Raw genomic sequence first — 56,108 nt, 5'->3', positions numbered from 1 at the left:
CCTTCTACGGACACGTCCTGGTTGTCTATATAGTAGTAGTCGCTGGCTGTGAGATCATTGCTCTCCTCTTCGAGTACAGCAGCAAGGTTTTCATGCTGATGAACATTCGGGTTGCCGAGAATATAGACGACTTTGCCATCATCATAGAGATTCATGTAGGCATTTGTCAGACGATCCAGATTGCGCTCAGGCAGTACCTCGGCATTATAGTCGCTGATCTGCAGCGCGTCCATGATGACGGCATCACTGTTCGCATTGACAGACACTGCTTCGAGCTCTGGTGTAGTGGATGCCAGGTCCACCCGGTTGAATTCGATGTAGTCTGAGCCGAACTGTTCCGATAATGAATCGATGAAGCTGTCGCTGTAGTATGAAGGAATGACCACATCGATGATCAGTGCTTCATTGGCAGCCACAGCTTCGGCATAGGCTGCTTCGAGCGACTCCTGATTGAACGTCAGCGTATCGCTCTCCTCTGAAGGTTCGGTGGATGCTTCCTCAGTCACTTCTTCCGTAGAAGTTTCAGTGTTTTCCCCGCTGGTCTCTAAAGTGGCTGGTTCGTTGGTTTCTGCCGGTCCATTCGCTATGGATTCACTGTTATCCATCGTTCGGTCCATGCCGAAATTGATGTAGATTCCGGCGCCGAAAATGATGACAAGTAGAATGATCAGTACTTTCTTCATGATGCCCTCCTTTAATGTAGTACACATACGATTCATCAAATATGATATAATGTTGAAAATAAATTTTTTTCAAGTCAATTATACACAAAAATTTTAATGAATGACATAACTAGGATGATTAATGATGAACAGTGACACAAACTATCAAAAGGCGTTGCATTGTTATATCCAGGCCTCATTGAACATTCTGAATCACTTCAGGACCAGTGTAAAGGAAATTCACCATGTTGGTTCCACAAGCATTCAGAATATGAACCTGCCTGGTGAAGTCGATGTTCTGCTGCTGATAAAGTATGAAGATAATATAGATAAACTGGCAGACCGTTTGACGGGGGTAGGCTACGACAAGGTTGAAGACTTCTCCACCGATTATATCGAGGAGGTCGTTCTGCGCCATACCCATGAGAACCTCGAAGTGAATTTCATCATGATGCACCACGAGTCGGAACGGAAAGATGAAATCCTTTACTGCAGGAATAGAATCGAGGAGAATCGGGAGTATACTGAGCGATTCAGACGGTTGAAGGCTGCCCATCTGAACGCACGTATTGATGATGATGAGTACCAGGAGAGGAAGTCCAATCTGTTTTCCGCTGTTATGAACATGCAGGAGGATGCAGGCGTTGTATAGGCTCCTCTTCATTTTCAACTGCTTCCTTATCGGAATCATGATTCTTGTATCGACGACCAGCCACGACACATTGCTACATGCGCTGCAGATCATCGTATTTGTATTGAGCGTCTATCTTTTCTATTCATACACTAAACAGAATAATAGGAGAAGAAAATGAAAACTGCGAGAATTATATACAATCCGACGTCCGGCAGAGAAGTATTCAGGGAATCGCTGGCAGACGTCCTGGAGCGGTTCGAGATCAATGGCTATATTACGAGTACCCATGCAACAACTGAGATGGGGAATGCAAGAATTGCTGCAGAGAAAGCATGTGAGATCGGGTTCGATCTGATTGTGGCTGCCGGAGGCGACGGTACGGTGAATGAGGTAGTCAATGGCATGGCCATTTTTGATAGACGGCCTTCTCTCGGCATCATTCCGATCGGGACCGTCAACGATTTTGCGAAAGCTTTGAACTTGCCGACAGATATAATGGAAGCGACCGACACAATTCTCAATGGCATGGCTGCGAGCATCGACATCGGGCTGATGAACAGCAAATACTTCATCAATATTGCAGGCGGCGGCAAGATTACGGAAGTATCCTACGAGGCACCGAGCAAGCTGAAATCGATCATCGGTCCTCTGGCATACTATGTCAAAGGCATCGAGATGCTGCCTAAAATCAGAAGTACCGATGTCAGAATCGAGTATGATAATGAAGTCTTCGAGGGCAAGGTGATGCTTTTCCTTCTTGGTCTGACGAATTCGATCGGCGGATTCGACAAGCTTGTACCCGATGCCAGATTGAATGATGGGAAATTCACCCTCATCATAGTGGAAGAGGCGAGTATTGCCGAAATCGGCCATATCATGACGCTTGCGACAAGAGGCGAGCACCTGAAGCATCCGAAAGTCCATTTATTCAAAGCAGAGGAAGTGAATATTTCTTCGTTCGAAGAAGTGCAGCTCAACCTGGATGGGGAATTCGGCGGTGTCCTGCCGGCACGATTTACGAATCTGAAGCAGCATCTGGAAATCCGGGTGCCGGAGTCATTCTATGATCAGCACATATTGACACTCGAAGAGGAAATATAATCTGCCTTTCAGTCTTATATTTCCAGGGTTCAAATAAATGATAGTGGGTAAAAGGGAATATGCCAGATGCATCCTTCATAATATGCGCAGCATACTACATGAAAAGAGGTACGTTTTATGTTTGGTATTCCCGACCTTATATCACTGATCATATCTGCTTTCATCATACTTCCAATTGTTGTGATCATGAGAGAGATGGGATATGTGATTGCAGGTCTTATCTTTGGAGCAAAAAACAGCAGGCTTACGCTCGGCTCCGGCCCCAGGCTTTTCAAACTGGGAAAACTGGACATACGTAAGCACTACCACCTATACAGCTGGTTCTCATACGATGAACTGAGCAACCAGAGCAGATTTGCCTATATGATGATCTATGCCAGTCCGATTCTGATCAATGTCATATCCGGTCTTACCATCAACGGGCTGCTTGCGAATGGATATATGACAGAGCAGGCGACTTTCTGGAACCGTTTCATCTTCTACACATTCTATTATGTTCTTTTTGATGCAATTCCGATGAAGACGGTCAACGGCATGCCGAACAACGGAATGCTGGTCTATGAAATGCTCCGCTACGGCAAGCGTACGGACCGCAATAAGGAACCTTTCATCCCGGCAACTTCCGAAGTGGAAAAGGAGTATCAGGAAGAGATGCATGAGATGGAAGAGGAAGTGGAAGAGGAGCAGCAGGAAAGGAAAGAAGAGGAAAAGGAAAAGGAAAAAGCACGCGAAAAGAAAGAGGAAGAAAGAGAAAAGCGCAAACAGGCAGAAAGAGAAAGCTGAGTGGCCAGGCCACTCAGCTTTTATTTCTACTCGTCGTATTCAGGATCCCTGTGGGAAGGATAGAGGCTCAGGCCGCCATCCGCAACAATGGTCTGCCCTGTAATGTAGACGGACTGTTCTGATGCCATGAATGCTGCGATATTGGAAATATGCTCCGGTTCGCCAACATAGCCCATCGGTACAAAGTCATCCGCACCTTCCTTTTCCTCCGGTGTGGAGAAGAAGTCTTCATTGATCGGCGTGTTGATGCTACCAGGTGCAATATTGTTGATGCGTATGCCGAGTCTGGAATATTCGAGTGCCATGGACTGCGTGAGCAGTTTCACTCCGCCTTTACTGGCAGTATAATGGGCGTAATGTGGCCATGGAATGATTTCATGTACACTTGAAATATTGATGACACTGCCTTTCTTGTCGGTATCGAGGTAGTGCTTCACAGCTTCGCGTGTACCGATGAAGGTGCCACGGAGATTCGTGTTGATGACTTTGTCGAATTCGTCTACGGACAATTCATGGCTGCGTACATCATTCTGGATGCCGGCATTGTTGACCATGACGTCAAAACCGCCAAACTGATCGATGGTCTGCTTTACAAGATCGATGATCTCCTGCTCCTTGGTCACATCACATTTCATGGTGACGACGGATGCTTCCCCACTGTCGAGATCATCAACGATCTTGTTCGCATCCTCATCTCCGCTATGATAGGTAAATACAACATTCATGCCTTCTTCGTGGAATCTCTCCACTATCGACTTGCCGATACCGCTTGATCCACCTGTAACGATTGCTGTCCTGCCTTTTAGTTCCGAGTACATAAATTCACCACTTTCAATTGGATTCCTAATTTGTATACCCGGAATATTCCACTTCAAGCCTAAAGAATATGCAATTTTGATATAATGAATACAATCAATCAACCAGAGGTGTTCTATGAAACTGACGATTTTTGCAACAACAGATGTACACGGGGCAATCTACCCGTATGATTATTTCAACACTTCTTTAAAATCATCGAGCCTGCTTCATGTGCAGTCGTACATTGATCGATATAAGACGGAACACCCGGATGAACTGGTGATCACTGTGGATAATGGGGATATGCTCCAGGGCGATGTGTGGAGTGACTATGACTACAGGCATCAGGATACGCCACTCTTTGTGCCACAGGTAATGAACGGCATCTATGATGTCATCGGCATCGGAAATCATGAATTCAACTTTGGTCTCGACTACCTTCATAAAGCATATAGCCAGATCAATGCCGCAATCGTCAATTCCAATGTTGATTTCAAGGACCATCCGATAAAAGAGCGCATCAGTCCATATGTCATCCTTGAAAAGGGGACAGCAGAAGGCATCCTCAAGATAGGATTTCTGAGCGTTGTGCCGACACAGATACTCAAATGGGATCAGACGCATCTTGAAGGCAACGTGACTGTAGAAGATATGCGCACAACTGTGGAGCGGACAGCTGAAGAAATAAGGGCGGAAGGTGCCGATATCATCATTCTCCTGTCCCACTCCGGCATGAGCAAGCACCCTGATCACCTTAAGAGCTATGGAGAGAACCAGACACTGCTGATGACCATGATCAAGGATATCGATGGCATCGTCTTCGGACATACGCATGAATTTTTCCCGGATCAGATGCTGGAAGCGGAAATCGACAATATCGACCTGAACAAAGGCGCAGTCAACGGCAAGCCGATGGTCCAGCCGGGTGTATCTGCGAGCCACCTCGGCCAGCTGACTTTCGAGCTTGAGCGTGGTGAGGACTGGCATATCACGGATTCAAAGGCCCAGCTTATCGAAGCGGCAGACATGCCACTCGATGAATCGCTCAAAACAAAGTACAAAAACCTTCATGATCAGGTCTCGGATTATCTTTCGAAGCCCATTGGACACATAGACGAAGCCTGGCATACGTATTTCTCAAGAGTACTGCCTTCAAAAGCCGTCCAGGTGACAGCAGAAGCAGGCAAGGCATATGCCCGTGCTCTGATGGACCAAGGGGAAATCGAGACACATCCGATCATCGGGTTCAATGCGGTCATCAGAGCCGGCCGTGACGGTCCGGATGACTATACGGTGCTTGAAGCGGGAGAAATTACACTGTCTGCAGCCATTGATCTATACAAGCACACCAATATAATGACCATCATCAAAGTGGATGGCAGAACACTCAAAGAGTGGCTCGAATGGAGCGCTTCCCAGTTTGTAGAGGCATCTTCTGCTACAGATGAACTGCTTGCGCCGAACAGATCGAAAGACGGCTTCCCGAGCTACAATTTCGATGTTTTCTTCGATCTTGACTACACCGTTGATATTACACGACCGCCCCGGTACAGTGGGACTGCAAAGCAGATCAGCGATTCAGAGCGCATTGTTGAAATGAAATACAAGGGCAGACCGGTGGAACCGGATGATTGGTTCATAGTGCCGGCAAACAACTACCGGGTATCATATACACCGTTTCTGAGAGATGCCGAAGTCGTCCATGAATCCTATCGGCATGTCCGGGACATCGTCGTTGAATACATGATGACAGAACCCGAGTTCGAACATAGGAATCCAATGACCATCATGCCTGCACGTAAATATAAAATGATGTCGGCGACAAAAGCCAGGGGCTATATAGAAAAAGACAGCAGAATAAATTATATCGAATCAATCGATGATGGATTCAGCTGGTATGAGATTGATCTGAGCAAGGAGGAGCAGTATGGCAGTAGCAAAGAATGACTATTACACAGCAACAGTAGAGGACTATACACATGAAGGCATGGGTGTCGTCAAGATAGATAACTATCCGATCTTCATCGGGAATGTACTGAAAGGTGAGGAGATAGAGTTCAAGGTCCTGAAGACCAACCAGAGATTCGGTTTCGGCAAAAGCATGAAGGTGATCACACCATCCGAAAACCGCATTGAACCGCCATGTCCGTACTACTATGCATGCGGCGGATGCCAGATCCAGCCGCTCAGCTACCCGGAGCAGCAGGCATTCAAGAAAGGTGCAGTGGATCAGAGCATCAACCGGATGGGCAAGCTCGACCGTGAGACGAAAGACGTCATGGCCATGGAGAATCCATTCAACTACCGCAATAAATCCCAGATTCCCGTCCAGTTCAAAGACGGCAAAGTGGAGATGGGTTTCTATCAGCCGAGAAGCCATAATATCGTCGACATTGAATTCTGTCTGATCCAGAAGGAGATCCACAACCAGCTGATGGTCTTCATCAAGGAACAGTTCAATAAAGAGCATGTCTCAGTCTACGATGAAGCAATGCACAAGGGGCTCATCAGGCACGTCATCATCCGTTCCAACCATGATGACAGCGAAGTCCAGGTGGCGTTCATCACCAACGGCAAGAAGAACATTTTCAAGAACATCATTAACGAAGTTACAAAAGCCTTTCCGATGGTCACAAGCATCGTCCAGAACGTCAATGACAAGAAGACCAATGTCATTTTCGGTGACGAGACGATTACGCTGTACGGAGAAGACTATATTACAGATACACTCCTCGGCAAGCAGTTCCGCATCAAGGCAAGGTCCTTCTATCAGGTCAATCATGCCCAGACCGAGAAGCTCTATCAGAAAGCCATCGACCTCGCCGACCTGAAAGGCGACGAGACCATCATCGACACATACTGCGGCATCGGCACCATCGGATTGTGCGCATCGGACAAGGCAAAGAAAATCATCGGCATTGAAGTCGTTGGTTCCGCAGTCGAGGATGCGAAGGAGAATGCACGATTGAACGGCGTGGACAACGCGGAATACCACCTCGGAAAATCCGAAGAGGTCATGAAGAAACTCGTCAAACAGGGCGTCAGACCCGACGTCGTCTTCGTCGATCCACCAAGAAAAGGATGCCATCCCGAGTTTTTGGAAGCACTCGCAGAAGTCGCTCCGAAGAAGATCATCTATGTATCATGCAATCCGAGCACACTGCAGCGCGATCTGAAGTACCTGAAAACACAAGGCTATGACATCAGTCCAGTCACACCGGTGGACATGTTCCCACAGACGAACCATATTGAGAGTGTTGTAGGGTTGGAAAGAATGGAATTTAAATGAAAAAACTTTTTAGGTTAATAAAGTAGTAAAAGACTATAAAAACTAATAATCAATATATGATGTATCAATGAAGTTGAAATACCAATTAAAATTTATTAATGCACTTCAAAAGTAAATACGTTTTTTTACTCTAGTATAATAAATATACTAGAGTAAAATTATATCTTCACAATACGTTCTGTAGTTTTATACTTCTGTCGTAAATCAGATACACTTAATTTTAGTCGAATCTTTTTACTAATATCTTTAACTATTTTCCAAGCTCCTTCTCTAAATTGAGGATATTCATCCATGTATTTTACAAATGGAGTCTTGAGAATACGCTTTGCATCGGTATCAAATCCGCTCGGTGATTCAACGCCGTAATTGTTCTCGACATTCAACTCAGTATATAGATCTTGGTTGGCATAAATTGGATCATTCTTGCCCCCATCTAGTGTTGCTTGAATCCCAATATCAAATATTTTTCCATCAATTTCTATCCATGAATGATCAAAGAATTGATTTCCTTTTTTCACTTCGCCTATACATAATTCATTTGCAATATTTTGTTCGCTTAATAAGACGTGAAATATACTGGAAATTAAATGACATGCGCCGGAGTTTGGATGCATCTTATAGTAATCGGAAACTGCAAAAAAGGTATTAAATATTTTTTGTTCTTGCTCATGCTTAAAAGAAATTTCTCCAGCAACTACTCGGTATGACTTTGTTTGTCTTTTACTCATAAACTTCTCCCTAAAAAATTATTTATTTTCTTACTAAATAACAAAATGCGTATATCTATTTAGAAACTAAAACATAGAAAGTCTATTCTATTTTTAAAAACTTAACTGATTACACCACTTATATTAACATAGACATATTCACAATAGTTGATATAAACCATTATTTTCCTGGAATAATATAGATAATATTTTATATTAAATAGTGATATATTTGTATAGAAAAAGTTTCTGAAGATAGATAGGACAAATAACTATTAGATGATATATCTTAGTATAATTTTTTTTGATGTATATTGACATCTGGTCAAAAATAGCTTCAGATAGTTGAAAAGGGAGGTACTATAAAATGAAAAACAGAAACAAATCTCTATCTTGTCCACAATGCGACAAGAAAGGTCATATCCGTCTCAAGCCGCAAAGACAGAAGGATCCAAAATTTGGAGTTATTGATATTGAAGGGCGACAATGTTCACACTGTTTCTTTAGATACAAAGTAAGCATAAAGGGAAACCAAGAATTCTATTATTAAAGAAAATGCTTTGCTAGCGTTTGTACCAATGCGGTAAGTGATGACTACATTGGTACAAATAATTGCGAAAGAGCATTATCAATGACTAAAAGTGGAAAGATATGAGTCAACACAAGAGGATTTTTCAAACTCTCTTGTGTGTTTTAGTATGTGTGAAAAAAGCATATGAGGGAAGAGGAACCAGTCTTAAAAAGAAATACTTTTAGAAACGCAAAAAGGCAAATAGGAGAAAAAGCATGAAGCAAATAGTAAAATTCATTCTCGGTCTCAGTTTCATCCTCTACCTCTATATTCTGATGGACTTGATGTTCATTCGTCCTGAAAATGGCATGTATGCTGGTCATTCATTGCTTGAATATATACAGGCGTCATCGAATTTCGTGCCATTCCGCACCATTGCCGAAAATATCCATGGAATAGCAGGGAATGGTATGGACACTGGCCTTGCGATAAGGAATCTGACTGGCAACCTGTTCATGTTCCTGCCGATGGGAATCTATCTGCCATTTCTGATCAGAAAGATAGATGGAGCGAGCAGGTTTGTTGTCGCCATGACCATCGTGCTCATTATCCTTGAGGTTGCACAAGTGCTGACAAGGAAAGGTGTCATTGATATTGATGACTACATTCTCAATATGGCGGGTGCATTGATGGGCTACGGCATCTGGAAGACGAAACTGCTGCAGAAACTGCTCAAGGGCATCTATTCCTAGCTCGGGCAGAATTTCAAATGTGAAATAAATGAGTATTTCGGGATTAAAAGGTTGATGTGGACGGCGGAACATATTAATATAAAGTATTGCTTAGGTATAACGTAACGAAAGGATTTGAATTTCGTATGAAAGATAATTTTTGGCGTGATCTGCCACGACCGTTTTTTGTACTGGCGCCGATGGAGGATGTAACGGATGTCGTCTTCCGTCATGTCGTGGCTGAAGCGGCAAGGCCGGATGTGTTCTTCACTGAGTTCACGAACTCGGACAGCTACTGTCATCCGGACGGCAAACAGAGTGTGCGTGGCAGGCTGACTTTCACTGAAGATGAGCAGCCGATGGTGGCACACATCTGGGGCGATAACCCTGAACATTTCCGGCAAATGAGTATCGGCATGGCTGAGGAGGGCTTCAAGGGCATCGATCTCAACATGGGCTGTCCTGTCGCAAATGTTGCCGGCAAAGGAAAGGGCAGTGGACTCATCCGCCGTTTCGAAGTGGCGGCTGAACTGATCCAGGCGGCAAAGGCAGGCGGGCTGCCTGTCAGTGTGAAGACGCGTCTCGGATACACGGAACTTGAAGAGAGACACGAATGGCTCACGCATGTCTTCCGCCAGGATATCGCGAACCTATCCATCCACCTTAGAACCCGTAAGGAAATGAGCAAGGTGGATGCACACTGGGAACTGATTGCTGAAATAAAGAAACTGCGTGACGAGATTGCACCGGATACCCTGCTGACGATCAATGGGGACATTCCGGACCGTGCAACGGGCATGGAGCTTGCTGAAAAGTATGGTGTGGATGGTGTCATGATCGGACGGGGTATCTTCAAGAATCCGTTCGCATTTGAAGAAGAGCCGAGGGAACACAGCAGCAAGGAGCTGCTCGATCTTTTGAAGGTCCACCTCGATCTGCATGATAAATATTCCGAGGTTGAACCGCGTAAATATGCACCGCTCCATCGATTCTTCAAAATATACGTCAAAGGCTTCAAAGGTGCAGGTGAACTGCGTAACCAGCTGATGAACACCAAATCGACTGATGAAGCGCGCGTACTGATCAATGAAGCAGAACGCACCCTGTCTGAAGAGATGGAAGCACAGTATTCCATATAGAAATAGCGATAGATGCCAGGACATTCATGAAAATGGATGTCCTTTTTTGTTGTTTCACTATAGGTTATCGTAGTAATTCAGGAGGGATCATGTGGTAAAATGTAAATGAATCTGAGGTGGGTAGGGGGAGATGGATATGATCTATGTTGCACTGCTTCGCGGAATCAATGTGGGTGGCAACAACAAAATTGATATGAAAGAATTGAAAGTGTCTTTTGAAAATGCTGGTATGCATGATGTGGCAACTTATATCAATTCGGGTAATATTATTTTCTCGAATGAAATTCGTGAGCAAAATGAGCTGCCAGACATTCTGGAAGCGGCGATTCTGCAGGACCTCGATCTAGATATCAGAGTGCTGATCAGAAGTTTTGAGGAAATTGAAGCTGTCATTGATCATCTTCTGGATAATTGGCGGAATGACAAGGAAATGAAAAGCGATGTCCTGTTTCTATGGAAAGAGATCGACAATCGATCAGTGCTGGATGAACTCAAGATCCGTCCGGATATCGAGCAGGTCATCTATATCCCGGGAGCCGTTCTCTGGTCGGTGGATAGGAAGGACCTGTCAAAGAGCGGCATGTCGAAAATAGTAGGGACGAAAGTGTATAAAAAAGTCACAATAAGAAATGTGAACACCGTCCGTAAAATCTACGCGCTTATGCAGTCTGCCAATCCTGCTCTGGAATAAGAAAACGAAGGGAGTGCACAAAGCTGATGGATAATGTATATCAGGATACTCCAGAAGTACCAGGAATCAAGCTTAGATTCAAAGCACTATTTTTCGACTGGCTGTTCATCCTCGTCTGTCTCGTGGTTGTGGCCATTCTTAATTTCATTATTACGTTTTTCATACTGGATGGCATTCCGCAGTATACCTCTGTCCAGGCGCAGCTGATTGCTACGTTCTGTTCCGTTGTGCCGATCATTCTTATATTTTCCTACATGGAAGGGAGAGCGCCATACGCCTCCTTCGGCAAAAGGAGAACCGGGCTCAAAGTCGTCTATCGCGGAAACCCGGTAGCGGGCAGCCTGATCAGAAATACGATGAAGTTTCTGCCGTGGCAGTTCGGACATATGAGTACGATCAGTGGCATATACAATGGTTTTGATACGCCGTTCTATATTACTTTCTATGCTCTATCCATGATTCTGGTGATTGTCTATATAGGGATGGTTTTTGTCCGGAAGGATCATAGGCATCCAGGGGATATTCTGGCAGGCAGTACTGTTGTAAAAGCCTCGGAGCAGTGATGTTTTTGAGTTTCCTGATAAAAATCAATATACTGGGCATAAGTACTGAAAAATAGGAGATTGGTCTATGGAGACATGGGATATATACGATGTTGCACGCAATAAAATGAACAAGACGATGGTGCGTGGAAATCAGCTTGCACCGGGTGAGTATCATATGGTCGTTCACGTGTGCATTTTCAATACGAGTGGCGAGATGCTCATCCAGCAGAGGCAGCCTTTCAAAGAAGGATGGCCGGATATGTGGGATGTGACGGTCGGCGGCAGTGCGCTCAGTGGCGATACGAGCCAGATGGCTGCTGAGCGGGAGACGCTCGAGGAGATTGGTCTGAAATTGAATCTGGAGAATGTCAGGCCTACTATGACGATGAATTTTGGTCGGGGTTTCGATGATATCTACCTGATTGAAATGGATGTGGATATCAGGGAGCTGTCGTTGCAGTATGAAGAGGTCAAAGATGTAAAGTGGGCATCGAAGGCAGAGGTACTGGAAATGATTGAAGCAGGGACATTCATTCCCTACGAACAGAATCTGATCAGACTGTACTTCGATCTCGTCAATCGGCAAGGGGCGGTACGGAGCTGATGGATAATATTGATGAAATACATATCAGACAGATCAGAGAAGACGAACGCGTACCGATGGCGCTGCTGAGAATTGCGGATCCATCCGAGCAGCAGATATGTTCGTACCTGGCAAAGTCTGATTGCTACGTTGCTGAAATGGACGGTGAGATCATCGGTGTCTGTGTAGCTGGGGAGACTTCCCGGGACGCCATCGAGATATACAATATTGCTGTTACAGAGGGACATCAAGGCAAAGGTCTGGGTAAACATCTGCTGATGGATGCCGTGGAAAGGTATGCTCAGTCAGGCTGGAAAAGCATTGAAATCGGAACCGGCAACTCAAGCATCGGCCAGCTTGCACTCTATCAGAAATGCGGCTTCAGAATTGATGGCATCATACACAACTTCTTCGTGGACAACTATGAGGACCATATCTATGAAAATGGCATCTGGTGCCGGGATATGATCCGCCTGAAGCGGGCACTGTGATCCATCATTTTGACCTGCAGCGTAAATTGCTATAAGATACTGTTGAAGTAGGAATTAAAAGAAATGAGGGTAAGTCCATATGAATAGGGTCGACAGCATTGTAGATGTAATCGGTAATACGCCGGTTGTGAAACTGAATAGGGTAGTCCCTGAAGGGGCTGCGGATGTCTATGTAAAACTTGAATTGTTCAATCCGAGCAAAAGTGTAAAGGACCGGGCGGCATTCAACATGCTGAGACAGGCGGAAGCGGATGGTGTAATTGATCCTGGTGGTACGATCATCGAGCCGACGAGTGGCAACACGGGCATTGGTCTGGCAATGAATGCTGCGGCTAAAGGGTATAAGGCCATATTCGTCCTGCCGGACAGCTCGACGAGTGAGCGGATCAGCCTGCTCAAGGCATATGGTGCCAAAGTGGTACTGACGCCGGCGGACGAGAAGATGCCGGGATGCATCAGAAAGGCGAAGGAACTGCAGGCGGAGATCCCGAACAGCTTTATTCCGCAGCAGTTCGAAAACTACGCGAATCCGGATATCCATCGTACGACGACGGCCATGGAGATTCTTGAGGATTTCGACCATGACCTTGATGCGTTTGTAGCGACTGCGGGAACAGGCGGCACGATTACAGGCACAGGCGAGGTATTGAGGGAACATCTGGAAAACATCCATATCACAGTTGTTGAACCGAAAGGTTCACCGGTGCTTTCAGGCGGACAGCCGGGCAAGCACAAGCTGGTCGGTACAAGTCCTGGATTCGTGCCGAACATACTGAACACGGATATATACGATGAGATCATCCAGATTGAAGATGAGGATGCGATCAACATGTTCAGGCGTCTGGCCAAGGAGGAGGGCATCTTTGTTGGTCCTTCTGCTGCAGCATCTGTGCATGCAGCCATCATTGTCGCCAAAAAATTGGGACCAGGCAAGCGGGTACTGTCCATCTCACCGGACTCGGGTGAACGCTACTTGAGCATGGGATTGATCGAATAGTAGTAATTAAGGCGGTGGATTGGATTCCATCGCCTTTTTTATGTATATTTACACGTAAATACATCAAGCATCTGAGGGGTGTCATATGGAAAAGATCATCAAGTTGGAAAATATACTATGGAAGCGGGACGGGGAAGAAATTCTGAAAGATATCAGTTGGGAAGTGAATCGGGGAGAGAACTGGGCGATCCTCGGTCTGAATGGTTCGGGGAAGACTTCACTTTTGAATATTATTACGGGGTACAACTATCCGACAGCCGGGAGTGCCACAGTACTTGGGACGGAATTCGGCAAGGCGAGTCTTCCTGAAATGAGAAAGAAGATCGGTTTTGTCAGCAATGCGCTGGGTAGATTTCAGCAGACGATGAACCGGGAGACCGTTGAAAACATCATACTCAGCGGCAAGTTTGCATCTTTCGGCATCTATCAGGAAATTACGCCAGAAGATGCCGAGCGGGCGGCAAGTATTCTGAAAGATCTGAGGCTCGAGTACATATCAGAAAAACGCTACGCCGTCCTGTCGCAAGGCGAGCAGAGGAGAGTACTGCTCGGCCGTGCACTGATGAATGAGCCTGAGCTTCTGATTCTGGATGAACCATGTGCGGGTCTCGATGTGCTGGCACGGGAGGATGTACTGTCGATGACTGAATCGGTTGCTCGAGACACTCTGCCACTGCTCTACGTCACCCACCATATTGAGGAGATTACTGATGCAATCAGTCACGTTCTGCTGATACGTGATGGAGAGATTATTTCGCAGGGTCCGAAGCAGGAAGTGCTGACGACAGAGAATCTTTCTACAGTCTACAAGATTCCAGTCAGAATGCACTGGGAAGCGGAACGTCCATGGATGTCTGTGGAGCGGCCAAATAAGGAGAGCAGGTGAATGGAATGATATCAGGACACCATCATATTTCCATGTTTACAAAAGATTTAAAAGAGAACAATCATTTCTATACGGAAGTGCTCGGTCTGAGAAGGGTGAAAGTTTCCGTGAATCAGGGCGATCCGAAGATGTACCACGTCTTCTATGGTGATGCGCTTGGCAGTGCAGGAAATGATCTGACGTTTTTTGAAATCGGCAATATCGGCAGCACCCATCCCGGTACCAATATGATCTCCGCCATCGGACTGCTTGTACCAAGCCATGAGAGTCTCCAATACTGGCAGCAGCGTCTGGATAGCCATGGTGTTTCGCACGAAGACATCACCCGGTATGCCGATAGGGAAGCACTCCGTTTCAATGATCCGGATGGCCTGGCCCTTGTACTGATCAATCATGACAATCAGGCTGTCCCGGAAGACTGGCAGCCATGGAGTGAAAATGACATAGAAGAAGGGCATCGGATTCTTGGCATGGGTACAGTGGAAATCACCGTGATGGACATGCCAAGCATCGTTTTACTGCTTGAGAACACCTTCGGCTATACCGTCGTCCATGGCAATGCCGAGGAAACGCTGCTTACTTCCGTTGCAGATGAAGTGTTCGGTGAGATTCTGATAAAAGCACAATCGGGACAAGAAGCACGCGCAGGGCGGGGCAGTGTACACCACCTGGCCATCCAGTCGAAAGAACGCCCGCTTCTGGAATGGGACAGAATATTGAAAGACCAAGGATATGCAACGACCGGAATCAAAGACCGCTATTATTTCGAAAGTCTGTATTTTACAGAGGAGAATGACATTACCTTTGAAATCGTCGGTCCTGTATCCCGAGGCTTCACTGCGGACCGGTCGGCTGAAACGCTTGGCACGACACTTGATCTGCCGCCGTTTCTTGAGGAAAGAAGGGAAGAAATCGAATCCTATCTCAGACCGATTGAAGAATGGACATAAACAAAGAGCGGCAGAAAACTCTGCCGCTCTTTGTTACTTGAACACGTCTTCATAGATTGCTTTGTCCGCTTCGCTGTATACATTGAAAACGATCCGATCGAAATGATGATCGTTCTGCTTGAGCCAGTTGCCGACTGTCGTGACAGCGATCTCTGCTGCCCGCTGCTTTGGAAAGCCGAACACCCCTGTTGATATGGCAGGAAAGGCAATCGTTCTGATGTCTTCAATTTCATGTGCCAGGTCAAGACAGGACTGGTAGCTTGAAATGAGTTCGGCAACATGCACATCGTTGAGGGGTGTCTCATTGGTCACTGCCGGTCCGACAGTATGGATGACGTAAGCGCTCGGCAGATGATAGCCACGTGTTATTTTTGCGGTCCCTATCTCTTCATCCGATTTCTGACGGTGGATGATTTCGGCACAATCATCCCGCAGCATCGGTCCGGCAGCGGAGTGGATGGCATTATCCACACAATCGTGCAGCGGCTGCATGCATCCGAGCAGTTTCTCATTGGCGGCATTGACGATGGCATCGGCTTTGATGTCGGTAATATTCCCTTGCCAGAGTGCCATTGATTCTGCACACTGTATCCCGGTATCAGGGAAATCTGCCACAGCATTTGGCAGCTCGGCAGCAGAAACCGTATCCTTCTCCTCTTTTTCAAGATGCAGCAGCGCATCCAGCTTTTGCATCATTTCCTTTTTAAGTGGCAGCGGCTGTCTGATGTTGAGCAGGGCACGGATCAGTCTCCTTTTTGCGATCTGGTCATCCGGGATATCAATATCCTGCGTCCCTGCCTTTTCATTGCGTAATATCTCCAATACTTCATCCGTCAAAGTTTCCTTGCTGGTGTTTTCAGCCATCACCGGCTCGAACGGTTCGTATAATCTGATGGCATTTGCATATTCCTGCAATCCGATGTTTGCCATTACAATCACCTCTTGCCTTTATTCTGTCACGAAAATCCCTCGATTTCCACGCAAATGAATCATATGTATATCTCATCTTTTATTTCACATTTTATCGTTAATGGTTTTTTCCTATGGGTATAGTTACTATGAATGTTTACAGCAATCCATGGGAATAAAGCTGTGCAGAAGGATTGGGGTGTTGGGATGATGATTTTCTTGAAGCTGGTTCTGGCCGGAGCGGTTTCGGGAGTGGTTTTCACTCTGGTAATGAAGCTGATCCGTCTTTTTACCGGCAACAAGGCGGATGTTCTGTTCTATAACATCGACTATATCCCAGTACTCAAGCAATGGAGCGATCATAAGCTGCTCGGCATCCTGTTCCACTACTTCTGCTGCATTGCGAGTGCAGTGGTGATGTATCTCCTGCTCGTCCCTTTCGGTTTTGAAACGGAGGTCTGGTCATTTGTCCTTCTGTCCACGTTGGGTGGCAGCATTCTCTATTTTCTTACCGGGCTGTCAGAGTCACCACCGTCATCCGATGATTATAGTGCATGGCTATACTGGACACTCGGCCACGCAGTTTTCGGTGCATGTGTCGGATTGATGGTGCGTCTAATGATATGAACGGGTCATCCTGTCTTGCACATTATGGTGAATCATCTTAAAATATTTGAAGCAATTATGATGAAAATCATGGATAATGTAATATAGATTAAGAGATACGGATAGGAGAGACTGTTTTGTCGAATCAGAATTATGAAACACATATAGTGGAAATAGATAAATTGGATAAGAAGGGATCGGGGATGGGCCATGTATGGCGTGACGCTGGTGGCAGCAATCCGAGGAAATTGAAACTCAACGTGCCGCAGACCCTCATCGGCGAGACGGCCAAGGTGACCGTGCCGAACCCGGATCGCAAAGTGGCCCGCCTGCTTCCGGATGAGATCGTGACGGAAAGTTCGGAACGTGTTGTGGCACCATGTCCACATTTCGAGAAATGCGGCGGCTGCGTCTGGCAGCACTGGACGTACCAGGGGCAGCTTCACTATAAAACGGATAAAGTACGTGGGTTTCTTCGTGACCATGGATTTGATGTGGATATTGTCGCAGATGCGCTCGGCATGGAGACACCATGGGAGTACCGCAATAAGATGGAATTCACTTTCGGTCGTGATGGGGCGCTTGGTCTCCATGAACTGGGCAATTTCCGCAATATCATCGATCTCGATACGTGCCTCATTGCAGGAGACGAGATGGTCCAGGCGATGCTCGAAGTGTCGGAGTGGGCACGGGAGCATGAGCTGAGCGGATACGACAAGGATCAGCATACAGGCCTGCTGCGCAATCTGATGGTACGCCAGTCCCAGAAGACAGGTGAGCTGATGCTTGCTGTTTTTGCGACGGAAGGACCGTCTGAGGTCGAGACGGCTGTGGGGGACCTTGTTCAGAGACTGACGACTAAGTTCAGTAGCCTGAAAAGTCTGATGTGGATGGAAAATACCGACTGGGCCGATATGACACAGTCGGAAAATACGCATATTCTTCATGGCCGTGACTACATCAACGATGAGATGTACGGCTATAAATATAGAATCTGGTTCGATACGTTCTTCCAGACCAATCCGCAGCAGGCGGAGAAGCTTGTGGAACTGGCCATTGAAATGGCTGAAGTCGAATCCGATGAACGCATGATCGACCTGTTCTGCGGTGTAGGGACATTCTCCCTGCCATTTGCCAGAAGGGTAAAGGAACTCGCAGGTATCGAAATTGTGGAGACATCCATCGAATCGGCCAAAAGAAACGCAGAAGACAATGGAATCGGCAACACCTACTTCCTGGCGAAAGATGCCAGAAGGGGAATGGACGAAGTACTCGAGTCATGGGGCATACCGGATCTGCTGATGCTGGATCCGCCACGTTCAGGTGCTGGAGGCAAGGTCATGCGCAGAATCGGACGTCTCGGAACGGACCGTGTCGTGTATGTTTCCTGCAATCCGGAATCTTTCGCAGAAGATGCTGCGTCACTCAGGGAATTCGGGTATGCACTCGAGAGAGTACAGCCAGTGGACCTCTTCCCCCATACAGTTCACGTCGAGCTCGTGGCACTTTTCAGAAAAACCAGTCCATCACTATAGACGATATTCTGATGGATATGGACACAGTATGAAGGAGGCAGTTATGAAGCAGTATCAGTTTAAACTTTCGGTTGATTCGAATAGAAAAGTTTTGGCTATAGAAGACGATCACGATGAAACAGTCGGCTATGTTGAGAAAGCAGTTCTAAAAAACTGTGAGGAACAGAATACCTATTCATATACGTCCACACGGGGCACTTCTGTAGTACTCGGCTTGAAAAGGCGCCGCTTCAAGGATATGAATATTTCAAAATATATTATTGTGACAGATGATGCGCAGCATGTATTCAAGGAAAAACCGGGCAGAAATCTCCTGCAGTTCAAGATAGTCGGAGAGGTGGATGACCACCATATGAAGGTTGAAGAAAATTCCGATGGTGATATGGAAGCCCATATAGACAAAAGATATGTGGCTACAGTCAAGGAAAAAGGGCCGAATGGGAATACCGTCATCATGGCGGATACGAAGCTCGATGATCTGTCCATGAAATTCGGTATCATTGTCCTTATGTACTTCATGTTCAAGCTTTATAAAAGAGAAGCGTGGGATGTTGCCAATCTGCTGGAATAGGTGCTCACCATGAATAGTCTGGAGAGGTACCAGCCGGTCATCATACTGCTTGCTGTGTGCATCGGTCTCTTGATCGGCGGCCTAGATGCCATAGGGAGTATGGCGGACCACTTCATTGCCCCATTTCTCATGCTCATGCTGTATGGTCTTTTTCTACTGATGCCATTGAAACGTGTCTTTACATCATTCAGAAAAGTGAAGTTTGTTGTGACGTCCCTCGTCATCAATTTCATATGGACCCCCATCATTGCATATCTGATCGGAATGTTATTTCTATCTGACCATCCGCTTCTATGGATCGGTTTCATCATGCTCACCGTTACACCATGCACAGACTGGTATCTTGTCTTTACAGGCATTGCAAAAGGGGACACTGTACTGTCCACCTCAATGCTGCCTATGAATCTGATACTGCAGCTGATTCTTCTGCCTGTCTACCTCCACCTCTTTTTTGGATTGGAGCAGAGTATGGGACTGCCGGTACATACGATCATCGAAAGCATACTGACCATCATCGGCATACCGTTCCTCCTTGCCATACTGACGAGAAGGCTGTTTGGATCAGGGGGCAGGATGAAGCGGTTTTTCGAGCAGGCGAATGTCCTGTTCCTTGGCGTAGCAATTGCCGCCACGTTCGCCTCCGAGCGGACTTCACTGATTGAAAATCTGGATATTGTGCTGCTCCTCCTGCTGCCACTGCTTGTATTCTTCACAATCAACTTCATCGGAGGCAGTGCTGCCAGCAGACTTCTGTCATTCAGCAAACAGGAATCAGTCAGCCTCATCATCATGACATTGGCACGCAATTCACCGCTTGCGCTCGCAATTGCCATTGCTGCCTTTCCAGACGAGCCGCTGATTGCATTATCACTCGTGATCGGGCCCATCATCGAATTGCCGGTTCTCGGCCTTGTTTCAAGAATACTGAACAGTTATAAATAAAAAAAACATCCAGTCTATTGACTGGATGTTTGCGTTTTAATACTGGATGGTCTGTACTGGGATCGAACCAGTGACCCCTTCGATGTCAACGAAGTGCTCTCCCGCTGAGCTAACAGACCAAGCTTTTATTTATCTGTCGGGACTCACAACAATTTCAACACCTGCCGGGCAGGTGATCAGGTGATGAGTCACGCTTTAAAAACTACATATTCAAATTTACAATGATTCTCGTAAATTGTCAACAATGAAATTGGGTTTCAGCGCCTATTATTTTTCTGAGGCTCTTTCTTCGATTTCGCCGATTCAATAAAATCGGCGATCCTGTCCACTGCCCCTTCAAAGTCATCTTTGAACTCATGCTCCCAGAGCCGCATGATGTGCCAACCTTGTGCATGATAGTGGGTATCCACTTCGCGATCCCTTTCCATATTTCTCGCAAGCTTCTGATTCCAGAATGCCTGGTTGCTCTTCGGCCAATTCCCATGCTCGGGACAAACGTGCCAGAAGCACGAGTCGATAAAAATGACCACCTTGTATTTCTGTATGGCAATGTCGGGTGTGCCTTTCAGTCTGCGCACATTTTTTCTGAATCTGTACCCTTTGGCCCACAATGCTTTCGTAATCCTGTTCTCAAGCTTCGACTGCGCTCTGATTCTGCTCATCGTGCGTTTCCTTTGTTCAGGTGTCATCATATCGGCCATGGAATCATCCCCATCCTACTTCAATCCTACCCAGGCGACGGAAAAATCATGCGATCAATATTCTATAATCTGAACGAATATGATCATCACCGATTCAGAAGCTCTTGGAATAGAAGGCTATCCGTAATCGCAGTACAGCTTTAAAAATCCGAATAATTTTTATTTAAAAAATGTTTTGACATTAATTTTAATTCATAGTATCGTAGTATACATTATTAGAAATCCATACAAATACTTATCGAGAGTGGCGGAGGGACTGGCCCGATGACGCCCGGCAACCGTCAAGCTGTACAGCTTGACAAGGTGCTAATTCCTGCAGGAATCATATTCCTGAAAGATAAGAGGGGGTTCAAAGTTCTCTTCTTATACAAGAAGAGAACTTTTTTTAATAAATTCATATTCAAGGAGGAATCATCATGTCACAAGAAAACAACTCTACTTATGATCTCGAAACCATCTCGCTGCACGGTGGACAGGCTCCGGATCCGACAACCGGGGCAAGGGCGGTGCCGATCTATCAGACAACATCCTATGTATTTCATGATACGGATCATGCAGAAAGCCTCTTTTCACTGGATGAGCCGGGCAATATATATTCCCGCATCGGCAACCCGACCGTAGAAGTATTCGAAAAGCGCATGGCATTGCTTGAAGAAGGTGTAGCTTCAGTGGCGACATCATCCGGCATGTCTGCCATTACATTATCCATACTCAATCTGGCCAGCGCCGGTGATGAAATTGTTGCTGGATCGAATCTTTATGGAGGTACATATAATCTGTTTGCAGTGACACTGCCGCGCTATGGCATCAATGTCAAATTCGTGGATCCTGCAGATCCCGAGAATTTCAAGGCTGCCATTACGGATAGGACAAAAGCAGTCTTCGGCGAAACAATCGGCAATCCGGGACTCCAGGTACTGGACATAGAAGCGGTCTCTGCCATTGCACATGAAGCCGGTGTCCCGCTGATAGTGGATAACACCTTTGCGACACCTCATGTATGCAAGCCGATTGCACTCGGTGCAGATATCGTCGTCCATTCGGCAACAAAATGGATCGGTGGACATGGCACATCCATCGGCGGTGTAGTGGTCGACGGAGGAAGATTCAACTGGAATACGGCGAAATATCCGGAATTCACCGAACCGGATTCCAGCTATAATGGCATTCGCTACGCAGTCGACTTTGGGACACTGGCTTTCAGTACGAAGATTCGCGTTCAGCTGTTGCGTGACTTCGGCGCAACATTGAGTCCGCATAATGCATTCCATCTGATCCAAGGTCTTGAAACATTGCATGTACGGGTGGAACGGCACAATGAAAATGCTGAAAAGCTTGCCAGGTTTCTAGACGATCATCCAGCTGTCGAATGGGTGACATACCCTGGCCTCCCGGACCATCCATCCCATGAGCTGGCCAAAAAAAGCTTCAGAAATGGTTTCGGTTCAATCATCACCTTCGGTATCAGAGGCGGCAAGGCTGCAGGCAAGCAGTTGATAGACAATGTGTCCCTCTGGTCACATGTTGCAAATGTCGGAGATGCCAAATCACTCATCATCCACCCAGCTTCCACGACACACCAGCAGCTTACAAAAGAACAGCTAGAAGAAACGGGTGTACTGGAAGAGCTTGTCCGCCTGTCCGTCGGTATCGAATCGGTGAGAGACATACAGCAGGATCTGAATCAGGCGCTGGCTAAAGCAACCGGCATCGGAGCTGAAGAGAAACAGGAGATCATCATCAATGATGAAGGTGTCATCCGGTGGGCACTCGATTCGCCGACTGAAAAAGTGGTGGATGAGAGCGGCAATACTGTGAATAGGCAGAAGACACTGGCGGTCGTGGGATTGAGCGGAAAAGAAGCGAGGCCGAGCTACAGGCTTGCCCGTAAGATGCAGCGCCTTGGATATAGAATCATTCCGGTGAATCCAAGGGAGACGGAAATACTCGGAGAGAAATCCTATCCGGATCTCTCGAGTGTGCCGGAGCCTATCGATGTGGTACAGGTGTTCAGAAGTCCGGAAGCAGCAATTGGAATTGCCAGGGAGGCGGTGGAAGTGAATCCTGGAGTCTTCTGGCTGCAGGAAGGCGTCATCTCTCCGGAAGCTGCAGATATTGCTAGAGAAGGTGGTATACAGGTTGTCCATAATAGATGCACATATAAGGAAGCACAACGGCTGAAAGGGACCATTTCGACATATGCATGCGAAATATAGAATAGGAGGGGAAAAATGAAGAAATCAATTTTTAATCATAAAACGTGGATATTTCTAGTTCTGGTACTCGTCGTGGTGATGGCTGGATGTGGGTCGGATGAAGCGGAATCGGCTGAATCGACGGCCGGGCCGGATAAGATACGACTTGACTACGCCTACTATTCACCGACAAGCCTGGTGCTCAAGGAATTCGGCTGGGCTGAAGAGGCATTTGAAGGAGAAGGCATTGAAGTGGAGTGGACACTCAGCCATGGAAGCAACAAGGCACTCGAGTTTCTGAACAGTGATAGTGTCGATTTCGGTTCGACTGCAGGTGCTGCTGCTCTGATGTCGAAAGCAAATGGCGCTCCGATTAAAAACGTCTACATCTACTCGAAGCCGGAATGGACAGCACTTGTCAAAAATGCAGATTCGGATATAGAAGATCTGCAGGATCTGGAAGGTAAAAAAGTCGCAGCAACCCTCGGCACCGATCCTTACATTTTCCTGCTCAGGTCACTGAATGAAGAAGGTGTTTCACAGGAGGATGTGGAAATCGTCAATGTACAGCACAGTGACGGTGCCACTTCCCTGGCCAATGGCGATGTGGACGCCTGGGCTGGGCTGGATCCACACATGGCCCGTCTCGAAGTGGAATCCGGCGCGGAACTCTTCTATAGGGAACCGGATTTCAATACTTACGGCTTCCTGAATGTAAGAGAGGATTTTGCAAAAGAGCATCCTGAGTATGTTGAACGCGTGATTGAAATATACGAAAAGGCAAGAAAATGGACACAGGAGCACCCGGAAGAAGCGGCTGAAATTTTGATGAAGGAAGCCCAGATCGACAAGGAAGTGGCTCAGAAGCAGCTTGAACGTAATGATTTTTCAAACGCTGTTCCTGGTGAAACCCATCACGATGCACTCGTTGAAGCAGGGAAAATCCTTCAGGAAGTTGAAGTGATCGACTCCGAAGTGGATATCGAGGCATTGACGTCGGATCTGATTGAACCGAAGTTTGCCGAAGAGACAGTTGAAGCCGCCGAATAAATTGCACAAGTAGGTGAAATGAATGGAGAAAAGTGTCGGACAGCTGACTGCAGTCCCCGCAAATGAACGCATTGATGAGAAAAAGACGATTGCAAGAAGGAAGAAGAGGGTTCAGCCAATCATGCTCGGCAGTATCCTGCCGATTGTCTTGATTGCGGTATGGGAAGTGCTGAGCCGAACCGGGATATTCCCTGCCTATCAACTTCCCGCCCCAACCGCAATACTCGCCACAATAAACGGCATGTTCCAGGATGGCACTCTTTTTACACATGTAGGAATCACTACATACCGTGTCTTCATAGGCTTCCTGATTGGTACAGTTGCTGCGATGGTGGTCGGATCGATTGTCGGTTTCTACGAAAAGGCGGAACAGCTTTTTGATCCACTGATCCAAGCCTTTCGCTCCATTCCCTCGTTGGCGTGGGTGCCCCTCTTCATTCTATGGATGGGCATCGGCGAACCATCGAAAGTGACGATGATCGCGGTCGGTGTCTTCTTCCCGGTGTATCTGAATATTATCGGAGGAATCGCCGGAGTGGACCGTAAACTGATCGAAGTCGGAAGAATGTATGGATTGAACAATCTTCAGCTGATCAGACGTGTCATCCTGCCAGCAGCACTTCCGTCATTTCTGACAGGAGTGAGAAGCGGGCTTGGCCTCGGCTGGATGTTTGTTGTTGCGGCCGAACTCATGGGAGCGAGCAGTGGCCTCGGCTATCTTCTGGTACTGGGTCAGAATACCCTATCGCCTGAAATCATCCTTTCAAGCATCATACTATTTGCAATTATTGGCAAATTGACGGACTGGATACTCAAAATCATAGAAACTCGGACACTGCATTGGCAGGATGGCATGGTGAAATCATAGAAGGAGGGTTCCGATGAGTCTGGAACTACGGAATGTCGGTAGAACTTTTAATGACAAAGCGGCGGTGAGGAATATTTCTTTTACAGCACAACCTGGTGAAATCATCGGCCTATTGGGGACGAGCGGTTGTGGAAAAAGTACGGTGCTGAGGGCAATTTCAGGACTCGATGACGCCTACGATGGTCGTATAGAATTCAATGGAAAAGCACCCGGGGCGGTCCGCAATGCAATCGGCTTCATTTTTCAGGAACCGCGTCTCATGCCATGGCTGACCGTATTGGAAAATGTCACATTTGGACTGAAGGGAACGAGAGCGGAAAAGGAATCGAAGGGGAAAACGTTCCTTGAAAATGTAGGGCTTGCCGGTAATGAAAATGCATATCCGAAGGAACTTTCAGGAGGCATGGCACAACGTGCAGCCATAGCTCGTGCCCTCGTCACCTCTCCGGAGGTGCTGCTGCTCGATGAGCCTTTCAGCGCGCTTGATGCGTTCACAAAAATGCAGCTCCAGGATCTGCTGCTGGATATATGGAAGACATATCAGACGACGATAGTGCTTGTCACCCATGATATTGATGAAGCCACATACTTGTGCGACCGCATCATTACACTGCGCGGACAGCCTGGTGAAATGGAGAGGGAGATCGCAATCAATGAAGCACGTCCAAGAACAAGAGGAAGCGGAGAATTGGCTGAATATAAGAAAGAGATACTGGACAGTCTTGATCTGAACCAGCCGGCAGCTGCTGAAAAATAGGAAAGGAAGTGGATATCTTGTCGCATAGAGAAGCAAAAATCATAGATCCCGTACCAGGTGCATATAATCTAGGGGACTACGATCATACGAGGCGGACATTCAGGTGGGATAATGCAGCGGATGGGTTGAAATTCAAATCAACAGGGAAATTGAACATCGCCTATGAGACGATCGATCGCCATGTGGAAGATGGTTACGGTGACAAAACGGCACTTCATTATGCCAATGGGGAAGAAAAGCGGTCCTATACATTCCAGGAGATCAAAGAGAAGTCGGATCACTATGCTCGGATTCTGAAGGAAAATGGCATCAGAAAAGGGGATCGTGTATTTGTCTTTCTTCCGAAAACACCGGAATGCTATATTGCAATACTATCAATCATAAAAGTGGGAGCCATCGCCGGACCACTGTTTGAAGCATTCATGGAGGACGCAGTAAGGGACCGGATCAACGACTGCAATGGTACACTTCTGATTACAGACAGGGATATGGTGGAACGTGTCCCTCGTGAAGATATTCCTTCACTGAAAACGATTCTTTTCGCTGAAGATATCGAGGCTTCTCCAGTCGAAAATGATGCCGGGGACCTTGTGGAATGGATGGACCCGGAAGATGGCATGCTGATCCACTACACGAGCGGCTCGACAGGCAAGCCTAAAGGCGTACTTCACGCCCATCGTGTCATAACGCACCAGTATCAGTCCGGTAGATGGGTCCTGGATATCAAAGAGGATGACATATACTGGTGCACTTCACATCCGGGATGGGTCACAGGAAGTGTATACGGACTGTTTGCCCCATGGTTGAACCGGGCGACAATCGTTGTTCAGGGCGGACGTTTCAAAGCCGAGAACTGGTACCAGCTAATTGCGGAACTCAAGGTGACCATCTGGTATAGCGCACCGACTGCATTCAGAATGCTTCTTTCGCAAGGAGAGGTGATCAGGAATTACGATCTTTCGTCTTTGAGGCATATACTCAGTGTAGGTGAGCCTCTGAACCCTGAAGTCATCTATTGGGCTTGGGAACAGCTCGGCGTAAGAATCCACGATACATGGTGGATGACGGAAACAGGTGCACATCTGATCGTAAACCTGCCGGGTGAGAAAATCAAACCGGGTTCTATGGGCCGGCCCTTCCCTGGCGTGGAAGTCGGCATTCTGGATGAAGATGGCAATGAAGTCTCAAGAGGTGCAGTCGGGCAACTTGCCATCCGCACACCATGGCCAGGTCTAATGAAAGAGATATGGGGCAACAAGGATAAATTCGATTCCTACTTCAAGTATGAAGGCTGGTATATATCAGGAGATCTGGCCTATCAGGATGCAGAAGACTATGTGTTCTTCCAGAGCCGCGATGATGATATGATCAACTCGGCTGGTGAACGTATCGGACCGTTCGAAGTGGAGAGCAAACTGATAGAGCATGAGGCCATCCAGGAAGCAGGTGTTATCGGTAAACCGGACACCATTCGCGGAGAAATTGTCAAGGCGTTCATCGTGTTGAGGGAAGGATTCGAACAGTCGGAAGCACTTCTTGAAGAGATACGTGTATTCGTCAAAAGCAACTTGGCTGCCCATGTGGCACCACGGGAGATTGAAGTGATGGAGGAGCTCCCAAAAACGACGATCAGTGGCAAAATACTGAGAAGAGAACTCAAGCAGAGGGAAATTGAGAAGGAAGGAACCAGTCTTTTGAGTAGATGACGCAACCATCAATCCAAAGAACTTCCGCTTCATTCATAATAAAACAACTATAACAGCTGAAGAAAAGCGGCCCACTTTTGCAGATGGGCCGCTCTTCTTCAGCTATTCATTCGTTTCTTCTTCATACTCCAGTATATCTCCCGGCTGGCAGTCGAGTGCGATGCATAATGCTTCGAGAGTGGAGAAGCGGATTGCCTTGGCTTTTCCATTTTTCAGTATGGACAGGTTGGCCATGGTAATGCCCACCTTATTGGATAGTTCCGTGACGCTCATTTTCCGCTTGGCGAGCATCACATCAATATTTATTCTGATTGTCATATTCTCACCTCAGACTGTCAGTTCGTTTTCAGTTTTGATGTGGATGGCCTCATCCAGCAGTTTTTCAAGTATGGCAGCAAAAAATGCGATGACCAGTGCAGCGAATACAGGTACCATGCCCATGATGATCAGTCCGGGTGCATCATCGATTTCTGCTGCGATATAGACGAACGGCAGTATAATGAAGTAGATGCCGCTGATGATGAATGCTGAAATCTTGATTTTCTGCAGTGCCTTGACCGACAGGTTGGAGAACGCATCCTTCCGGTCAATATAGTTCAGAATCCTGAACCCTTGGGAAAGTGCGAAGATATAAGGCGGTACTGTCAGCAGTATGCCGATGACGATCGGATATAGGATCAGGGCATATTCAGGATTGAATGGATTTCTTATCAGAAAATATATCAGATAGACGAAACCAGCCAGGACCGGCAGGGCCATAAGTATGACTGCAGCTTTTAGAAATAAGGATGATCCACGTTTCATTTTTTACACCTCACATTATGATATATACTATCATATTACGTCATTTATCGTTTATCAATAAAATTATATTGATTATGAGCAATATTGAAAAGTATTGTATAAATTCGTATAAATGGATTGTGTCTGGTGATGACTGTAGTAGTATTAGAGTAATTGAATGAATAAGAGGGATTATATGAATTTGTTTTTGATTCTATCTGTTTTCGCTGCTTTGATGGCAGGTGTGATCTTCGGTATGGGACTGGTGAAGCACGCGACACAAAAAGGGCATAAGCAATCCTGGCAAGCCTCCATCATGATGATGACGATTGCGATAGTGCTTGGTTTCATTGCTGCATTGATGGATGAAGCACTTAGTCTCGGCACCGGTTTCAGTGTAGTCGGTGCATACCTTGTGCTGATGGCCATTGGGATATTCATCATTCATCTGATGGAGAAGCAGGAAAATGCAAAAGAGGAAAATGCAAAAGGACATCTCAGATATGCTGGTATTGCATTTGTCACTGCACTGGCCGCTTTTGCGATCGCTTTCCTTGTTGTGGACTCCGATGAGAATCCGGTTCGTGAAATCAGCGAAACCTTTGGTGCCGAGGATGCAGCGCCTTCAGAGGGAGAGCGGATTCCTGTCACAGTAGCATCATTTATTGATGGAGATACGACACGGTTCAACTTTGATGGAGAAGAGGCGTCTTTCAGATATCTGCTTATTGATACTCCCGAAACGAACCATCCGAGAATCGGTGAACAGCCGTTTGGCAAAGAGGCCTCTGCAAGAACAAAAGAGATTCTGGAAGAGGCTTCAAGCATTGAAGTGGAATTCGATGTGGGACCGGACCAGGATCATTATGATAGATATCTGGCATATATTTATGCGGACGGGGAGATGGTCAATGAAATGCTGGTCAGGGAGGGTCTTGCACAGGTCAAGTACATCAACCCGCCGAATACGACACACCTCGGGCAGCTGGAGGCGGCACAGGCGGAAGCTGAAGCGGCAGGGCGCGGCATATGGTCGCTCGATCAGCCGTATGATTCCGAAATCCATCAGGAGGAAAGCGCGAATGATGCGCAGGGTGAAGATGAGCGTTTCGCAAACTGTACCGAGCTGAGACGGGTCTATCCGGACGGTGTGCACGCGGGTCATGCAGCGTATCAGTCTAGAATGGATGGCAATAAGGATGGTCATGCGTGCGAATGACCGGGCAGTTTATTTGATAGTTTGCAGTGAGTTTCTTACAATGGAAACATACTGATGAAGGAGTTGAGCTTTAATGAAACCATTGTACGAAGTCAAGATGATCAATACAGGCGGTAGAGACGGAGAAGTGCACAGCGAAGACAAATCATTTTCAATGAATGTCAAACAGCCGAAACAGATGTCCGGTGAAGACACGAACGAAACGAATCCGGAACAGCTTTTCGCCGCAGCTTACAGCGCATGTTTCAACAGTGCTCTGGATGGTGTATTGAAAAAAGATAAGGCTGGCGATGTGCAGCGCGTAGTCATGGCAACAGCAAGACTCTTGAAAGACGAATCGGACGGTGGATTCAAGCTTTCAGCGGAAGTTGAAGTTGAATTCGAAGGCATCGACCAGGACAAGGCTGAAGAGTACGTGGAGAAAGCCCATGAGGTCTGCCCGTATTCCAAGATGGCCCACAATGGCATCGATGTAGAAATCAAAGCGACAACGAAATAATCGTAAATGAAGGACGGGGAGCCGATGGGTTCCCCGTTTTTTTATGATTAAATGATATAATATGGTTAAATCCCTTTGAAAGGAATGTGTAGAATGAATCGATCAGATCTCACTATTCCTAGGACACGGCTGGAAATGATGTCGAACGCCATCTGCTACAGTATTTTTCTTGCTGTAATTGCTTTTCTGCTGTTGAAGTGGGGTGAACTGCCTGATGCAGTGCCATTTCATTTTGGTCTATCCGGTGAAGCCGACCAATATGGATCTCCCGCTAGGCTGTTGATTCTGCCTGCCGTCGCAGTTGTGGTGACAATTCTGATGGAAGTTCTCGAAAGGCATCCTCAAGTGCACAACTACCCCTCACGTCTGAATGAAGATAATCGGGAGGCATTCTATCTCAACAGCCGCCGGATGCTGAATATGACTAAAAATATGACGTTGATCATATTCTCAATCGTCATACTGGAAATTCTGTCGGTTGCACTGGAAGGAAGCTCTTTGTTCGGTGTCGCGATGCTTCCGCTCATCTTCATGCTGATTGGCATTCCAATCATATATGGACTGATCAGAAGGCGACAGATCAAATGATATTCTGTCTGTATAACAAAAAAATAAGCCCTGAAGGGCTTCCCAGATTGCAGACAAAGTCATTGCAGAATGACATGTCTGCAGTCTTTTTTTGTATGGAATTGGGTGGAGTGTGGCGTGGTGATGGCGCCAACTCACCATCGTGGGTGCCGCCATGGCAAGTTAGAGCGTTAACTCACCATCGTGGACGGCGCCATGGCGAGTTAGGAGGTCCAATTCACCATCGCGGGTGCCGCCATGGCAAGTTAGAGCGTTAACTCACCATCGTGGGAGGTGCCATGGCGAGATAGAGGGTTAATTCACCATCACGGGCGGCGCCATGGCAAGTTAGGAGGTTAACTGGCCATCGCGGGTGCCGGCATGGCAAGTTAGAAATCCCCAACCCCAATCCAAAAAAAATACCCCGCACAAACTGGAACAAATCCAGTCTGCAGGGGGGCGGCTTCGTCTCCATCTATAGCTGCATCAACGGCGTCCAGCATAGGCCGAAACCCTAAACTCGAAATCCGAAACGCCATTGACGATCAGAGAGATCAACCTTCGATGATTTTATAACGTTTGTGGTCGACTATTGTTTTTTCAAACATCTCATGTTCCTCGGAACTATCATTGATTGGAATATCGACGATGACCGAGTTTCCATTCACTTTCTCGACTTTGCCTCTCATGCCATCCAATTCCACGATATTTCCGAATTTCGCAGCTTCTATTTCTACTTTCTCAGACGCCCAAAAGGGCGTCCTATATTCATATCAGCAGGGCGAGCATCGCCATCGCGATGCCGATTGCTGCCATTCTGATTGAGAAACTCATGTTGATTCGTGTGATGCTGTATGGATTGATGCCCATGCTCTGTGATGTCATGGTGGCATTGATGCCGTACGGGGCAGCAGCGGAGACGCCGAGGCCGCAGACTACCATGACGATGCCGATGCTGAGTGCATTTTCTGGTGTGATTACGGGCACCAGTACTTCTGCCAGTATGGCAAGTGTAGCGACAGGATGCACACCGAACATTGCGAGCCCGTAGATGACCAGCATGATGAGCAGCAGAATCAGTACTAGGAACGAATCGACATAGCTGAAAATCTGCTGCATTACTCCAGGCGCTGCACTGCTGTTGAATCCACCGGAGAATACGCCGAGGGACAGGAACAGCACGGAGAAGTTCTGCATGTGATTATTGTGGTTCTTCCATGCCTTCCATCCGGCTTTCAGGAAAATCGGGAATCGCTTCATGACAAAAGCTGCGGCAAAACTGAACGGAATGATGATCAATGCCACCGTCATGATGAAGCCGAGCGTCGAGTAGGCGTTCAATACCATTACAATTGATAGAAATGACAACAGCAGGATGGCCATTTTCACAATCGACCGTATCATTGCACTGTTGTCGATATCATAAAGCGGTGCATCGATGGTGAGTCCTCTGAACTGCCGTTTCGTAATCTGCACTTCGGTCAGCCCGACAATGACGGAAGTTGCAAACAGCCAGGGCAGCAGTGTGAAATAGGAGACACCGGTAGAGTCCACAGTCAGACCGACGATGACTTCGAGGGGACTCCATATGACAGCCATTGCAAAAGCCCGCAGCGTGGATTTGATGATGAATTCATTTTTAAAAGCAACTTCCGAACGCTTGAAGAGTTCACCGAGCAGCTGCTGGATGATATAGATTGCTGAAATATTCAGGAAGATCCCAAAAAAATAAGTAGTGAATATGCTTCTGCCATAAATATTTTCGACCTTGTTTGCACGATCCTGTATCATCTCGGTGATGCTGTCATCGAGTCCGCCGACTCTGACGACAGTACCGATCCAAGGCAATGTACTGAAGAAAAGCAGAAGGGGCATGTTGCTCATCGTATTGCTGATGACTGCACCGAACTCTTCCCCGGCACTTAGACTCAGTATGATTCCGGTTGAAATGAAGACGAATCCGATGATCTTGAACAGTTTGGAACTGAACAGCCAGGACAGCAGCAGTACAGCGAAGGCCAGATAATTGACCAGTGGATTCAGGAATTCGATGTTGGTGAAAAAGTAGATGAGAAAAAGGATGAAGAGAACAGCATAGATGTAGAAGAAATTCCGCAATATCTTTTCGTTGTATAAAATATTCAATATCGCACCTACTTTCTTTATTTTTATGTAATAGAATACTGATTTTATGATATTTATTCATTGTATAATATATGGATGAAGGTTGGCAAAGCAATCAGCCGATTTTCGTTAAAAGAAAAAGGCAGCGTGAACTGCCTTTATATATAGGAATAGTCGTTTATATCGAGTGTCGTCTCTTCGTTGTTCAAGTAGCGTGCAACTTCACGTCCGACAAGCGGACTTGCTGTCAGCCCCGTCGCACCCATGCCATTGATGACGAAAACATTCTCTTTTGCATAGCCGAGGAATGGCAGGAAGTCTCTCGTATAGGGTTTCAGTCCGACCATCATCCGAACGTCTTCGATTTTCGAATCGGGGAAGTAGCGATGGGCCAGTCCACGCAAGTACTCATAGTTCTCCTGTGATGGTATGGCTTCAAAGCTTTCCGTATCCTCATGGGTTGTGCCGATGGCATACTGGTTCAATCCCATCTCCACAATATAGATGGGTCCGAGTGCCATGATGACCGGCGTACGGTCGTTATTCTGGCTGTCTGCCAGTCTGAAATGGAGGACTTCCGATCTCTGATGCCGTACTCCCGGCTCATGCCGCTGCTCGATGCCCCACGCACCGGTCGTATAGATGAGCGTGCCGTCGACACTCTGTCCATCATAGTCCGCGTTGATCCATTCCCCACCATACTTCATGAAACCAGCCTTCAGTGCCTTGAGCAGGATGGCGCCTTTGACCTGTCCACCGCCTTCCACATATACACCCGGATAGAGGTCGGTCAAGTTCGGATGCATCCGTTTCACTTCTTCTCTGGAAACCTTCCGCACATCACCCATTTCAGGGGCGTCTGACTGCTTTGATTGGATCCGCTCGAAGGCGAGGTTCTGTATATGATCATCTTTGACGAGACTGATTGAGCCTTCTCTTCTATATCCCGTATCAAGTCCGGTCTCCTCCTGAAGCTGTGCTATGAATTCAGGATAGTACTTGGCGCTTTCTTTGACGAGACGATACCATTTCTTGTTTCTTCTCTGGCTGATCCACGGACAGATGATTCCGGCAGAAGCATCGGTTGCCTGGCCTGTATCTGCGCGATCATACACAGTGACCTGATGTCCTGATTTCGCCAGATGATAGGCGGTGGAAGCACCTGCAATGCCGCCGCCCACTACTGTAAAACGTGCCATTCCATTTCCTCCTGTTTCTTAATTGAACGATATTCATTTATAGGATAGTCTAACATTATTTATACAAGTTGTGTTACAGTGCTTTTGAAAGGAGGCGGGGCAATGGACAAGTATGTACTCGACATCTTCAGGGACAAGGCAGCGATGCGTACTCTGAATACGCTCGTTCTAAGCATAACATTCAGTCTATTCCTGCTGTTTCTAATATATGATGTGCTCACCTTCGACAGTATCAGTGCCGTGCTGGCCGACATGGACGGCTTCGGTATTTTCGGTGCAGTCTTTCTGATCATGGCCGTCATGTTCGCAATCATTACCGCTCATGAAGCCATCCATGGCATCTTCTTCAAAGTATTTGCACCAGGCGGACGTGTCAGATTCGGCTACAAGGCCGGACTTTTCTATGCGGCGGCACCCGGAGAGATATTTACAAGGCGGCAGTTTGCAATCATCATACTGATGCCTTTCCTGATCATCACGGCAGTGCTGATCATACTGATGGTAAGCTTTCCGAACGTGGCCTACAAGTACCTGATCGCAATCCATACCGGCGCATGTGCGGGTGATTTCTACTACGTCCACCTTCTGTATAAATACAGGCATATGGAGTACGTAGAGGACACCGAAGTCGGCATGACAATCTACGAGACATATCCAGGCGGAAGATAGGAACGTCTGTTCGTCTTATGTTATAATGGGATAAATAATTACTAACAGGTGGATGCTATGGAGAGAAGAATCATTCATATCGACATGGACGCTTTCTACGCCCAGGTGGAGCAGCGTGATAATCCCGAATACCGGGGCAGGCCGATCATCGTAGGCGGCAAATCGGAAAGCCGGGGAGTCGTCGCGACAGCAAGCTATGAGGCGCGCAAATTTGGTGTGCATTCTGCGATGCCGACAAAGCAGGCGTATAAGCTGTGTCCGGATGGGATATATGTCAGACCAAGGTTCGATACTTACAAGGCCGTTTCCAAGAAAATCATGGATATCTTCCTAAGCTATACCGAGATTGTGGAGCCATTATCTCTGGATGAGGCGTACCTCGACATCACCCATCTTGTTTCAAGGGAACGGTCTGCCCAGTCGATTGCGCTTGATATACAGCGTGATATATTCGATGTGACAAAGCTGACTTCATCAAGCGGCATCTCCTATAACAGGTATCTGGCCAAGATCGCTTCCGGGATGAACAAGCCGGCTGGTACGACGGTCATTCATTATGATAATGTACAGGATATTCTATTCGGGCTGGATATCGGTGACTTTCCCGGCGTCGGACGCGTGACGGAAGAGAAGATGAAATCACTCGATATCCATACGGGCAAAGATCTTTATGAGTGGGAAGAGAAAGCACTCGTTCAGCACTTCGGCAAAAAGGGGACGAGTCTCCATCAGAAGGCGCGTGGCATCGGCACTTCGGAACTGAAGGTCGAACGCATCCGTAAGTCGATCGGCAAGGAGACGACCTTCCACTATGATATCAACGACGATGATGAAATACTGAAAGTCATCGAGGAACTGAGTGCGAAAGTGGGGGATAAGCTGGAGTTGCAGCAATATGCGGGCAAAGTTGTCACCGTCAAGATGAAGACATCGGACTATGCCACGCATTCGAGGCAGATGATGGCAAACAACCCGATCTTTACTGAAGCTGAAATCTATCATTATGCCTATAGTCTCTATCATGAATTAAAAGACCCCGATGTGCCAATAAGGCTCATCGGGGTCACCGTGTCCCAGCTCTCTGACCGGACCTATCGTAACTTGACAATATACGACTTCATGTAGCATCCGGATCGGTCTTGCTGCCGGGTGGCAGTTTCTGGGGTTTGGAACTTGACTTATGATGTTGTACAATCATCTGATAGATGATGATGATTTCGTAAAGAATATGGATTTTGAAAGCATCTGCTTCCTCATCGAGGTCTCTGATATGGCGTCTGATGAACCGGACTGCGGAGTTTGTCATTGTCAGCTCATCCGGATCTCCATCCAGATGCCTGATGATTTCTTCAATGGCCGCTTTTTCCTGTCCGCTGAATTTCATGGATATATTTTCAGGCAGGTAGATCAGGTTGCCGAGATGTGTAAAGTACAGCTTCTTGAACTGCAGCTCCCGCTCAAGACGGTTCATCAGCCGCATTTCTTCACGGTTCGATTTATGATACCGGTATTCGTCCTGCTGATACTTCAAAAGCTGCTCTGCATTCGATATCGAGGACTGGACTTTAGTATAGGCCTTTTCGCTTTTGTCCGATTCATATTTCCCTGCCATCATCTCACGCAGCCGCTGTACAAGCAGCTGGTGGGTCTGCTGTGTGGTCGTCTGGGTGATCGCTTCGATCTGTCCTGCATATTTGGGCGGAAGAATCAGGAAGTTGATCAGTGTACTGGTCGCAAGCCCGATGGTTGTGGTCGCCAGCCTGGAAAGAAAGTTGAAGATATAGGCATCATGTACAGAAGGTACCATGGCGACAGCGGTAATGGCTGCCACAAGTACACCGGCATGCAGATTCAAACGGTATGTAACCAGGATGGTCAAGGTCGCTGCCAAGGAATAGGTAAATGCATTCTCACCGAACAGGTAGAGGGATACCACTGCAATGAAGGCTCCGATGATTGAAGCCGGGAATCGTACGTAGGCCTTTTTAAGGGAAGCGTAGGCAGTCGGCTCAATCGTGACGATTGCAGTGATGACCGCAAATATCGGTGTCAGATCGAGCATGATGCATATCAGGGCGGTCAGAAACGTGGAAAGTCCCGTTTTTATGATTCTCGGACCAATTATTTTGCGAATGTCGTATTTCATATTCATGCTTCTTTCAATATTTTAATAGGTACCATTCTAGTATAGCATGAAGAGTTTGTTATAATAATTACAGAAGAAAATTTTTAAGGTAAGTAGGGTAGAGAAATGATAATTAAAACTGATGAAGAAATGAAACACCTCGAAGAGATCGGCCAGATCTGCGGCAGGGTACTGAAATCCCTCGTCGAAGCAACCAGGGCCGGTATGACAACAAAGGAGATTGATGAAATCGCCGGGGCCCTCCTTGATGAAATGGGTGCTGAAAGTGCACCGACAAGCGAATATGACTTCCCGGGATACACATGCATCAGCATCAACGAAGAAGTGGCGCACGGCATTCCAGGGTCCCGCGTCATCAATGAAGGCGACATCGTCAATATCGACGTGTCCGCCAAGAAGAATGGCTACTTTGCAGATACGGGCATTTCCTTTGTCGTCGGAACATCTGCAGATCCATTGAAACAGAAAGTGGTGGATGTCTGTGAAATGGCATTTGCAGAAGCACTTCAGAAAATAAAGCCTGGGACGAAAGTGAGCCAGATTGGACGTGCTGTCCATAAAGTCGCCAGACAGAACGGCATGACGGTCATCAAGAACCTTACAGGGCATGGTGTCGGTAAAAGTCTTCATGATGCACCGAAGCATATCATGAACTATTATGAGCCTGGCAACAGCGAACTGCTGAAAGAGGGCATGGTCATCGCGGTCGAGCCATTCATCTCCTCCAATGCATCATTCGTTACAGACGGCAAGGATGAGTGGGCGTTCGAAACGAAGGACGGCAGCTACGTTGCACAAAAAGAGCATACCATCGTTGTGACAAAAGAAGGTCCGAAACTTCTGACACTGGTGGAGGACTAGAATGGAAACAGGGTGGCATACATTTGTATGCCACCCTGTTTTTATATCATCCGGCTCTTTTCTCTTCTGGTGGGTCATCAATGGTCTTCGGCAGGTCCACTACAACATTCCGTTCATTATGCTGGGGAGTATCACTCTCATGATGGTCGCTACCGACGAAATAGTGCTGGAAGCCGCCTTCATTGATCATACGGTCGATATCCATGTGCTGGGTGGCTTTATTTTCCATACGCATCATCATCCCCTCCTTGGTTACATTATACACCATAATTGTTTTTTATAATAGATGTAAAGACTGAATATATAAAAAAACACGCTGCATTCAATGCAGCGTGTTCCCTTATGATTCGTACCCATTGACGACAAGGTCGACCTTGCCGTTTTCCGGATTGATGACTGTGCCGTGGATCGGTACACCTTCCACCATCAGCGGATGGTGTTTGATCTTGCCGACACTCTCAGTGATGCTTTCCTCGACACTGTCGAAACCTTTGAGCCAGCTTGTGACATCAATGCCGGAATGCTTCAGCGTTTCGAATGTCTCTTCCTTAATGCCGCGTTCCATCATGTTGTTCATCATCGGTTCGGGTTTCAGTGCACCGAAACCGCAGTCGTGGTGGCCCATGACCATGACTTCGTCTGCACCGAGCATGTATACCGCAACGAGTATGCTTCTCATCGTGCTCCCATAAGGATGGGAGATGACCGCACCCGCATTCTGTATATGCTTGATGTCTCCATTTTTAAGACCCAGTGCCTTGGTGGACAGCTCCGTCAGTCTCGTATCCATGCAGGATATGAGGACGAGCTTCTTATCCGGTGACTTTGTTGTTACATACTGTTCGTATTCCTTGTTGTTTACAAATTGCTCATTATAACCGAGCAGATCATTCAGTAGACTCATTTTCTGGTGTTTCCTCTCCTTCTTTTTCCATCGCCCGCTTATGCATTATTGCATTGATCTGGGCGCCGAGTATGATGATCACTCCGGTGATATACAACCATAATATCAGAATGATGACACCGGCGATACTACCATATGTTGCATTGTAGTTGCTGAAATTTGAAATGTAGAAACTGAACGCCCATGAAGCGAGCAGGAAAGCGATTGTAGTGAATATCGCGCCTGGTATGACGGCCTTGATCTGCAGCTTGATATTCGGTGCTGTCGTGTAGATCACGAGGAACACGATGAATACAAGCAGAACAGGCAGCAGGCTTCTGACGAGGTTCCATACAAACTGGAACTGCTGATCGAGACCGATGGCACCAAACAGCAGATTGCCGATCTGCTCGCCGAATACGATAAGTACAAATGTCAGAAGTATAGAGAGTGCAAGAATGATCGTAAACAGGAGCGACCAGAGCTTTGCAACCACGAAGTTTCTATCATCTTCTATATCATAGGCGACATTGAATGCGTTCATCAGTGCTGTCATTCCGTTTGATGCAGACCATAGTGTAAATAATAGACCAACCGAGAGCAGACCGCCACTGGAACCGCCCATGACATCGTTGATGATGCCTTCCAGAGTGCCCGCAATCTGTGCAGGCGCATAGTCCTGTATGAATTGTGTGATCGTTGCCTGATCAATCTGGAATAGCGGCACGAGTGTCAGCAGAAATATCAGCAGCGGGAAAATGGCAAGAAGAAAATAATACGCGAGCTGTGCTGCCATTCCTGATGTATCATCCTTGCCGAACTGGAACATCAGCCTCTGGAAGAAGTTGGAGTCATCCTTGTGCTTTGCAGGTTTGTTGATTTTCGAAACGTATAGCGTCTCATTCGGCTTCTTGGCGGATTTTGATTTGAACTTCACATTATCAACGAACACTTCTCCGTTGCTGCCCTTTGCCTTCTTGGCATCTTTTTCTTTTCCTTCCTGCTTTGCCTGGTTAAGATAATCGGAATTCGTCGGTTTGTCTGCCATAATGTATCACCTCTCTAAAAGTAAAAGGGCCAACTCACGTCAGCCCTTTCTTTTGGAATTAATTCAACTGCTTCTGTTCACGCTTCTTCATGAATGTATCTTTCGCATCTTTGATGGATTCTTCCAGTTCAGGGTTGTTCTGTCTGATTTCCTGGATTGTATCTTTCCAGAACATTACTTCATCTTTCAGTGACTGCACTTTTGAGGAGTCGCCGGCGTCGGAAGTCAATTTCTCTTTCGCTTCGTTCGGGTTCTGTGCATAGTACTTGAGGTCCTTTGTACTGCTCATTACTGTGCTTCTTGTATTTTTGTCGATAAGACTGAGTGCTGCACCAATGGCGGCGCCAATGAGGACAGCTGGCAACAATTTGTTTTTCATGTGAATTCTCCTTTGTATGTGATTTATAGTTGCTTATATCCATTTTAAATGAATAATAAACTTTATTCACTGAATAACTTGAATATAAATTTTATTATCATATAATTTTTGATACTATTGTAATGACACGATCGAAGGATGGAGGAATGGGAAATGCAGAAAGCAGAGATGCTCAAGGAGATTGAAGAAGCTTTGAACGTAGTGAACAAAGGCCTCTTCAATCCGGATGATTTTGATGACAGCAAAACTGAAGAAATCAAGGATATACACGAAATGGTGACCTCGAGAAACCAGATTACGGCAATCGAACAGTCGGCGATCATTGAAGAACTTTCAAAACTGAGGAAATAAAGGAGAAATCTAAATGACACAACAAGAAACAAAACTGGATAAGTATGCAGATCTGCTTGTTGATATTGGACTCAATGTACAGAAGGACGGCCGTGTTTTCATCAGAGGCGCGAGCGATGCATTGCCGCTGATCAGAAAAGTCACAGAGAAGGCATACGAAAAAGGGGCAAAGGAAGTCAAGGTCCTCATGTCGGATGATGAACTGACGAAGCTGCATGCCAAGCACCAGTCGAAAGAGGAACTCAGCACCATCCACCAGTGGTCGATCGACGAAAGAATGTTCTATTCCGATGAGAAGGCCGGTTTCCTGAGCATCACTTCATCTTCACCTGAGCTGATGAAGGACGTGGATCCGGAGAAGCTTCAGGCCATGCAGGTGGCATCCGGCAGGGCATTCAAGGATTTCTCGAACCGCATCCAGTCGGACTACCACAGCTGGTGTGTGGCCGGCTATCCATCTGTGGAGTGGGCAAGGCTTGTATATCCGGATCTTGATGATGAAGCGGCTGTTGACGCACTCATGGACCTTATCCTGTATACTGTCCGTGCCGACTTGGAAAACCCTGTCGAAGCATGGGAGCAGCATGACGCCACGCTGCATGAGAAAGTCGACTATCTCAATGGTAAGAAATATAAGTCCCTCAGATATGATGCGCCGGGCACCGATCTTGTCATCGGCCTGCCGAAAGGCCACCTGTGGGCCGGTGCATCCAGCCTGAACGCGGACGGTCAGAAGTTCATGGCGAACATGCCGACAGAAGAAGTGTTCAGTGTGCCTGAGAAGACACGTGTCGACGGTTATGTATCCAATACGCTGCCGCTCAGCTACGGCGGTAATCTGATCGACGACTTCAAACTGACATTCGAAGATGGCAAAGTCGTCGACTTTGAAGCGGGGCAGGGGTACGAGATGCTCGAGAATCTGCTCAATACGGACGAAGGTGCAAGATATCTGGGCGAAGTGGCACTTGTGCCGAATGATTCACCCATCTCGAATAAGGGTAGATTATTCTATAACACTTTATTCGATGAGAATGCATCCTGCCACGTTGCACTTGGCAGTGCCTATTCATTCTGCATCGAAGATGGAAAGAATATGTCCCGTGAAGAACTCGAGCAAGCTGGACTCAACGATTCCATTACGCACGTCGATTTCATGATCGGTTCAGCCGAACTGGACATCTACGGCATTACGGATGATGGCACAGAAGAAAAAGTGTTCGAAAAAGGAAATTGGGCTTTCTGATTTGTATAGTACAAATCGCGCCTTTGTGATAAAATATATCCAATAGGATAAGTTTCAGAGGAGGATTTTCCATGGGTTATGCAATGATGGTACTCATAATGCTGGCGTTTCTATTCGTCATATTCACATTTGCCTTCGTTCTCCACCACTTCCTGTCAAGATCACTTCCAGGCAAGGATGCACTTGTGATCGATACACCGGAAGAGGCGCTCGAACGCAAATTATAGTAGATTTCAATAGAAAGCATCAAGAAGGGATTAATCATATCCCTTCTTTTTTAGTACTGGAATTATGCTATTATAGTAGTGTTTGGAATGGAGGAGATACTATGCAGAAAAGAATGTCGGAATCGTATACTGTTAAAACTTCGAACGTCATGCCTCCGGATACGAACAGCCACCATACACTCTACGGGGGACGGCTGATGGAATACATAGATGATGTTGCGTCGATTGCAGCGCGCCGCCACTCCCGTGCCAAAGTAGTGACCGCGTCGATCGACTCCGTGGATTTTCTTGAGCCGATCAATCTGGGGGATGTTGTCATCCTCGAATCCATGGTGACCCATACGGGCAGATCATCCATGGAGGTCCTTGTCAAAATATCGAAGGAAACACTTGAAAACGACTGCGAACGTAAACTGGCCGCTTTCAGCTTCCTTACTTTCGTAGCACTGGATGATGACTACAATCCGATTCAGGTGCCGGAACTGATTCCGGACAATGAACGGCTGAAGTGGCTCGATGAGACGGGTAAGGAACGCTCGGAGCATCGTCGTCATAGAAGAGAGCGCTCCAAGGCACTGCGCGAATTTTTTGCGACGGATCTTCTCGACTAGGAGGGATGGCATGCAGATAAAGAAAGTGGCACTGGATAAGAACAGCATGTATGAAATACATATGGATGATGGTACTTCATTCAAGGCCCATGAGGAGTCTGTCGTAAAGTACAGGCTGATCTCGGACAGGGTGCTTGAACCCGAGGAGTATCAGGAGATCCTCCGGGCCATCCAGTATGATCAGGCCTATGTCAAAGCCCTCGGCTATATCAGCTTCAAGCTGCGCAGCGAGCAGGAGATCCGAAAATATATGGAAGCGGACTACCACCCCGATATGATTGATCAGACTGTCACCAGGCTTAAAGAGGAAGGCTATATCAATGATGCCCACTATGCGAAAGCATTGAAGAATACGATGCTGTCCACAACGGATAAAGGGCCATTCGCACTGCAGCGTGAACTGAAGAAGCACCATATTGATGAAAACATCATCAAAAAGAATGTTGAGGCGTTCAGTGCGGAAGTGGACAGCGACCGCATGAACAAGCTTAAGGAGAAGCAGCTGAAGCGCCATAAAGGTGCCTACAGGCAGTTCAGAATGAAGCTGACCGAAAAACTGCATCAGAGGGGATATGGCAAAGCGCATATCGAACTGATCGATTTTGATGATGATTTCGATGAAACGGCCCATTTCGATAAGGATTTCGAAAAGTATTTCAATAAGTATCAAAAAAAGGAAACAGGCTTTGCCCTGAAGCAGAAACTGATACAGGCACTGATGAGAAAAGGGTATGGCTACGACTTAATTCAGGAAAAGTTAGGCGGTATGGATGATGAGACCTTTGAATACCATGACGAGACGTGAACTCGAAGCATATATTGGTGAGAAGCGGGAAGCAATGAGAAAGGCTGAAATGCTGGGTGTTGAAAATGAATACAGAGTCCTTGAAAGACAGGTGCTCATTGCGGAAAGCTATTTCGTCGACCTCTCTCTGATCGAGCCGGGCAAAATATATAAGATCATCAGCAACGAAGACCACTTTTTCAAGGTGGAGTACATCAAAGGGATTTTTGCCTGGGGATTTTTCGTCGGAGGAGAAGAGAAAGAAGCAGGGATTCCTGTAAGTATGCTGCAGCTCAGTAAGAGAGGATGATCATATGCAGAACATCATTCTACTCAGAGCACTGAATCTGACATACGCCAAGGAGCCGAAAAAACTCGGAGATCGTATTCTTGGACGGGAAGAAGGGCTGCTTCTGAAGGATGTCTCCTTCCACCTCTACAAAGGGGAAGTGCTCGGCATCCTATCCGACTACAAGACGCTGCACTATCTGAAGGAAGTCGTCAACGGCAGCCTGGACACGAAAAAAGGAAAAGTGAAGACGGAAAGCTCGGTGCTGAGTCTGGATGTTCTGGATCACGTAAATCATCCTCACGCCCTCTCCATGTTTGCTACAGAAATACTGGACGAATACTTGAAGACGGAAGAGGTCGAAAAGGCTGTGGAAGAGCTTCAGGCTCAGGCACTTTTCAGCAGACACTGGAAGACCCCGGTCAGAGATCTTTCGCGTCGGGACGTTGCACTTGTGCTGCTTGAGCTCTCCAAATTTGCGGATGCTGAGATCATCATCTACTGCAATATGTACCGCCATCTGACCAAAGATGATGCGGCGGCCTTCAAAGCGACCATCAATGAACAGGAAAAAAGGGAGCATGGGGTACTGCTGCTCGAAAGCAATATCGAACCGATCGAGATTCTCGCCAACTACTTCCTCTGGCTGAGCTATGGCCAGATACGCTACGATGGCAACGTCAAGCAGGGGATTGCGGAATACGCTGCCTACATGAAAAATAAGAGCCAGATCAAAAATGTGGATGAAGAAGCCCTGTTTGATCTTGAATGGAAACGGAATGTAAGCGAATATGGCCGGTATGCGCACGGTCTGAAACGACTGAGCAGGAACCAGGCCAGCCCGATCGACCGGTTCAATATCAGGAAGATCATCATTTCCCTTGTAGTCCTGTTTACCATGCTGATGGCAAGTATCGTCATTTTCATGGATATTTCGTTTACAGGCGCCGCGAGCGCCGGGCAGGAGCAGACGGTGGTGATTCCGGAAGAGGAAACAGATGACAGGATTGCCTACGGAATAAGTACCGAGGGCAGCATGGAAGTCGGTGGGGATACCTATCCCTACATGTCCATGCTCCGGGTCAGTGATAGAAGTGATGCGGGCTATACTGTCGTGAACGGTGAAGCAACGGAAGAAGTGGATTCCGGTTCGCTCATCTACTTCAACCCCGCAAGCCTCTATCCGGAAACGACACTCGAGGACCTTCTGCCTTATACGGACGAAGTGTTTGAAAACAACTATCTGTACTATTCGAGATTCATCAACAGGGACAGCAGTACTGTAATGGATACGATGAGCCTGTCTGCTTCAAGCGACATGCATGCGGAACTTTCCGGCATACCGATCACCTACCACTTCAGGGAGGGCATCATATTCTCCATGTCCTTCCCTGCGAGAAATCTTGAAGGCATGTATGAAGCGTTCGGCGTCTCGACAGAGAATGTCATATTCCGTTTGCCAAGCGGCTATATGATTCTCGACGCTTCGAACGAGACATGGCTGTATATCAACCGTTAGGAGAGGTGCTATGAACCATAAAATGAAATACTTGTACCGTCACTTCTTCAAACAGACAGGCTACTTTTCGTCACACAACCTGACACCTCTGCTGATCTATGCCATCGGACTTATGTTCCTGTTCATCTCGATGTCCATGCTGGATGAGTCGGGGGTCATGGAATATCTCTATACACTGACAGGACTGATGGCTGCAGTATGGCTGTTCAGTATGGCCGTGCTGAATCGGAATGCAACGTTCTACAAAGATTCGGTCGTCAAGGTGAACTATATTCCTCTTTATTTGAGAATACTGCCGACGACGGTGTTCCAGACGTTCATCTTTCTTATATTCACTGTGCTGTACAGTGCTTTTGCTGCACTTGTCATCCAGAACTGGCTGATAGACATCTTTACGCTGCTGTACTACGTACTGCTCGGCGTCATACTGATCATCCCTTTTACATTGCTCTATCTGTCCGTGGAGATGAAAAGAAGCAACGCTATGAACATCCTTGTATTCATCGTCCTGGTGGTTGCTGTTCCCATCATGTATCTGCCTGAGGATATCGAACCGTGGCTCCAGAACCTGCTGAGTCTGAATCCATTCTACTATGTCATCAATGGTCTGCAGTCGAATGCGGTCCATGCAGGCTGGAACATCAACCGGCTGCCGCATGATATTCTGTTCTTCGCACAAGTCATACTGCTGTACTTATGGATGTTCGAATACTACAGAAAGATCAAATTTTCATTATATCAGTATCTAAAAAAGCGACCGGGCGAATGACCCAGTCGCTTTGTTCGTCATATCAGCTGCCGAGAAGCTTCTTCTGGAGCTTGCTTTCTGTAAATACCCATCCCGTATAGCTATGGAGCACTTCATGGGTCTCCCGGTCCACCTGCATGATGCAGACGAAGGGGTAGTGGCCTTCCTTCAGATATCTCAAATCAATATATCTGATTTCCACCAGCTTGTCCGAAATGTCGGTGACTTCATAGCGGTAGATGGAGGAAAAGAAAGTGAATGCCTTGAAGTTCTCATCCTGCTTGATGCTTTTGAATCGCTCCTCTTCGATCGGCTTGCTCTTATTGAAGCGGTCGTAGAAGATGATATTGCCGCGGAAACTGCGTCCTACATAATAGGCCTTCTTTGTCACAACGACAATGCGCCATTCGAAATAGTGGATGGTCGGCATGCAGAACAGCCGGCTGATCTCCTCATTCGGCAGCTGTCGGGTGACTTTCGTTACGAGGGAACGCTGCATCATGTAGCGTGCAATATAATAGATGGCGAGCACTGCATAAAGTCCGATGAACAGCAGTACCGGCATCCCTGTAAAATACCATAATATGAAATACAGGACATGCAGCAGCAGTATGGGGACATCAATCGTATTGATGATGCCGATCTGGATCCATATATGCCTGAGAGGCCGCAGTGCCTGTGTGCCGTAGGAATTGAAAATATCCACAAACACGTGCATGAAAACTGCAAACTGGATCCATAAGTACATGTTCAGTGCAGGCAGGTCGAAAAGCAGCACGCTCAGTGCGGTAAGCAATACCGGCCAGATGAAGAATGTAAATGGCAATGAGTGGGTGATGCCCCGGTGATGGGTGATGTATACAGCATTATTCTTAAGTTTCATTACCGTATCAACGTCAGGTACGAGGGACGCACCGACTACAGTAGTAATAAACCCGACGGAGACGGGATCTATGGATGGATCGATGGCGGCCAGACCAACGATTGTACCGCCCATCAGTGTATGTGTTAGAGTATCCATGTTCATTCTCCCCATTCAAGTGACATAATTAACAGAGGAAGGTGTCAACCATGCTGAAAATTTCAGAGTTCAATCATAACCTGTTGGGATGGTACCAGTCCAATAAAAGAGCGCTGCCCTGGCGGCAGACACAGGATCCATACCGCATATGGCTGAGCGAGGTCATGCTGCAGCAGACTCAGGTCATTACTGTTATACCCTATTATGAGAAATTCATAACCCGCTACCCGGATATCGACAGCCTTGCAGATGCCGATGAGGAGGCGCTGCTCAAAGACTGGGAAGGGCTCGGCTACTATAATCGGATCCGCAATTTCCAGGCAGCTGTCAGAGAGGTGCGGGACAGCTATGGTTCTGTTGTGCCGGACCAGCCGGAAGCATTCTTCAAGCTGAAAGGCGTAGGACCGTACATAGGGGGTGCTGTGCAGAGCATCGCCTTCAACCATCTGCTGGCTGCAGTGGACGGAAATGTGCTGCGTGTCATATCGAGACTCGATGCAGACAGAAGAGATATGACCAAAGCGTCCGTCCAGAAAGACATAAAGCACCGGATAGAGGAGATCATTCCGCTCGAAGCGGGGGACTTCAACCAGGCACTGATGGAGCTCGGAGCCACCATCTGCACACCCCGTGCACCGAAGTGCATCATGTGTCCGGTGCAGGAGAATTGCGAAGCGTATAAGGAAAGCATTGTGGCAGAACTTCCGGTCAAAAAGAAGGCGAAGCAGAAGAATGAACTGTACTACAACGTCTATTTCATTCTGAACGACCGCGGGGAAGTGCTGCTCAGAAAACAGGAAGGGACGCTGCTGCAGGGAATGTATGAACTGCCGAAGTATGATGTGGATACATCCATCGAATCGATCGGCGAGGAACTGGGCATCGATGTAGATACATCAGGCGTGCACATCGGCAGCAGCAAGCATGTGTTCACCCACCAGGTATGGTACATGGAAGGGTATATGCTGCACACCCGGAGTCCACACCCCGGTTTCGTCCCGCTCAGAGAAGTGGAGAATCTGCCGATGAGCAGGGCCATGCAGAAGCTCTACAGGCTGTTCGAATCTGAAAACGGATGAATGTGAATGTATGTCCGGCTATGCTATAATATAGTAGTATTATTCTAAAGGTGGTGTGGAATATGGGTCTGGAATCCATACCGAAAGAGGGCAGCAAGGTCAAGATTCAGAGCTATAAGCACGATGGTAGCATCCACCGTGTATGGTCCGAAACCACAATTCTCAAAGGTACGGATCATGTCGTCATCGGAGGCAACAACCGCACGCTTGTCACCGAAAGTGATGGGCGGACATGGGTGACCCGGGAGCCGGCAATCGTCTATTTCCACGTCGAGTACTGGTTCAATGTCATCTGCATGTTCAGAGAAGACGGCGTATACTACTACTGCAATCTATCATCTCCTTTCATCTATGATGAGGAAGCACTGAAATATATCGACTACGACCTCGATATCAAAGTCTATCCGGACGGCAAGTATCATCTTCTCGATGAGGATGAGTACCGTCTGCATAAGAACCGCATGAAATACTCCGAGGATATCGATCGGATACTCAGACATAATGTCGATGTGCTTCAGCAGTGGATCGAAAGGAAAAAAGGACCCTTCGCGCCGGACTTCATAAAAGTGTGGCAAGGACGTTTCAATAATGATTTCAAATCATACTAAAGATCAATCAACTATCCGGTTGATTGTTTTTTATGTCAGTAAAGGAAGTATTTTTTGTGATAAGACGCTATTTGCAATTTGTTAAACCCTATAGATGGCTGATTGCTCTGACGATTGTCATCGGGGTGCTGAAGTTCGGAATTCCGCTTCTTCTGCCGCTGCTTATCAAGTATACAATCGACAGCATCATCATGCCGGAAGGGTTGAGTACAGAGGACAAGGTGAACATGCTGATCCAGGTACTGCTTGTGTTCTCCTTCATCTTCCTCATCATCCGGCCGCCAGTCGAATACTTCAGGCAGTATCTCGCCCAGTGGACAAGCAATAAGATCATCTACGATATAAGAAAGAAGATGTACAGCCATCTGCAGATGCTGAGTGCCAAGTTCTATTCCAATAATAAGGTCGGCGAAGTCATTTCCCGTGTCATCAATGACGTTGAACAGACGAAGGACTTCATCATGACGGGCCTGATGAACATCTGGCTCGACCTGGTGACGATACTGATCGCTCTCGCAATAATGTTTGCGATGAATGGTGAGCTGACACTCGTGTCGATCATCGTCTTCCCGTTCTACATTTTTGGCGTGTGGTTCTTCTTCGGCAGGCTGAGGAAACTTACAAGAAGAAGATCGCAGGCACTGGCGGAAGTACAGGGATTTCTCCACGAACGCATCCAGGGAATCAACGTCATCAAAAGCTTTGCAGTGGAAAAGAATGAATCGGAACGTTTCAATGATAAGAACGGTAATTTTCTGAACAAGGCAACGGATCATGCCAGATGGACAGCGAGAAGTTTTTCGGTCGTCAATACCATAACCGATGTCGGCCCTCTGCTTGTTGTCGGTTATGGTGCCTACCAGGTGATCCAGGGTAACCTGACAGTCGGTACTCTGGCTGCGTTCATCGCCTATCTGGATAGGCTCTATGGACCACTCCGCAGACTCGTATCCTCATCCACGACTCTGACACAGAGTATCGCATCAATGGACAGGGTATTCCAGCTGTTCGATGAGAAATACGATGTAAAAGATCGTCCGGGTGCTCGTGAGCTTAAGCAGACTGATGGCAACATCGAGTTCCAGGATGTCGGATTCAGCTATAATGGAGAAGATACGGACACTTTGAACCACATCAATTTCAATGTGAAGAGTGGGGAAACAGTCGCATTTGTCGGAATGAGCGGTGGCGGAAAATCGACGCTGGTAACCCTGATTCCACGTTTCTATGATGTGACATCAGGGAAAGTGAAACTTGACGGTACGGACATCCGCGACTATACAATTGAATCCTTGAGGAATAAAGTCGGAATCGTCATGCAGGATAACGTACTCTTTTCCGACAGCATCAAGGAGAACATTCTTCTCGCCAAACCGGACGCTACGGAAGAGGAGATGCTTGAAGCTGCCAAACGGGCGAACGCACACGACTTCATCATGAGCCTGCCTGAAGGCTACGAAACAGAAGTGGGTGAGCGTGGTGTCAAACTGTCAGGTGGGCAGAAGCAGCGGATTGCCATTGCCCGGGTCTTTCTGAAGAATCCGCCGATCCTCATTCTCGATGAGGCCACCAGCGCGCTCGACCTGGAGAGTGAAAGCATCATCCAGGAAACGCTTCTGGAACTGTCCCAGAACAGGACGACCATAGTCGTCGCGCATAGGCTGTCGACCATCACCCATGCCGATCGCATCTTTGTAATGGTCAATGGCCAGATCAGGGAAGCCGGTTCGCATGCTGAACTAATGAAGAAGCAGGGAGACTACTATAATCTCTACAGCATACAGAATCTATAGTAAAGGATGTCGCCATGGCTGAAACGTTGGATATAAGTTTTCTGGCTGATGACACACTGGAAGCAGCAAGGCGTCTGCTCGGTGTTCGACTGACTACATGCATCGACGGTGTCATGACCAGTGGTTTCATCACCGAAGTTGAAGCATATCTCGGAATTGAAGACCGTGCCGCTCATACTTTCGGTGGCAAAAAGAATAAGAAGAACGAAATGATGTTCAATGACTATGGCCATGTCTATGTCTATACGATGCATGGCCATCATTGCATGAACATCCTGACAAGAGAGAAAGAGCATCCTGAAGGAATACTCATCAGGGGACTCGAGCCGGATGTCGGTCGAGACATCATGATTGAAAGGCGCGGTCGGGAAACGGGTCTCACTGATGGTCCCGGCAAACTGACCAAATCCATGGGTGTACGCCGAGAACTGCACAATGGCATGGAACTGAACAACGGTATTCTTACACTTCAGACAGGCCGTGTGCCTGCTGAAATCGAAGCGACGCCGAGAATCGGCATAGACAATAAGGAAGAGGCGGTGGCCTACCCTTACCGCTTCATTGTCAAAGGGAATCCGCACGTCAGCAGATTCAGAGGCAGGCCGTCGGAGAATAATGGATGGCAATAGAAAACAGGCGCAGGAATTAATTCCTGCGCCTGTTCTTTTATATATCGAGTGTCTCATCCTGTATGTTGATCTTGTTCTTGTCTCCGTGGAAGCGGAAGAAGCTTGTTGTCAATCTGTCCAGGCGATCCAGTGAATTGGAATATTCATGGATGGATGATATGACTTCGAGTATATTTTCGTACTGCATTTTTTCTTCAGGTGTTTTCGCCTGCTGATAGAGCATGACGAAATCATCCATCATGGAATTCTCAAATTGTACGTCATTGTCATATATTCCGCAAGGTGCGTCAGGACGGATCTTTTCAGTAATCTTCATGAAAATCTGCTCGTGGTAGACCATCAGGCGGTCCATCTCGTGGCGGATGCGGTATTTGAAGTCTTCATCCAGATGGTTATAGTCGTTCTCATAACGGTTCAGTTTTCTGAGCAGTTCGAACGTCCGCCTTGTGGAGGCAATCAGATGTCTGAACAGTATTTTACGACGGGCATCGGCAAAGTTGTTTCTTCTGAAGTAGTTCTTCTCTTCACGGTACCAGAGATACATGGTTTCGAGCGTGACAACGCGTGTACGCAGCGACTCGATATCCTTCTTGACAATCTGGAATTCGCTGACTGCATTCAATTCAAGACGAATCCATTTGAATATATCACTCGTGATGTTGAAGCAGTTATGATACATCTTGGTTTCGTACTTCGGTGGGATGAAGAGCAGATTGACCACAAGTGATGACAGCACACCGATCATGACCAGTGCAAAACGTACACCTGCTGCTTCAAGAAAATCTGTGGTGGTGGAGCTTTCTATGACGGTCGGTGCATCCATGATGGCAATCATTGTTACGACGGCCAGTGTGGATACGCTCTGCAGATTGAAGAACAGCAGGACTGCCAGGACAAGTATGACGGTCAGACCGATGACGATCATATTGTGGCCGAACAGCAGGACCATGACAATTGCAGCTATCGCGCCAAGGGTATTGCCCTGGAACTGGTCCCACGTATTCATGACCGAGCGATGAACATTCGGCTGGAGGGCAAACACCGCAGCGATTGCAGCAATCAGTGAGGGTCCAAGTCCGAGCATTTCTGCTATGAACAGTGTGAGGACGACAGTGACACCTGTTTTGAAAACTCTAGCACCAAAGCGCATGGTACCCTCTCCTATAGATCATTTTTGAAAACTTCTTCAACAATGGCAAGTGTCTCCTTGATATCCGCTTCAGTATGCTCCGTTGTCAGGAACCAGGCTTCGTATTTGGACGGGGCAATGTTGACCCCTCTTCTTATCAGTCCATTGAAGAATTTGGAAAACATTTCTCCATCGCTCGCTTCAGCCATGGTGTAGTTGGTGACGGTCTCATCGGTGAAATAGATGGTCAGGGCGCCGACGAGGCGGTTGATTGTCGCCTTGACCTCATACTTCTGAATCAGGTCGAGCAGTCCATCTTCTAGCATTTTGCCGAGTGCATCAAGATTTTTGTACACATCAGGCTTGCCGAGCACTTCCATGCATGCCAGTCCGGCAGCCATGCTGAGTGGATTGCCTGCCATCGTGCCTGCCTGGTAGGCCGGGCCGAGCGGGGCAACACTTTCCATGATATCTTTTCTACCGCCATATGCGCCGATCGGTGTGCCGCCGCCGATGATCTTTCCAAGTGCAGTGAGGTCCGGCTCTATATTGAGCAGCTGCTGTGCTGAACCATAAGTGAAGCGGAATGCGGTAATGACTTCATCATAGATGACGAGCGAGCCATTTTCGTGGGCAACTTTGTTTATTTCTTCAAGGAAGCCCTCCATCGGTTCGACAATACCGAAGTTGCCAACGATCGGTTCGATGAGTACCGCAGCAATTTCATCACCGAAGTGGTTCATTGCTGTTCTGAAATCTTCGAGGTTATTGAAAGGCACGGTAATGACATCTTCCGCCACACCTTCTGGTACGCCTGCCGAATCGGGAGTGCCGAGCTGGGAAGGGCCGCTGCCGGCTGCGACAAGCACGAGGTCGGAGTGGCCATGATAGCACCCTTCAAATTTGATGATTTTATTTCTCGATGTATAGGCGCGTGCAACCCTGATTGTCGTCATGACTGCTTCAGTACCGGAATTGACGAATCTGACACGTTCAAGCGATGGAATCGCATCTCTTATTTTGCGGCCGAACTCGATTTCAAGCTCTGTCGGTGTGCCGTAGAGTATGCCCTTGCTGCTCTGCTCAGCAATGGCTTCATGGATGCGGGGGTGCGCATGCCCCGTAATGATGGGTCCATAAGCGCCCAGGTAGTCGATATAGCGGTTGCCATCGACATCATGGAGATAGGCGCCTTCACCTCTGTCCATTACGATGGGCGCACCATTGCCTACTGCCTTGTAGGAACGGGAAGGGGAATTGACGCCTCCGAGTATGACTTCATCAGCCTGTTTCTGGAGTGCTTCGGATCTCTTGTGATCGTACATATATTTCATCCTTTGATCTGTATTTTACACAATGTGTATTCTACCACATTCCGGACCGTTAATTAAGGAGGGACTTCTGTTGAGAGGCGCGTGAAACTCGGGTATTATCATTATTATGAAGGTATATTCAAGGAGGCAGACATATGGAGAAGTTCCCGGAATTCGAACTTGAAAATCAGAACGGAGAGAAGATAGGCAATAAAGATCTCGAGGGAAAGACTGTCATCTATTTCTATCCTAAAGATAATACACCCGGGTGTACGGCGCAGGCATGCGACCTGCGGGATAATCTGGACTATCTGAACGAACTGGATGTCAAAGTGTATGGAGTGAGCGGCGATTCCAGAAAGAAGCATCAGAATTTCATAGAGAAGAATAACCTGAACTTCGATCTTCTTGTCGATGAGGACTTCAAACTCTCTGAGGCACTCAATGTTTATAGGATGAAAAAAGTTTTCGGCAAGGAGTCGAAAGGCATTGTCAGAACGACTTTCATTGTAGACGAAGACAGCAATATTCTAAAAAGGTGGGATAACGTCAAGGCGAAATCCCATATCGACGAACTCAAAACCTATCTGAAAGAGGAAGCATAGATGAAACATATACTGTCGACTGTCAACTTGAGACCGCATATGATTGAAAAAATGGAAGAAAAGCACCCGGAACTTGAATACCGCTTCAGAAAAACTGCGGAAATGACGGATGAAGACCGCGAATGGTGCGAAATTTTCATTACGTACGGCTCCAACTTCAACGAAGATGATGTAAAAGCTTTCAAAAACCTGGAATGGATGATGGTCATGAGTGCAGGACTTGATGATCTGCCGCTTGAACGGCTTGATCATGTCCATATCACGAATGCAAAAGGCATTCATAAAATACAGATGACCGAGTATACTGTCGGGCTGCTGCTTTCGTTCTATAAGGATTTCAACCAGCTGAAAGCGGATCAGAACAATGCCCATTGGCGAAAGAATGCAAGGACGGAAGAAATCTATGGCAAAACCGTCCACCTGCTCGGTACCGGCAGCATAGGTGCCCATCTGGCCAAAGTGCTCCGTGTCTTCGGTACAGAAGTGGTGGGCTACAATACGACAGGCCACGCGGTGGAAGGCTTTGACCGGACGCATTCCATTGGTGAACTTGAGCAGCATATCAATGAAGCGGATATCATCATCAATATTCTGCCGAGTACAGATGAAACAAGAGGAATGCTTGAAACGGATCTATTTGAAAAAATGAAAGAAAGTGCGGTATTCGTCAATATCGGACGTGGTGACATCATGACCGATGAAACCATCTCGCAAGTGCTTGAACAGGGCATGATCCGACATATGATCTTGGATGTATTCAATCAGGAGCCGCTGCCCGGGAATCATGTATTCTATACTTATGACAACTTGACCATCACGCCGCATGCATCATCCAAAACCGAAGGATACCTCGAGCGCGGCTTTGAAATCTTTGCCTATAACCTCGGACATATGGATGATCCCGAGTCGATGAAGAATATCATTGACAATGGCAGGGGATACTGAACAAAGTGATTTGACAATCAATTTCAGTACAAAGTACAATGAGTGTACTACAGTAGTCAGTTAGAGAAGGAAGGTATCAATATGAAAATGATGGATGCCAATGATCAGTTCACTGAATCGATCGATGCACTGAAGAAAACGGGTGTACGGATTACACCGCAGAGAAAAGCAGTGCTCATGTATATGATAGAAACAGAGGAACACCCGACTGCTGATGATATATTCAAAGCGCTTTCCAGTGAATATCCAAATATGAGTGTCGCCACTATATACAACAATCTGAAGCTTTTCAAGGAGACGGGGCTCGTCAAGGAGCTGACGTATGGGGACGCTTCAAGCCGCTTCGATTTCATCACAGATACCCATTATCATATCATCTGCAGCAATTGCGGCAAGATTACGGACTTTCATTATCCGGGGCTTGAGGAAGTGGAACAGCTCGCAGGCTCTGTCACGGCATACGATGTGAGTCATCATAGACTTGAAATCTATGGTGTATGTCCGGAATGCAGGGAATAGGAACAGTTCAATAATCGTAAACAGAAATGAGCAGGGGATATATCCCCTGCTCATTTCTGTTTCTTGTCGTTCAGTTCTTCTATCGCCTTTTTTCTGCGGTGGTCTACGTTGTAGTCGAGAGAGAAGTCTTCTCCTTCAAGTTCCTTGTCGATCGTCAAAGGTTCCTTGCAGTGCTGGCAGAAGTCGACGTGTCCCAATATTTTAGTATGCTTCTCGCAATTCGGACATTGGACGGTAATGGCGCGTGTGCTGATCATACCCACCCAGAAGTAGATGACGAAGCTCAATATGATGGGAAGCATTCCTATAAGAAGAAAGATGCTGAAGACGAGCGGGTACTCCCTGAAGAATACACCGAGATACATGACTCCCATACCTATAAAGATCAGGGCCAGTGCATAGCCGCGAATACGTAGTATCTTATTTCCTGGTTTCTTCATAAAACAATTCACCTCTGAAATTCATTATATACAAGTTATAGCATTTATGATAATCTAATATTTAGCATTTAGTGAACAACGCACGCAAACAAAAAGACTTTAAAAAAGTTCAATAAAGTCGTTGACACTGAGCTGTCTACTTGGTATGATATAAAAGTCGCCAAAACACGGACGACACAGACACCGAAGAAACACAGAAACATTTTCTTTCATAAAAATATTCGAAAGTGTAAAATTAACGCTTGAATAATTTCGAGAGATGATGTAACATGGTAAGAGTGTTAAAAAGAACGACGCAACAACAGAACATTGAAAACTGAATGACAATATGTCAACGTTTAATTCCGATAAACGGATGGCTACGGCCATCCACTTGGGCGCCAAGTAAAAACGCAAACGGAGTCAGAGAGCTTCCAATTATGGAGAGTTTGATCCTGGCTCAGGATGAACGCTGGCGGCGTGCCTAATACATGCAAGTCGAACGCGCGGATCAGGAGCTTGCTCCTGTGACGCGAGTGGCGGACGGGTGAGTAACAC

64 protein-coding genes, 1 tRNA gene, 1 rRNA gene and 1 riboswitch (1 of these 67 running past the window's edge) are annotated in these 56,108 nt (G+C 47.0%); of the genes, 46 read left to right on the top strand and 20 right to left on the bottom strand.

Features of this window, described 5'->3' with window-relative positions; genetic code table 11:
* A protein-coding gene (locus FO441_RS08100; protein ID WP_145288443.1) for a hypothetical protein crosses the window boundary here: on the bottom strand, positions 1-683 show its 5' portion. The gene continues 88 nt to the left of window position 1, outside the view; the window shows 683 of its 771 coding nt (coding positions 1-683); the start codon lies at positions 681-683; its stop codon lies off the left edge, out of view.
* A gap of 124 nt (positions 684-807) precedes the next feature.
* Between FO441_RS08100 and FO441_RS08095 the strand changes: the two genes are divergently transcribed.
* The 4 genes from FO441_RS08095 to FO441_RS08085 all read left to right on the top strand — a co-directional run bounded on the left by FO441_RS08095 (position 808) and on the right by FO441_RS08085 (position 3,180).
* The gene (locus FO441_RS08095) at positions 808-1,314 is read left to right on the top strand and encodes a GrpB family protein (protein WP_186365510.1); all 507 of its coding nucleotides are present in this window, start codon (positions 808-810) and stop codon (positions 1,312-1,314) included.
* Positions 1,307-1,474 (top strand): hypothetical protein, encoded by a 168-nt coding sequence (locus tag FO441_RS12590; RefSeq protein WP_186365509.1) that lies wholly within the window; start codon positions 1,307-1,309, stop codon positions 1,472-1,474. The genes FO441_RS08095 and FO441_RS12590 overlap by 8 nt, the downstream gene beginning before the upstream one ends.
* A complete protein-coding gene (locus FO441_RS08090; protein ID WP_145288438.1) occupies positions 1,471-2,397 on the top strand; it encodes a diacylglycerol kinase in 927 nt (308 codons plus the stop codon). The genes FO441_RS12590 and FO441_RS08090 overlap by 4 nt, the downstream gene beginning before the upstream one ends.
* A 117-nt stretch (positions 2,398-2,514) precedes the next feature.
* Positions 2,515-3,180: a hypothetical protein gene (locus FO441_RS08085; protein ID WP_145288435.1), complete on the top strand. Its 666-nt coding sequence runs from the start codon at positions 2,515-2,517 to the stop codon at positions 3,178-3,180.
* 26 nt (positions 3,181-3,206) lie between these two features.
* Here FO441_RS08085 and FO441_RS08080 read toward each other — a convergent pair whose 3' ends face one another.
* Positions 3,207-3,998 (bottom strand): glucose 1-dehydrogenase, encoded by a 792-nt coding sequence (locus tag FO441_RS08080; protein WP_145288432.1) that lies wholly within the window; start codon positions 3,996-3,998, stop codon positions 3,207-3,209.
* A gap of 115 nt (positions 3,999-4,113) precedes the next feature.
* Between FO441_RS08080 and FO441_RS08075 the strand changes: the two genes are divergently transcribed.
* Both FO441_RS08075 and rlmD (FO441_RS08070) read left to right on the top strand, forming a co-directional pair.
* Positions 4,114-5,925, top strand: a complete 1,812-nt coding sequence (locus FO441_RS08075) for a 5'-nucleotidase C-terminal domain-containing protein (RefSeq protein WP_145288430.1) — start codon at positions 4,114-4,116, stop codon at positions 5,923-5,925.
* Entirely contained in the window at positions 5,906-7,267 is a 1,362-nt protein-coding gene (gene rlmD / locus FO441_RS08070) for a 23S rRNA (uracil(1939)-C(5))-methyltransferase RlmD (RefSeq protein ID WP_145288427.1), read from the top strand. The genes FO441_RS08075 and rlmD (FO441_RS08070) overlap by 20 nt, the downstream gene beginning before the upstream one ends.
* 158 nt (positions 7,268-7,425) lie before the next feature.
* On the opposite strand, the gene FO441_RS08065 is transcribed toward rlmD (FO441_RS08070), so the two are convergent.
* Positions 7,426-7,995, bottom strand: coding sequence for a lasso peptide biosynthesis protein (locus FO441_RS08065; RefSeq protein WP_145288424.1), 570 nt, complete (start codon positions 7,993-7,995; stop codon positions 7,426-7,428).
* A gap of 765 nt (positions 7,996-8,760) precedes the next feature.
* Here FO441_RS08065 and FO441_RS08060 point away from each other — a divergent pair.
* From FO441_RS08060 to FO441_RS08020, 9 genes are all read left to right on the top strand, one after another.
* Entirely contained in the window at positions 8,761-9,237 is a 477-nt protein-coding gene (locus tag FO441_RS08060; RefSeq protein WP_145288421.1) for a VanZ family protein, read from the top strand.
* Positions 9,238-9,362: 125 nt separating this feature from the next.
* Positions 9,363-10,355 carry a tRNA dihydrouridine synthase gene (locus FO441_RS08055; protein ID WP_145288418.1) on the top strand — a complete coding sequence of 331 codons (993 nt, stop codon included), beginning with the start codon at positions 9,363-9,365 and terminating at the stop codon, positions 10,353-10,355.
* A 136-nt stretch (positions 10,356-10,491) separates the two neighbouring features.
* Entirely contained in the window at positions 10,492-11,046 is a 555-nt protein-coding gene (locus tag FO441_RS08050) for a DUF1697 domain-containing protein (protein ID WP_145288416.1), read from the top strand.
* Positions 11,047-11,072: 26 nt separating this feature from the next.
* The gene (locus FO441_RS08045) at positions 11,073-11,609 is read left to right on the top strand and encodes an RDD family protein (protein WP_145288413.1); all 537 of its coding nucleotides are present in this window, start codon (positions 11,073-11,075) and stop codon (positions 11,607-11,609) included.
* A gap of 67 nt (positions 11,610-11,676) precedes the next feature.
* Positions 11,677-12,195, top strand: a complete 519-nt coding sequence (locus FO441_RS08040) for an NUDIX hydrolase (RefSeq protein ID WP_145288410.1) — start codon at positions 11,677-11,679, stop codon at positions 12,193-12,195.
* The gene (locus FO441_RS08035; protein ID WP_145288407.1) at positions 12,195-12,665 is read left to right on the top strand and encodes a GNAT family N-acetyltransferase; all 471 of its coding nucleotides are present in this window, start codon (positions 12,195-12,197) and stop codon (positions 12,663-12,665) included. The genes FO441_RS08040 and FO441_RS08035 overlap by 1 nt, the downstream gene beginning before the upstream one ends.
* 79 nt (positions 12,666-12,744) lie before the next feature.
* Positions 12,745-13,662, top strand: a complete 918-nt coding sequence (cysK, locus tag FO441_RS08030; RefSeq protein ID WP_145288404.1) for a cysteine synthase A — start codon at positions 12,745-12,747, stop codon at positions 13,660-13,662.
* Between the two features lie 85 nt (positions 13,663-13,747).
* Positions 13,748-14,548 (top strand): ABC transporter ATP-binding protein, encoded by an 801-nt coding sequence (locus tag FO441_RS08025; RefSeq protein ID WP_145288402.1) that lies wholly within the window; start codon positions 13,748-13,750, stop codon positions 14,546-14,548.
* 5 nt (positions 14,549-14,553) lie between these two features.
* A complete protein-coding gene (locus FO441_RS08020; RefSeq protein WP_145288399.1) occupies positions 14,554-15,498 on the top strand; it encodes a VOC family protein in 945 nt (314 codons plus the stop codon).
* 33 nt (positions 15,499-15,531) lie between these two features.
* Here the strand turns inward: FO441_RS08020 and FO441_RS08015 are convergent, their stop codons facing one another.
* Complete coding sequence (locus FO441_RS08015) at positions 15,532-16,428, bottom strand: protein-ADP-ribose hydrolase (RefSeq protein WP_145288396.1); 897 nt, start codon at positions 16,426-16,428, stop codon at positions 15,532-15,534.
* A 186-nt stretch (positions 16,429-16,614) separates the two neighbouring features.
* On the opposite strand from FO441_RS08015, the gene FO441_RS08010 reads away from it, so the two are divergent.
* From FO441_RS08010 to FO441_RS07995, 4 genes are all read left to right on the top strand, one after another.
* On the top strand, positions 16,615-17,034 hold the full coding sequence (locus FO441_RS08010; protein ID WP_145288393.1) for a hypothetical protein: 420 nt from the start codon (positions 16,615-16,617) through the stop codon (positions 17,032-17,034).
* A 116-nt stretch (positions 17,035-17,150) separates the two neighbouring features.
* Complete coding sequence (gene rlmD, locus FO441_RS08005) at positions 17,151-18,548, top strand: 23S rRNA (uracil(1939)-C(5))-methyltransferase RlmD (protein WP_246095085.1); 1,398 nt, start codon at positions 17,151-17,153, stop codon at positions 18,546-18,548.
* Positions 18,549-18,591: 43 nt separating this feature from the next.
* A complete protein-coding gene (locus FO441_RS08000) occupies positions 18,592-19,119 on the top strand; it encodes a hypothetical protein (RefSeq protein ID WP_145288391.1) in 528 nt (175 codons plus the stop codon).
* A 9-nt stretch (positions 19,120-19,128) separates the two neighbouring features.
* Entirely contained in the window at positions 19,129-20,061 is a 933-nt protein-coding gene (locus FO441_RS07995; protein WP_145288388.1) for an arsenic resistance protein, read from the top strand.
* A gap of 47 nt (positions 20,062-20,108) precedes the next feature.
* Here FO441_RS07995 and FO441_RS07990 read toward each other — a convergent pair.
* Positions 20,109-20,180, bottom strand: a tRNA-Val gene (locus tag FO441_RS07990).
* A 138-nt stretch (positions 20,181-20,318) separates the two neighbouring features.
* Entirely contained in the window at positions 20,319-20,762 is a 444-nt protein-coding gene (locus FO441_RS07985; RefSeq protein WP_145288385.1) for a very short patch repair endonuclease, read from the bottom strand.
* Positions 20,763-20,994: 232 nt separating this feature from the next.
* Positions 20,995-21,106: riboswitch (SAM riboswitch) on the top strand.
* Between the two features lie 72 nt (positions 21,107-21,178).
* On the opposite strand from FO441_RS07985, the gene FO441_RS07980 reads away from it, so the two are divergent.
* Genes FO441_RS07980 through acsA form a run of 5 tightly spaced genes read left to right on the top strand, consistent with a single transcriptional unit; the run spans position 21,179 to position 27,338 of the window.
* On the top strand, positions 21,179-22,978 hold the full coding sequence (locus tag FO441_RS07980; RefSeq protein WP_145288382.1) for a PLP-dependent aspartate aminotransferase family protein: 1,800 nt from the start codon (positions 21,179-21,181) through the stop codon (positions 22,976-22,978).
* 15 nt (positions 22,979-22,993) lie between these two features.
* On the top strand, positions 22,994-24,007 hold the full coding sequence (locus tag FO441_RS07975; protein WP_145288380.1) for an aliphatic sulfonate ABC transporter substrate-binding protein: 1,014 nt from the start codon (positions 22,994-22,996) through the stop codon (positions 24,005-24,007).
* A 22-nt stretch (positions 24,008-24,029) separates the two neighbouring features.
* Complete coding sequence (locus FO441_RS07970) at positions 24,030-24,875, top strand: ABC transporter permease (protein ID WP_145288377.1); 846 nt, start codon at positions 24,030-24,032, stop codon at positions 24,873-24,875.
* A 13-nt stretch (positions 24,876-24,888) separates the two neighbouring features.
* The gene (locus tag FO441_RS07965; protein ID WP_145288374.1) at positions 24,889-25,632 is read left to right on the top strand and encodes an ABC transporter ATP-binding protein; all 744 of its coding nucleotides are present in this window, start codon (positions 24,889-24,891) and stop codon (positions 25,630-25,632) included.
* 17 nt (positions 25,633-25,649) lie between these two features.
* Complete coding sequence (gene acsA / locus FO441_RS07960) at positions 25,650-27,338, top strand: acetate--CoA ligase (protein WP_145288372.1); 1,689 nt, start codon at positions 25,650-25,652, stop codon at positions 27,336-27,338.
* A 102-nt stretch (positions 27,339-27,440) separates the two neighbouring features.
* Here the strand turns inward: acsA and FO441_RS07955 are convergent, their stop codons facing one another.
* Both FO441_RS07955 and FO441_RS07950 read right to left on the bottom strand, forming a co-directional pair.
* Positions 27,441-27,656 carry a helix-turn-helix domain-containing protein gene (locus FO441_RS07955; RefSeq protein ID WP_145288369.1) on the bottom strand — a complete coding sequence of 72 codons (216 nt, stop codon included), beginning with the start codon at positions 27,654-27,656 and terminating at the stop codon, positions 27,441-27,443.
* 9 nt (positions 27,657-27,665) lie between these two features.
* Entirely contained in the window at positions 27,666-28,142 is a 477-nt protein-coding gene (locus tag FO441_RS07950) for a DUF2975 domain-containing protein (RefSeq protein ID WP_145288366.1), read from the bottom strand.
* A gap of 175 nt (positions 28,143-28,317) precedes the next feature.
* Between FO441_RS07950 and FO441_RS07945 the strand changes: the two genes are divergently transcribed.
* From FO441_RS07945 to FO441_RS07935, 3 genes are all read left to right on the top strand, one after another.
* Positions 28,318-29,340, top strand: coding sequence for a thermonuclease family protein (locus tag FO441_RS07945; protein ID WP_246095082.1), 1,023 nt, complete (start codon positions 28,318-28,320; stop codon positions 29,338-29,340).
* 73 nt (positions 29,341-29,413) lie between these two features.
* A complete protein-coding gene (locus FO441_RS07940) occupies positions 29,414-29,839 on the top strand; it encodes an Ohr family peroxiredoxin (RefSeq protein ID WP_145288363.1) in 426 nt (141 codons plus the stop codon).
* Positions 29,840-29,932: 93 nt separating this feature from the next.
* Complete coding sequence (locus FO441_RS07935) at positions 29,933-30,427, top strand: DUF1648 domain-containing protein (protein ID WP_186365508.1); 495 nt, start codon at positions 29,933-29,935, stop codon at positions 30,425-30,427.
* A gap of 533 nt (positions 30,428-30,960) precedes the next feature.
* Here FO441_RS07935 and FO441_RS07930 read toward each other — a convergent pair.
* From FO441_RS07930 to FO441_RS07920, 3 genes are all read right to left on the bottom strand, one after another.
* Positions 30,961-31,137, bottom strand: coding sequence for a DUF2187 family protein (locus tag FO441_RS07930; RefSeq protein ID WP_145288357.1), 177 nt, complete (start codon positions 31,135-31,137; stop codon positions 30,961-30,963).
* Between the two features lie 37 nt (positions 31,138-31,174).
* On the bottom strand, positions 31,175-32,551 hold the full coding sequence (locus FO441_RS07925; RefSeq protein ID WP_145288355.1) for a hypothetical protein: 1,377 nt from the start codon (positions 32,549-32,551) through the stop codon (positions 31,175-31,177).
* 137 nt (positions 32,552-32,688) lie between these two features.
* Complete coding sequence (locus FO441_RS07920; RefSeq protein WP_145288352.1) at positions 32,689-33,729, bottom strand: NAD(P)/FAD-dependent oxidoreductase; 1,041 nt, start codon at positions 33,727-33,729, stop codon at positions 32,689-32,691.
* 102 nt (positions 33,730-33,831) lie between these two features.
* Between FO441_RS07920 and FO441_RS07915 the strand changes: the two genes are divergently transcribed.
* Complete coding sequence (locus FO441_RS07915; protein ID WP_145288348.1) at positions 33,832-34,398, top strand: DUF3267 domain-containing protein; 567 nt, start codon at positions 33,832-33,834, stop codon at positions 34,396-34,398.
* A 57-nt stretch (positions 34,399-34,455) separates the two neighbouring features.
* Positions 34,456-35,523, top strand: a complete 1,068-nt coding sequence (gene dinB, locus FO441_RS07910; RefSeq protein WP_145288346.1) for a DNA polymerase IV — start codon at positions 34,456-34,458, stop codon at positions 35,521-35,523.
* Here dinB and FO441_RS07905 read toward each other — a convergent pair.
* Entirely contained in the window at positions 35,516-36,544 is a 1,029-nt protein-coding gene (locus tag FO441_RS07905; protein WP_145288343.1) for an FUSC family protein, read from the bottom strand. The genes dinB and FO441_RS07905 overlap by 8 nt on opposite strands.
* Before the next feature lie 105 nt (positions 36,545-36,649).
* Between FO441_RS07905 and map the strand changes: the two genes are divergently transcribed.
* A complete protein-coding gene (map, locus tag FO441_RS07900; protein ID WP_145288340.1) occupies positions 36,650-37,405 on the top strand; it encodes a type I methionyl aminopeptidase in 756 nt (251 codons plus the stop codon).
* Positions 37,406-37,451: 46 nt separating this feature from the next.
* Here the strand turns inward: map and FO441_RS07895 are convergent, their stop codons facing one another.
* The 4 genes from FO441_RS07895 to FO441_RS07880 all read right to left on the bottom strand — a co-directional run bounded on the left by FO441_RS07895 (position 37,452) and on the right by FO441_RS07880 (position 39,715).
* Positions 37,452-37,640, bottom strand: coding sequence for a hypothetical protein (locus FO441_RS07895; protein ID WP_145288337.1), 189 nt, complete (start codon positions 37,638-37,640; stop codon positions 37,452-37,454).
* 105 nt (positions 37,641-37,745) lie between these two features.
* Positions 37,746-38,309 carry a beta-class carbonic anhydrase gene (locus FO441_RS07890; protein ID WP_145288334.1) on the bottom strand — a complete coding sequence of 188 codons (564 nt, stop codon included), beginning with the start codon at positions 38,307-38,309 and terminating at the stop codon, positions 37,746-37,748.
* On the bottom strand, positions 38,293-39,336 hold the full coding sequence (locus FO441_RS07885; protein ID WP_145288331.1) for a YihY/virulence factor BrkB family protein: 1,044 nt from the start codon (positions 39,334-39,336) through the stop codon (positions 38,293-38,295). Before FO441_RS07885 ends, FO441_RS07890 begins: the two co-directional genes overlap by 17 nt.
* A gap of 58 nt (positions 39,337-39,394) precedes the next feature.
* On the bottom strand, positions 39,395-39,715 hold the full coding sequence (locus FO441_RS07880) for a YtxH domain-containing protein (RefSeq protein WP_145288329.1): 321 nt from the start codon (positions 39,713-39,715) through the stop codon (positions 39,395-39,397).
* A 153-nt stretch (positions 39,716-39,868) separates the two neighbouring features.
* Between FO441_RS07880 and FO441_RS07875 the strand changes: the two genes are divergently transcribed.
* The 8 genes from FO441_RS07875 (at position 39,869) to FO441_RS07845 (ending at position 45,511) form a co-directional block, all read left to right on the top strand.
* The gene (locus tag FO441_RS07875) at positions 39,869-40,066 is read left to right on the top strand and encodes a DUF1128 family protein (protein ID WP_145288326.1); all 198 of its coding nucleotides are present in this window, start codon (positions 39,869-39,871) and stop codon (positions 40,064-40,066) included.
* A gap of 13 nt (positions 40,067-40,079) precedes the next feature.
* Positions 40,080-41,312, top strand: a complete 1,233-nt coding sequence (locus FO441_RS07870; RefSeq protein WP_145288323.1) for an aminopeptidase — start codon at positions 40,080-40,082, stop codon at positions 41,310-41,312.
* Between the two features lie 71 nt (positions 41,313-41,383).
* Entirely contained in the window at positions 41,384-41,539 is a 156-nt protein-coding gene (locus FO441_RS12585) for a hypothetical protein (RefSeq protein ID WP_186365507.1), read from the top strand.
* 101 nt (positions 41,540-41,640) lie between these two features.
* The gene (locus FO441_RS07865) at positions 41,641-42,150 is read left to right on the top strand and encodes an acyl-CoA thioesterase (protein ID WP_145288320.1); all 510 of its coding nucleotides are present in this window, start codon (positions 41,641-41,643) and stop codon (positions 42,148-42,150) included.
* Positions 42,151-42,160: 10 nt separating this feature from the next.
* Positions 42,161-42,955 carry a RecX family transcriptional regulator gene (locus FO441_RS07860; protein WP_145288317.1) on the top strand — a complete coding sequence of 265 codons (795 nt, stop codon included), beginning with the start codon at positions 42,161-42,163 and terminating at the stop codon, positions 42,953-42,955.
* Positions 42,924-43,244 (top strand): YfhH family protein, encoded by a 321-nt coding sequence (locus FO441_RS07855; protein ID WP_145288314.1) that lies wholly within the window; start codon positions 42,924-42,926, stop codon positions 43,242-43,244. The genes FO441_RS07860 and FO441_RS07855 overlap by 32 nt, the downstream gene beginning before the upstream one ends.
* Before the next feature lie 4 nt (positions 43,245-43,248).
* Complete coding sequence (locus tag FO441_RS07850) at positions 43,249-44,742, top strand: hypothetical protein (RefSeq protein WP_145288311.1); 1,494 nt, start codon at positions 43,249-43,251, stop codon at positions 44,740-44,742.
* Between the two features lie 10 nt (positions 44,743-44,752).
* Positions 44,753-45,511 (top strand): hypothetical protein, encoded by a 759-nt coding sequence (locus tag FO441_RS07845; RefSeq protein WP_145288309.1) that lies wholly within the window; start codon positions 44,753-44,755, stop codon positions 45,509-45,511.
* Between the two features lie 22 nt (positions 45,512-45,533).
* Here the strand turns inward: FO441_RS07845 and FO441_RS07840 are convergent, their stop codons facing one another.
* Positions 45,534-46,511 carry a metal-dependent hydrolase gene (locus FO441_RS07840; protein WP_145288306.1) on the bottom strand — a complete coding sequence of 326 codons (978 nt, stop codon included), beginning with the start codon at positions 46,509-46,511 and terminating at the stop codon, positions 45,534-45,536.
* A 50-nt stretch (positions 46,512-46,561) separates the two neighbouring features.
* Between FO441_RS07840 and mutY the strand changes: the two genes are divergently transcribed.
* The 4 genes from mutY (at position 46,562) to FO441_RS07820 (ending at position 50,620) form a co-directional block, all read left to right on the top strand.
* On the top strand, positions 46,562-47,590 hold the full coding sequence (gene mutY / locus FO441_RS07835; protein WP_145288304.1) for an A/G-specific adenine glycosylase: 1,029 nt from the start codon (positions 46,562-46,564) through the stop codon (positions 47,588-47,590).
* Positions 47,591-47,652: 62 nt separating this feature from the next.
* Entirely contained in the window at positions 47,653-48,198 is a 546-nt protein-coding gene (gene ntdP / locus FO441_RS07830; RefSeq protein WP_145288301.1) for a nucleoside tri-diphosphate phosphatase, read from the top strand.
* 56 nt (positions 48,199-48,254) lie between these two features.
* A complete protein-coding gene (locus FO441_RS07825) occupies positions 48,255-49,991 on the top strand; it encodes an ABC transporter ATP-binding protein (RefSeq protein WP_145288298.1) in 1,737 nt (578 codons plus the stop codon).
* A gap of 14 nt (positions 49,992-50,005) precedes the next feature.
* Positions 50,006-50,620: a DNA-3-methyladenine glycosylase gene (locus tag FO441_RS07820; RefSeq protein ID WP_145288295.1), complete on the top strand. Its 615-nt coding sequence runs from the start codon at positions 50,006-50,008 to the stop codon at positions 50,618-50,620.
* Positions 50,621-50,657: 37 nt separating this feature from the next.
* Here the strand turns inward: FO441_RS07820 and FO441_RS07815 are convergent, their stop codons facing one another.
* Positions 50,658-51,770, bottom strand: a complete 1,113-nt coding sequence (locus tag FO441_RS07815) for an FUSC family protein (RefSeq protein WP_145288292.1) — start codon at positions 51,768-51,770, stop codon at positions 50,658-50,660.
* Positions 51,771-51,781: 11 nt separating this feature from the next.
* Complete coding sequence (locus FO441_RS07810) at positions 51,782-53,074, bottom strand: glutamate-1-semialdehyde 2,1-aminomutase (RefSeq protein WP_145288290.1); 1,293 nt, start codon at positions 53,072-53,074, stop codon at positions 51,782-51,784.
* 143 nt (positions 53,075-53,217) lie between these two features.
* Here FO441_RS07810 and bcp point away from each other — a divergent pair, with 143 nt between their 5' ends.
* The 3 genes from bcp to perR all read left to right on the top strand — a co-directional run bounded on the left by bcp (position 53,218) and on the right by perR (position 55,131).
* Positions 53,218-53,667 (top strand): thioredoxin-dependent thiol peroxidase, encoded by a 450-nt coding sequence (bcp, locus tag FO441_RS07805; protein ID WP_145288288.1) that lies wholly within the window; start codon positions 53,218-53,220, stop codon positions 53,665-53,667.
* On the top strand, positions 53,668-54,612 hold the full coding sequence (locus FO441_RS07800; protein WP_145288284.1) for a D-2-hydroxyacid dehydrogenase: 945 nt from the start codon (positions 53,668-53,670) through the stop codon (positions 54,610-54,612).
* Positions 54,613-54,702: 90 nt separating this feature from the next.
* Positions 54,703-55,131: a peroxide-responsive transcriptional repressor PerR gene (perR, locus tag FO441_RS07795; RefSeq protein WP_370637571.1), complete on the top strand. Its 429-nt coding sequence runs from the start codon at positions 54,703-54,705 to the stop codon at positions 55,129-55,131.
* Positions 55,132-55,181: 50 nt separating this feature from the next.
* On the opposite strand, the gene FO441_RS07790 is transcribed toward perR, so the two are convergent.
* Positions 55,182-55,571, bottom strand: coding sequence for a DUF2614 family zinc ribbon-containing protein (locus tag FO441_RS07790; protein WP_145288278.1), 390 nt, complete (start codon positions 55,569-55,571; stop codon positions 55,182-55,184).
* A gap of 416 nt (positions 55,572-55,987) precedes the next feature.
* Here FO441_RS07790 and FO441_RS07785 point away from each other — a divergent pair.
* Positions 55,988-56,108, top strand: a 16S ribosomal RNA gene (locus FO441_RS07785); the annotation flags it as partial.

This window comes from Salinicoccus cyprini (assembly GCF_007713705.1).
Taxonomy (GTDB): Bacteria; Bacillota; Bacilli; order Staphylococcales; family Salinicoccaceae; genus Salinicoccus; species Salinicoccus cyprini.
Note: the sequence above shows the minus strand (reverse complement) of the source record. Positions and strands in the feature narration are given on the sequence as shown.

What these genes read in the sequence shown, in the direction of transcription:
- FO441_RS07995 (WP_145288388.1), top strand. Translation starts at nt 19,129, where the DNA reads ATGAATAGTCTGGAGAGGTACCAGCCGGTCATCATACTGCTTGCTGTG.
- FO441_RS08060 (WP_145288421.1), top strand. Translation starts at nt 8,761, where the DNA reads ATGAAGCAAATAGTAAAATTCATTCTCGGTCTCAGTTTCATCCTCTAC.
- cysK (WP_145288404.1), top strand. Translation starts at nt 12,745, where the DNA reads ATGAATAGGGTCGACAGCATTGTAGATGTAATCGGTAATACGCCGGTT.
- FO441_RS08025 (WP_145288402.1), top strand. Translation starts at nt 13,748, where the DNA reads ATGGAAAAGATCATCAAGTTGGAAAATATACTATGGAAGCGGGACGGG.
- FO441_RS07895 (WP_145288337.1), bottom strand. Translation starts at nt 37,640, where the DNA reads ATGCGTATGGAAAATAAAGCCACCCAGCACATGGATATCGACCGTATG.
- FO441_RS08095 (WP_186365510.1), top strand. Translation starts at nt 808, where the DNA reads ATGAACAGTGACACAAACTATCAAAAGGCGTTGCATTGTTATATCCAG.
- FO441_RS08085 (WP_145288435.1), top strand. Translation starts at nt 2,515, where the DNA reads ATGTTTGGTATTCCCGACCTTATATCACTGATCATATCTGCTTTCATC.
- FO441_RS07855 (WP_145288314.1), top strand. Translation starts at nt 42,924, where the DNA reads ATGAGACCTTTGAATACCATGACGAGACGTGAACTCGAAGCATATATT.
- FO441_RS08010 (WP_145288393.1), top strand. Translation starts at nt 16,615, where the DNA reads ATGATGATTTTCTTGAAGCTGGTTCTGGCCGGAGCGGTTTCGGGAGTG.
- FO441_RS07810 (WP_145288290.1), bottom strand. Translation starts at nt 53,074, where the DNA reads ATGTACGATCACAAGAGATCCGAAGCACTCCAGAAACAGGCTGATGAA.
- FO441_RS07850 (WP_145288311.1), top strand. Translation starts at nt 43,249, where the DNA reads ATGCAGAACATCATTCTACTCAGAGCACTGAATCTGACATACGCCAAG.
- FO441_RS08015 (WP_145288396.1), bottom strand. Translation starts at nt 16,428, where the DNA reads ATGGCAAACATCGGATTGCAGGAATATGCAAATGCCATCAGATTATAC.
- FO441_RS07790 (WP_145288278.1), bottom strand. Translation starts at nt 55,571, where the DNA reads ATGAAGAAACCAGGAAATAAGATACTACGTATTCGCGGCTATGCACTG.
- ntdP (WP_145288301.1), top strand. Translation starts at nt 47,653, where the DNA reads ATGGGTCTGGAATCCATACCGAAAGAGGGCAGCAAGGTCAAGATTCAG.
- FO441_RS07800 (WP_145288284.1), top strand. Translation starts at nt 53,668, where the DNA reads ATGAAACATATACTGTCGACTGTCAACTTGAGACCGCATATGATTGAA.
- FO441_RS07965 (WP_145288374.1), top strand. Translation starts at nt 24,889, where the DNA reads ATGAGTCTGGAACTACGGAATGTCGGTAGAACTTTTAATGACAAAGCG.
- FO441_RS07970 (WP_145288377.1), top strand. Translation starts at nt 24,030, where the DNA reads ATGGAGAAAAGTGTCGGACAGCTGACTGCAGTCCCCGCAAATGAACGC.
- map (WP_145288340.1), top strand. Translation starts at nt 36,650, where the DNA reads ATGATAATTAAAACTGATGAAGAAATGAAACACCTCGAAGAGATCGGC.
- FO441_RS08055 (WP_145288418.1), top strand. Translation starts at nt 9,363, where the DNA reads ATGAAAGATAATTTTTGGCGTGATCTGCCACGACCGTTTTTTGTACTG.
- FO441_RS08090 (WP_145288438.1), top strand. Translation starts at nt 1,471, where the DNA reads ATGAAAACTGCGAGAATTATATACAATCCGACGTCCGGCAGAGAAGTA.
- FO441_RS08035 (WP_145288407.1), top strand. Translation starts at nt 12,195, where the DNA reads ATGGATAATATTGATGAAATACATATCAGACAGATCAGAGAAGACGAA.
- FO441_RS07950 (WP_145288366.1), bottom strand. Translation starts at nt 28,142, where the DNA reads ATGAAACGTGGATCATCCTTATTTCTAAAAGCTGCAGTCATACTTATG.
- FO441_RS12585 (WP_186365507.1), top strand. Translation starts at nt 41,384, where the DNA reads ATGGGTTATGCAATGATGGTACTCATAATGCTGGCGTTTCTATTCGTC.
- FO441_RS07860 (WP_145288317.1), top strand. Translation starts at nt 42,161, where the DNA reads ATGCAGATAAAGAAAGTGGCACTGGATAAGAACAGCATGTATGAAATA.
- FO441_RS07975 (WP_145288380.1), top strand. Translation starts at nt 22,994, where the DNA reads ATGAAGAAATCAATTTTTAATCATAAAACGTGGATATTTCTAGTTCTG.
- FO441_RS08020 (WP_145288399.1), top strand. Translation starts at nt 14,554, where the DNA reads ATGATATCAGGACACCATCATATTTCCATGTTTACAAAAGATTTAAAA.
- FO441_RS07915 (WP_145288348.1), top strand. Translation starts at nt 33,832, where the DNA reads ATGGACAAGTATGTACTCGACATCTTCAGGGACAAGGCAGCGATGCGT.
- bcp (WP_145288288.1), top strand. Translation starts at nt 53,218, where the DNA reads ATGGAGAAGTTCCCGGAATTCGAACTTGAAAATCAGAACGGAGAGAAG.
- rlmD (WP_145288427.1), top strand. Translation starts at nt 5,906, where the DNA reads ATGGCAGTAGCAAAGAATGACTATTACACAGCAACAGTAGAGGACTAT.
- FO441_RS07955 (WP_145288369.1), bottom strand. Translation starts at nt 27,656, where the DNA reads ATGACAATCAGAATAAATATTGATGTGATGCTCGCCAAGCGGAAAATG.
- FO441_RS07905 (WP_145288343.1), bottom strand. Translation starts at nt 36,544, where the DNA reads ATGAAATACGACATTCGCAAAATAATTGGTCCGAGAATCATAAAAACG.
- FO441_RS07980 (WP_145288382.1), top strand. Translation starts at nt 21,179, where the DNA reads ATGTCACAAGAAAACAACTCTACTTATGATCTCGAAACCATCTCGCTG.
- FO441_RS07945 (WP_246095082.1), top strand. Translation starts at nt 28,318, where the DNA reads ATGAATTTGTTTTTGATTCTATCTGTTTTCGCTGCTTTGATGGCAGGT.
- FO441_RS08065 (WP_145288424.1), bottom strand. Translation starts at nt 7,995, where the DNA reads ATGAGTAAAAGACAAACAAAGTCATACCGAGTAGTTGCTGGAGAAATT.
- FO441_RS08045 (WP_145288413.1), top strand. Translation starts at nt 11,073, where the DNA reads ATGGATAATGTATATCAGGATACTCCAGAAGTACCAGGAATCAAGCTT.
- FO441_RS07815 (WP_145288292.1), bottom strand. Translation starts at nt 51,770, where the DNA reads ATGCGCTTTGGTGCTAGAGTTTTCAAAACAGGTGTCACTGTCGTCCTC.
- FO441_RS07890 (WP_145288334.1), bottom strand. Translation starts at nt 38,309, where the DNA reads ATGAGTCTACTGAATGATCTGCTCGGTTATAATGAGCAATTTGTAAAC.
- FO441_RS08050 (WP_145288416.1), top strand. Translation starts at nt 10,492, where the DNA reads ATGATCTATGTTGCACTGCTTCGCGGAATCAATGTGGGTGGCAACAAC.
- FO441_RS07870 (WP_145288323.1), top strand. Translation starts at nt 40,080, where the DNA reads ATGACACAACAAGAAACAAAACTGGATAAGTATGCAGATCTGCTTGTT.
- FO441_RS07875 (WP_145288326.1), top strand. Translation starts at nt 39,869, where the DNA reads ATGCAGAAAGCAGAGATGCTCAAGGAGATTGAAGAAGCTTTGAACGTA.
- FO441_RS07880 (WP_145288329.1), bottom strand. Translation starts at nt 39,715, where the DNA reads ATGAAAAACAAATTGTTGCCAGCTGTCCTCATTGGCGCCGCCATTGGT.
- FO441_RS08040 (WP_145288410.1), top strand. Translation starts at nt 11,677, where the DNA reads ATGGAGACATGGGATATATACGATGTTGCACGCAATAAAATGAACAAG.
- FO441_RS08080 (WP_145288432.1), bottom strand. Translation starts at nt 3,998, where the DNA reads ATGTACTCGGAACTAAAAGGCAGGACAGCAATCGTTACAGGTGGATCA.
- FO441_RS07820 (WP_145288295.1), top strand. Translation starts at nt 50,006, where the DNA reads ATGGCTGAAACGTTGGATATAAGTTTTCTGGCTGATGACACACTGGAA.
- FO441_RS07840 (WP_145288306.1), bottom strand. Translation starts at nt 46,511, where the DNA reads ATGGATACTCTAACACATACACTGATGGGCGGTACAATCGTTGGTCTG.
- FO441_RS07935 (WP_186365508.1), top strand. Translation starts at nt 29,933, where the DNA reads ATGAATCGATCAGATCTCACTATTCCTAGGACACGGCTGGAAATGATG.
- FO441_RS07865 (WP_145288320.1), top strand. Translation starts at nt 41,641, where the DNA reads ATGCAGAAAAGAATGTCGGAATCGTATACTGTTAAAACTTCGAACGTC.
- FO441_RS08075 (WP_145288430.1), top strand. Translation starts at nt 4,114, where the DNA reads ATGAAACTGACGATTTTTGCAACAACAGATGTACACGGGGCAATCTAC.
- FO441_RS07940 (WP_145288363.1), top strand. Translation starts at nt 29,414, where the DNA reads ATGAAACCATTGTACGAAGTCAAGATGATCAATACAGGCGGTAGAGAC.
- mutY (WP_145288304.1), top strand. Translation starts at nt 46,562, where the DNA reads ATGCTGAAAATTTCAGAGTTCAATCATAACCTGTTGGGATGGTACCAG.
- FO441_RS07985 (WP_145288385.1), bottom strand. Translation starts at nt 20,762, where the DNA reads ATGGCCGATATGATGACACCTGAACAAAGGAAACGCACGATGAGCAGA.
- FO441_RS07845 (WP_145288309.1), top strand. Translation starts at nt 44,753, where the DNA reads ATGAACCATAAAATGAAATACTTGTACCGTCACTTCTTCAAACAGACA.
- FO441_RS08000 (WP_145288391.1), top strand. Translation starts at nt 18,592, where the DNA reads ATGAAGCAGTATCAGTTTAAACTTTCGGTTGATTCGAATAGAAAAGTT.
- perR (WP_370637571.1), top strand. Translation starts at nt 54,703, where the DNA reads ATGGATGCCAATGATCAGTTCACTGAATCGATCGATGCACTGAAGAAA.
- FO441_RS07920 (WP_145288352.1), bottom strand. Translation starts at nt 33,729, where the DNA reads ATGGCACGTTTTACAGTAGTGGGCGGCGGCATTGCAGGTGCTTCCACC.
- FO441_RS07885 (WP_145288331.1), bottom strand. Translation starts at nt 39,336, where the DNA reads ATGGCAGACAAACCGACGAATTCCGATTATCTTAACCAGGCAAAGCAG.
- dinB (WP_145288346.1), top strand. Translation starts at nt 34,456, where the DNA reads ATGGAGAGAAGAATCATTCATATCGACATGGACGCTTTCTACGCCCAG.